The organism is Viridibacillus arenosi (genome assembly GCF_001955655.1).
In the GTDB taxonomy this organism is placed as follows: domain Bacteria; phylum Bacillota; class Bacilli; order Bacillales_A; family Planococcaceae; genus Viridibacillus; species Viridibacillus arenosi.
In genome coordinates, this window is the sequence record NZ_MSPW01000006.1 from 173015 (window position 1) to 230685 (window position 57671).

61 protein-coding genes and 1 riboswitch (2 of these 62 running past the window's edge) are annotated in these 57671 nt (G+C 36.9%); of the genes, 42 read left to right on the forward strand and 19 right to left on the reverse strand.

What is annotated here, in order from left to right; genetic code table 11:
* The 11 genes from BK137_RS12990 to BK137_RS13040 all read left to right on the forward strand — a co-directional run.
* On the forward strand, positions 1 to 1756 hold the 3' portion of the coding sequence (locus BK137_RS12990) for a 3-hydroxyacyl-CoA dehydrogenase/enoyl-CoA hydratase family protein (protein WP_038188712.1). 629 nt of this gene lie to the left of the window's left edge; only the last 1756 of its 2385 coding nucleotides appear in the window; its start codon lies beyond the left edge, outside the window; the stop codon is at positions 1754 to 1756.
* A gap of 31 nt (positions 1757 to 1787) precedes the next feature.
* The gene (locus tag BK137_RS12995) at positions 1788 to 2960 is read left to right on the forward strand and encodes an acetyl-CoA C-acetyltransferase (protein WP_038188709.1); all 1173 of its coding nucleotides are present in this window, start codon (positions 1788 to 1790) and stop codon (positions 2958 to 2960) included.
* A 27-nt stretch (positions 2961 to 2987) separates the two neighbouring features.
* On the forward strand, positions 2988 to 4772 hold the full coding sequence (locus BK137_RS13000) for an acyl-CoA dehydrogenase family protein (RefSeq protein WP_038188707.1): 1785 nt from the start codon (positions 2988 to 2990) through the stop codon (positions 4770 to 4772).
* 108 nt (positions 4773 to 4880) lie between these two features.
* A complete protein-coding gene (locus BK137_RS13005) occupies positions 4881 to 5237 on the forward strand; it encodes an arsenate reductase family protein (RefSeq protein WP_038188704.1) in 357 nt (118 codons plus the stop codon).
* A 78-nt stretch (positions 5238 to 5315) separates the two neighbouring features.
* Positions 5316 to 5696 carry a glycine cleavage system protein GcvH gene (gcvH, locus tag BK137_RS13010; RefSeq protein WP_038188701.1) on the forward strand — a complete coding sequence of 127 codons (381 nt, stop codon included), beginning with the start codon at positions 5316 to 5318 and terminating at the stop codon, positions 5694 to 5696.
* Between the two features lie 79 nt (positions 5697 to 5775).
* The gene (locus BK137_RS13015) at positions 5776 to 6120 is read left to right on the forward strand and encodes a toprim domain-containing protein (protein WP_038188697.1); all 345 of its coding nucleotides are present in this window, start codon (positions 5776 to 5778) and stop codon (positions 6118 to 6120) included.
* An 11-nt stretch (positions 6121 to 6131) separates the two neighbouring features.
* Positions 6132 to 6440 (forward strand): thioredoxin family protein, encoded by a 309-nt coding sequence (locus BK137_RS13020; protein WP_038188694.1) that lies wholly within the window; start codon positions 6132 to 6134, stop codon positions 6438 to 6440.
* Positions 6441 to 6496: 56 nt separating this feature from the next.
* Positions 6497 to 6603, forward strand: a riboswitch (SAM riboswitch).
* 126 nt (positions 6604 to 6729) lie between these two features.
* Entirely contained in the window at positions 6730 to 7755 is a 1026-nt protein-coding gene (locus tag BK137_RS13025) for a methionine ABC transporter ATP-binding protein (protein ID WP_038188691.1), read from the forward strand.
* Positions 7748 to 8416, forward strand: coding sequence for a methionine ABC transporter permease (locus BK137_RS13030; protein ID WP_038188688.1), 669 nt, complete (start codon positions 7748 to 7750; stop codon positions 8414 to 8416). The genes BK137_RS13025 and BK137_RS13030 overlap by 8 nt, the downstream gene beginning before the upstream one ends.
* Positions 8417 to 8479: 63 nt before the next feature.
* The gene (locus BK137_RS13035; RefSeq protein ID WP_038188685.1) at positions 8480 to 9283 is read left to right on the forward strand and encodes a MetQ/NlpA family ABC transporter substrate-binding protein; all 804 of its coding nucleotides are present in this window, start codon (positions 8480 to 8482) and stop codon (positions 9281 to 9283) included.
* A gap of 256 nt (positions 9284 to 9539) precedes the next feature.
* Positions 9540 to 10706 carry a dicarboxylate/amino acid:cation symporter gene (locus tag BK137_RS13040; RefSeq protein WP_038188636.1) on the forward strand — a complete coding sequence of 389 codons (1167 nt, stop codon included), beginning with the start codon at positions 9540 to 9542 and terminating at the stop codon, positions 10704 to 10706.
* A 57-nt stretch (positions 10707 to 10763) separates the two neighbouring features.
* Here BK137_RS13040 and gltC read toward each other — a convergent pair whose 3' ends face one another.
* The gene (gene gltC, locus BK137_RS13045) at positions 10764 to 11666 is read right to left on the reverse strand and encodes a glutamate biosynthesis transcriptional regulator GltC (RefSeq protein ID WP_038188627.1); all 903 of its coding nucleotides are present in this window, start codon (positions 11664 to 11666) and stop codon (positions 10764 to 10766) included.
* Between the two features lie 124 nt (positions 11667 to 11790).
* Here gltC and gltB point away from each other — a divergent pair, with 124 nt between their 5' ends.
* From gltB to BK137_RS13115, 14 genes are all read left to right on the forward strand, one after another.
* Entirely contained in the window at positions 11791 to 16314 is a 4524-nt protein-coding gene (gltB, locus tag BK137_RS13050; protein WP_038188624.1) for a glutamate synthase large subunit, read from the forward strand.
* Positions 16315 to 16331: 17 nt separating this feature from the next.
* On the forward strand, positions 16332 to 17810 hold the full coding sequence (locus BK137_RS13055) for a glutamate synthase subunit beta (RefSeq protein ID WP_038188620.1): 1479 nt from the start codon (positions 16332 to 16334) through the stop codon (positions 17808 to 17810).
* Between the two features lie 388 nt (positions 17811 to 18198).
* Entirely contained in the window at positions 18199 to 18981 is a 783-nt protein-coding gene (gene sufC / locus BK137_RS13060) for a Fe-S cluster assembly ATPase SufC (RefSeq protein ID WP_038188617.1), read from the forward strand.
* Positions 18982 to 18998: 17 nt separating this feature from the next.
* Entirely contained in the window at positions 18999 to 20306 is a 1308-nt protein-coding gene (gene sufD / locus BK137_RS13065) for a Fe-S cluster assembly protein SufD (protein WP_038188615.1), read from the forward strand.
* On the forward strand, positions 20306 to 21538 hold the full coding sequence (locus BK137_RS13070; RefSeq protein WP_038188612.1) for a cysteine desulfurase: 1233 nt from the start codon (positions 20306 to 20308) through the stop codon (positions 21536 to 21538). Before sufD ends, BK137_RS13070 begins: the two co-directional genes overlap by 1 nt.
* A complete protein-coding gene (gene sufU / locus BK137_RS13075) occupies positions 21525 to 21968 on the forward strand; it encodes a Fe-S cluster assembly sulfur transfer protein SufU (RefSeq protein WP_038188609.1) in 444 nt (147 codons plus the stop codon). The genes BK137_RS13070 and sufU overlap by 14 nt, the downstream gene beginning before the upstream one ends.
* 29 nt (positions 21969 to 21997) lie before the next feature.
* Positions 21998 to 23395 carry a Fe-S cluster assembly protein SufB gene (gene sufB / locus BK137_RS13080; protein WP_038188606.1) on the forward strand — a complete coding sequence of 466 codons (1398 nt, stop codon included), beginning with the start codon at positions 21998 to 22000 and terminating at the stop codon, positions 23393 to 23395.
* 173 nt (positions 23396 to 23568) lie between these two features.
* Positions 23569 to 24426 carry a DUF72 domain-containing protein gene (locus tag BK137_RS13085; RefSeq protein ID WP_038188602.1) on the forward strand — a complete coding sequence of 286 codons (858 nt, stop codon included), beginning with the start codon at positions 23569 to 23571 and terminating at the stop codon, positions 24424 to 24426.
* Positions 24426 to 25247: a sulfite exporter TauE/SafE family protein gene (locus BK137_RS13090; protein ID WP_038188600.1), complete on the forward strand. Its 822-nt coding sequence runs from the start codon at positions 24426 to 24428 to the stop codon at positions 25245 to 25247. Before BK137_RS13085 ends, BK137_RS13090 begins: the two co-directional genes overlap by 1 nt.
* An 18-nt stretch (positions 25248 to 25265) precedes the next feature.
* The gene (locus BK137_RS13095) at positions 25266 to 26654 is read left to right on the forward strand and encodes a bifunctional metallophosphatase/5'-nucleotidase (RefSeq protein WP_038188597.1); all 1389 of its coding nucleotides are present in this window, start codon (positions 25266 to 25268) and stop codon (positions 26652 to 26654) included.
* 57 nt (positions 26655 to 26711) lie between these two features.
* A complete protein-coding gene (locus BK137_RS13100) occupies positions 26712 to 27815 on the forward strand; it encodes an HD-GYP domain-containing protein (protein ID WP_038188594.1) in 1104 nt (367 codons plus the stop codon).
* 42 nt (positions 27816 to 27857) lie between these two features.
* Positions 27858 to 28622 carry a sporulation protein YunB gene (gene yunB / locus BK137_RS13105; protein WP_038188591.1) on the forward strand — a complete coding sequence of 255 codons (765 nt, stop codon included), beginning with the start codon at positions 27858 to 27860 and terminating at the stop codon, positions 28620 to 28622.
* Between the two features lie 175 nt (positions 28623 to 28797).
* A complete protein-coding gene (gene lipA, locus BK137_RS13110) occupies positions 28798 to 29733 on the forward strand; it encodes a lipoyl synthase (protein ID WP_038188589.1) in 936 nt (311 codons plus the stop codon).
* A 14-nt stretch (positions 29734 to 29747) separates the two neighbouring features.
* A complete protein-coding gene (locus BK137_RS13115) occupies positions 29748 to 30143 on the forward strand; it encodes a YutD family protein (protein ID WP_051448802.1) in 396 nt (131 codons plus the stop codon).
* Between the two features lie 691 nt (positions 30144 to 30834).
* Here BK137_RS13115 and BK137_RS13120 read toward each other — a convergent pair.
* A complete protein-coding gene (locus BK137_RS13120; RefSeq protein WP_038188587.1) occupies positions 30835 to 31101 on the reverse strand; it encodes a DUF3055 domain-containing protein in 267 nt (88 codons plus the stop codon).
* Between the two features lie 89 nt (positions 31102 to 31190).
* Here BK137_RS13120 and BK137_RS13125 point away from each other — a divergent pair, with 89 nt between their 5' ends.
* Positions 31191 to 31643, forward strand: a complete 453-nt coding sequence (locus tag BK137_RS13125; protein ID WP_038188584.1) for a DUF86 domain-containing protein — start codon at positions 31191 to 31193, stop codon at positions 31641 to 31643.
* Positions 31640 to 32404, forward strand: a complete 765-nt coding sequence (locus BK137_RS13130; protein WP_038188581.1) for a TIGR01457 family HAD-type hydrolase — start codon at positions 31640 to 31642, stop codon at positions 32402 to 32404. Before BK137_RS13125 ends, BK137_RS13130 begins: the two co-directional genes overlap by 4 nt.
* Positions 32405 to 32456: 52 nt before the next feature.
* On the opposite strand, the gene BK137_RS13135 is transcribed toward BK137_RS13130, so the two are convergent.
* Positions 32457 to 32693 (reverse strand): YuzB family protein, encoded by a 237-nt coding sequence (locus BK137_RS13135; RefSeq protein WP_038188577.1) that lies wholly within the window; start codon positions 32691 to 32693, stop codon positions 32457 to 32459.
* Positions 32694 to 32848: 155 nt separating this feature from the next.
* On the opposite strand from BK137_RS13135, the gene BK137_RS13140 reads away from it, so the two are divergent.
* Positions 32849 to 33916 (forward strand): NAD(P)/FAD-dependent oxidoreductase, encoded by a 1068-nt coding sequence (locus BK137_RS13140; protein WP_038188575.1) that lies wholly within the window; start codon positions 32849 to 32851, stop codon positions 33914 to 33916.
* Between the two features lie 61 nt (positions 33917 to 33977).
* Here the strand turns inward: BK137_RS13140 and BK137_RS13145 are convergent, their stop codons facing one another.
* Positions 33978 to 34310 (reverse strand): YuzD family protein, encoded by a 333-nt coding sequence (locus BK137_RS13145; protein WP_038188572.1) that lies wholly within the window; start codon positions 34308 to 34310, stop codon positions 33978 to 33980.
* A gap of 327 nt (positions 34311 to 34637) precedes the next feature.
* Between BK137_RS13145 and BK137_RS13150 the strand changes: the two genes are divergently transcribed.
* The gene (locus BK137_RS13150) at positions 34638 to 34859 is read left to right on the forward strand and encodes a NifU family protein (protein ID WP_038188571.1); all 222 of its coding nucleotides are present in this window, start codon (positions 34638 to 34640) and stop codon (positions 34857 to 34859) included.
* A gap of 83 nt (positions 34860 to 34942) precedes the next feature.
* Here the strand turns inward: BK137_RS13150 and BK137_RS13155 are convergent, their stop codons facing one another.
* A complete protein-coding gene (locus BK137_RS13155; protein WP_038188568.1) occupies positions 34943 to 35644 on the reverse strand; it encodes a DUF2225 domain-containing protein in 702 nt (233 codons plus the stop codon).
* Positions 35645 to 35788: 144 nt separating this feature from the next.
* Between BK137_RS13155 and BK137_RS13160 the strand changes: the two genes are divergently transcribed.
* The 4 genes from BK137_RS13160 to BK137_RS13175 all read left to right on the forward strand — a co-directional run bounded on the left by BK137_RS13160 (position 35789) and on the right by BK137_RS13175 (position 38764).
* Positions 35789 to 36151 (forward strand): HesB/IscA family protein, encoded by a 363-nt coding sequence (locus BK137_RS13160; protein ID WP_038188565.1) that lies wholly within the window; start codon positions 35789 to 35791, stop codon positions 36149 to 36151.
* A 404-nt stretch (positions 36152 to 36555) separates the two neighbouring features.
* Positions 36556 to 37773: an NAD(P)/FAD-dependent oxidoreductase gene (locus BK137_RS13165; RefSeq protein WP_038188562.1), complete on the forward strand. Its 1218-nt coding sequence runs from the start codon at positions 36556 to 36558 to the stop codon at positions 37771 to 37773.
* 60 nt (positions 37774 to 37833) lie between these two features.
* The gene (locus BK137_RS13170) at positions 37834 to 38331 is read left to right on the forward strand and encodes an NUDIX domain-containing protein (RefSeq protein ID WP_038188549.1); all 498 of its coding nucleotides are present in this window, start codon (positions 37834 to 37836) and stop codon (positions 38329 to 38331) included.
* A 103-nt stretch (positions 38332 to 38434) separates the two neighbouring features.
* On the forward strand, positions 38435 to 38764 hold the full coding sequence (locus BK137_RS13175; protein ID WP_038188547.1) for a YuiB family protein: 330 nt from the start codon (positions 38435 to 38437) through the stop codon (positions 38762 to 38764).
* 66 nt (positions 38765 to 38830) lie between these two features.
* Here the strand turns inward: BK137_RS13175 and BK137_RS13180 are convergent, their stop codons facing one another.
* Positions 38831 to 39304 carry a divergent PAP2 family protein gene (locus BK137_RS13180; RefSeq protein ID WP_038188535.1) on the reverse strand — a complete coding sequence of 158 codons (474 nt, stop codon included), beginning with the start codon at positions 39302 to 39304 and terminating at the stop codon, positions 38831 to 38833.
* 155 nt (positions 39305 to 39459) lie between these two features.
* Between BK137_RS13180 and BK137_RS13185 the strand changes: the two genes are divergently transcribed.
* Both BK137_RS13185 and BK137_RS22315 read left to right on the forward strand, forming a co-directional pair.
* Complete coding sequence (locus BK137_RS13185; protein WP_038188532.1) at positions 39460 to 40968, forward strand: leucyl aminopeptidase; 1509 nt, start codon at positions 39460 to 39462, stop codon at positions 40966 to 40968.
* Positions 40969 to 41035: 67 nt separating this feature from the next.
* A complete protein-coding gene (locus BK137_RS22315; RefSeq protein ID WP_051448801.1) occupies positions 41036 to 41269 on the forward strand; it encodes a hypothetical protein in 234 nt (77 codons plus the stop codon).
* Between the two features lie 44 nt (positions 41270 to 41313).
* Here BK137_RS22315 and mnhG read toward each other — a convergent pair whose 3' ends face one another.
* The 7 genes from mnhG to BK137_RS13225 are packed head-to-tail and all read right to left on the reverse strand — an operon-like array spanning position 41314 to position 47083.
* Positions 41314 to 41691, reverse strand: a complete 378-nt coding sequence (gene mnhG, locus BK137_RS13195) for a monovalent cation/H(+) antiporter subunit G (protein ID WP_038188527.1) — start codon at positions 41689 to 41691, stop codon at positions 41314 to 41316.
* The gene (locus BK137_RS13200) at positions 41675 to 41956 is read right to left on the reverse strand and encodes a Na(+)/H(+) antiporter subunit F1 (RefSeq protein WP_038188525.1); all 282 of its coding nucleotides are present in this window, start codon (positions 41954 to 41956) and stop codon (positions 41675 to 41677) included. The genes mnhG and BK137_RS13200 overlap by 17 nt, the downstream gene beginning before the upstream one ends.
* Positions 41953 to 42432 (reverse strand): Na+/H+ antiporter subunit E, encoded by a 480-nt coding sequence (locus BK137_RS13205; RefSeq protein ID WP_038188523.1) that lies wholly within the window; start codon positions 42430 to 42432, stop codon positions 41953 to 41955. Before BK137_RS13205 ends, BK137_RS13200 begins: the two co-directional genes overlap by 4 nt.
* A 6-nt stretch (positions 42433 to 42438) precedes the next feature.
* A complete protein-coding gene (locus BK137_RS13210) occupies positions 42439 to 43923 on the reverse strand; it encodes a Na+/H+ antiporter subunit D (RefSeq protein ID WP_038189109.1) in 1485 nt (494 codons plus the stop codon).
* Positions 43916 to 44260: a Na(+)/H(+) antiporter subunit C gene (locus tag BK137_RS13215; protein WP_038188520.1), complete on the reverse strand. Its 345-nt coding sequence runs from the start codon at positions 44258 to 44260 to the stop codon at positions 43916 to 43918. Before BK137_RS13215 ends, BK137_RS13210 begins: the two co-directional genes overlap by 8 nt.
* On the reverse strand, positions 44260 to 44682 hold the full coding sequence (locus BK137_RS13220) for a Na(+)/H(+) antiporter subunit B (RefSeq protein WP_038188517.1): 423 nt from the start codon (positions 44680 to 44682) through the stop codon (positions 44260 to 44262). Before BK137_RS13220 ends, BK137_RS13215 begins: the two co-directional genes overlap by 1 nt.
* Complete coding sequence (locus tag BK137_RS13225) at positions 44669 to 47083, reverse strand: Na+/H+ antiporter subunit A (protein WP_038188514.1); 2415 nt, start codon at positions 47081 to 47083, stop codon at positions 44669 to 44671. Before BK137_RS13225 ends, BK137_RS13220 begins: the two co-directional genes overlap by 14 nt.
* Before the next feature lie 165 nt (positions 47084 to 47248).
* Here BK137_RS13225 and BK137_RS13230 point away from each other — a divergent pair, with 165 nt between their 5' ends.
* Positions 47249 to 47806, forward strand: a complete 558-nt coding sequence (locus tag BK137_RS13230) for a DUF5366 family protein (protein WP_038188511.1) — start codon at positions 47249 to 47251, stop codon at positions 47804 to 47806.
* Between the two features lie 58 nt (positions 47807 to 47864).
* Here BK137_RS13230 and BK137_RS13235 read toward each other — a convergent pair whose 3' ends face one another.
* A complete protein-coding gene (locus tag BK137_RS13235; protein WP_038188508.1) occupies positions 47865 to 49718 on the reverse strand; it encodes a transglycosylase domain-containing protein in 1854 nt (617 codons plus the stop codon).
* A 150-nt stretch (positions 49719 to 49868) separates the two neighbouring features.
* Positions 49869 to 51083, reverse strand: a complete 1215-nt coding sequence (locus BK137_RS13240) for an MFS transporter (RefSeq protein WP_038189105.1) — start codon at positions 51081 to 51083, stop codon at positions 49869 to 49871.
* Between the two features lie 276 nt (positions 51084 to 51359).
* Between BK137_RS13240 and BK137_RS13245 the strand changes: the two genes are divergently transcribed.
* Both BK137_RS13245 and BK137_RS13250 read left to right on the forward strand, forming a co-directional pair.
* Positions 51360 to 51950 (forward strand): peptidylprolyl isomerase, encoded by a 591-nt coding sequence (locus BK137_RS13245; RefSeq protein WP_038188505.1) that lies wholly within the window; start codon positions 51360 to 51362, stop codon positions 51948 to 51950.
* 18 nt (positions 51951 to 51968) lie between these two features.
* Entirely contained in the window at positions 51969 to 52187 is a 219-nt protein-coding gene (locus BK137_RS13250; protein ID WP_038188496.1) for a hypothetical protein, read from the forward strand.
* A 21-nt stretch (positions 52188 to 52208) separates the two neighbouring features.
* Here the strand turns inward: BK137_RS13250 and BK137_RS13255 are convergent, their stop codons facing one another.
* Positions 52209 to 53387, reverse strand: a complete 1179-nt coding sequence (locus BK137_RS13255; RefSeq protein ID WP_038188493.1) for a MalY/PatB family protein — start codon at positions 53385 to 53387, stop codon at positions 52209 to 52211.
* Positions 53388 to 53462: 75 nt separating this feature from the next.
* On the opposite strand from BK137_RS13255, the gene BK137_RS13260 reads away from it, so the two are divergent.
* Complete coding sequence (locus BK137_RS13260; RefSeq protein WP_038188490.1) at positions 53463 to 53723, forward strand: DUF1871 family protein; 261 nt, start codon at positions 53463 to 53465, stop codon at positions 53721 to 53723.
* A 51-nt stretch (positions 53724 to 53774) separates the two neighbouring features.
* Here the strand turns inward: BK137_RS13260 and BK137_RS13265 are convergent, their stop codons facing one another.
* Positions 53775 to 53990 carry a helix-turn-helix domain-containing protein gene (locus BK137_RS13265; protein ID WP_327192149.1) on the reverse strand — a complete coding sequence of 72 codons (216 nt, stop codon included), beginning with the start codon at positions 53988 to 53990 and terminating at the stop codon, positions 53775 to 53777.
* A 102-nt stretch (positions 53991 to 54092) separates the two neighbouring features.
* Positions 54093 to 55424, reverse strand: coding sequence for a sodium-dependent transporter (locus tag BK137_RS13270; protein WP_038188487.1), 1332 nt, complete (start codon positions 55422 to 55424; stop codon positions 54093 to 54095).
* A 133-nt stretch (positions 55425 to 55557) separates the two neighbouring features.
* Between BK137_RS13270 and BK137_RS22660 the strand changes: the two genes are divergently transcribed.
* The 3 genes from BK137_RS22660 to yugI all read left to right on the forward strand — a co-directional run bounded on the left by BK137_RS22660 (position 55558) and on the right by yugI (position 56615).
* Positions 55558 to 55782, forward strand: a complete 225-nt coding sequence (locus BK137_RS22660) for a sigma factor (protein ID WP_235175762.1) — start codon at positions 55558 to 55560, stop codon at positions 55780 to 55782.
* A 179-nt stretch (positions 55783 to 55961) separates the two neighbouring features.
* On the forward strand, positions 55962 to 56153 hold the full coding sequence (locus BK137_RS22665; RefSeq protein ID WP_235175764.1) for an RNA polymerase sigma factor: 192 nt from the start codon (positions 55962 to 55964) through the stop codon (positions 56151 to 56153).
* Between the two features lie 81 nt (positions 56154 to 56234).
* A complete protein-coding gene (gene yugI / locus BK137_RS13280) occupies positions 56235 to 56615 on the forward strand; it encodes a S1 domain-containing post-transcriptional regulator GSP13 (protein WP_038188484.1) in 381 nt (126 codons plus the stop codon).
* Between the two features lie 35 nt (positions 56616 to 56650).
* On the opposite strand, the gene BK137_RS13285 is transcribed toward yugI, so the two are convergent.
* On the reverse strand, positions 56651 to 57671 hold the 3' portion of the coding sequence (locus BK137_RS13285; protein WP_038188482.1) for a sigma-54-dependent Fis family transcriptional regulator. It continues 287 nt past the right edge of the window; 1021 of the gene's 1308 nt are visible here — the last part of the coding sequence; its start codon lies beyond the right edge, outside the window — the gene reads right to left on this strand; it ends in the stop codon at positions 56651 to 56653.

Here is a 57671-nt window from a genome sequence, read left to right on the forward strand (position 1 = left end):
TAATCGGATTGGTACATATGGCTTGCTTGTTACTTTACGTGAAATGCAAGAACGTGGTTATTCGGTTGGTGAAGTAGATTCTGTTACAGGACCTTTAATTGGCCGTCCAAAATCAGCAACTCTTCGCACATTAGATGTTGTCGGCTTAGATACTTTCGTTCACGTCGCAAAAAACGTTTATGATCAAACAACGGGTGAGGAGCAACGAGTATTCGAAGTACCAGCTTATATTCAGAAGATGGTTGATAATGGCTGGTTTGGAGCCAAGTCAGGTCAAGGGTTCTTCATTAAAAAGGGAAAAGAGATATTAGAGTTAAATACAGATACATTTGAATATGAACCAGTAAAAAAACTCCGCACTCCTTCAACTGAAATGGCAAAGCAACAAAAAGGATTAGCAGCGAAAGTGAAGTTGTTAACATATGCTGATGACCGTACAGGAGAATTATTGTGGAATGTGCTAGCACCAACTTTACTTTACTCAGCACAATTACATGGTGAAATTGCCGATGATATTGTCGCAATCGATAACGCCATGAAATGGGGCTTCGGCTGGGCACAAGGACCATTTGAAATTTGGGATGCAATAGGTGTTAAGAAATCAGTTGAGAAGATGACTGCTGAAGGTAAAGAAATTCCTAGTTTCGTAGAAGGATTACTAGCTAAAGGCTATGAAACTTTTTATAAAGAACTAGAGGATGGATTAGCATACTTCGATGGTGAAGATTACAAGTTAGTACCAGTTAATGAAAAAGCAATTGATTTAAAGCGCTATAAGAAAAAACATGGTGTTATTAAATCAAACTCAGGAGCAAGCTTAATCGATATGGGGGATGGCATTGCATTACTGGAATTCCATTCACAAGCAAATGCTATCGGTTTAGATGTTATACAAATGATTAATTTTGCCATTGATGAGGTAGAAGCAAATTACAAAGGGCTTGTTATTGGTAACCAAGGGAAGAACTTCTGCGTTGGTGCCAACTTAGGAATGATTCTTATGGAAGCCCAAGATGACAACATTTTTGAGTTAGACTTCACGATACGTGGTTTCCAAAATGCGATGACGAAAATTAAGTACAGTTCAAAACCAGTAGTAGCAGCACCATTTGCGATGACGCTTGGTGGCGGTTCTGAAGTTTGTTTACCAGCAGCTCATATTCAAGCAACAATGGAAACGTATATGGGCCTAGTGGAAGTAGGCGTAGGTCTAATTCCTGGCGGTGGTGGTAATAAAGAATTGTACTTAAAGCATTTAAAAGGATTACCAAATGGAGTACAAGTCGATTATCAAAATATCGCAAACAAAGTATTTGAATCTATCGCAATGGCCAAAGTTTCAACATCTGCTGAGGAAGCGAGAGAAAATAATTTCTTAAACTTTGCAGATGGTATTAGTGTTAACTCTGATCACCAACTATATGACGCCAAACAAGCAGCATTGGCATTATATGAAGGTGGTTATACAGCGCCAATTAGAACTAAGGTGCCGGTTGTAGGTGAAACTGGTTATGCAACATTATTGTTAGGAGCACAAGGAATGTATCAATCAGGCTTCATTAGTGAGCATGATTTGAAAATAGCGAAAAAGCTTGCCTATGTTTTGGCGGGTGGCAAAGTTCCATACGGCACATTAGTGGATGAACAGTACTTACTAGATTTAGAGCGTGAAGCGTTCTTAAGCCTTGTAGCAGAGCCAAAATCACAAGCTAGAATGCAACATATGTTAGTGAAAGGTAAACCACTTCGCAACTAGTTTTAGAGAAGTGATTAAGGGGGAATCTACTATGCGTGAAGCTGTTATTGTAGCAGGTGCAAGAACACCTATTGGAAAAGCAAAAAAAGGATCTTTAGCAACTATTCGTCCTGATGATCTTGGAGCATTAGTTGTGAAAGAGACATTACAAAGAGCGGGTTATGAAGGGGACATAGATGATTTAATTCTTGGCTGCGCTATGCCAGAAGCAGAACAAGGGATGAATATTGCGCGTAATATAGGAGCACTTGCTGGGCTACCTGATACAACACCAGCTGTAACAGTTAATCGATTCTGTTCATCAGGTTTACAATCAATCGCTTATGCTGCAGAACGTATTATGCTTGGACATTCAAAGGCTATTATTGCAGGCGGTATTGAATCTATGAGTCTAGTACCAATGATGGGCAATGTGATTAGACCTAATGCGACTTTAGCGGAAACTGCCCCTCAATATTATATGAGTATGGGGCATACAGCGGAAGAAGTGGCTAAGAAATATGATGTTAGTCGTGAGGATCAAGATGCCTTTGCTGTTCGTTCACATGAATTAGCGGCAAAAGCAATTCAAGAAGGTAAATTCGTCGATGAAATCGTTCCAGTGGAAGTCGTGCAACGATACGTGGATGCGGGGAATAATTTGCAAGAGAGAAAATTCACTTTTGATATGGATGAGGGTGTACGTGTTGGTACATCTCAAGAAACACTTGCGAAATTACGCCCAGCGTTTTCAGTAACTGGAAGTGTAACAGCAGGTAATGCTTCACAAACTTCAGATGGTGCAGCAGCAGTACTTGTTATGGACCGTGAAGAGGCAGAAGCACAAGGTTTAAAGCCAATGGCGAAATTTTTATCCTTTGCCGTAGGTGGAGTGCCTCCTGAAATTATGGGGATTGGCCCAACAGTTGCTGTACCGAAGGCGCTGAAAATTGCTGGCCTATCTATTGAAGATATTGACCTATGGGAAATTAACGAAGCTTTTGCTTCACAATCAATTCAAGTGGTGCGTGAACTGGGTATCGACCTTGAAAAAGTTAATGTTAATGGTGGTGCAATTGCATTAGGGCATCCGCTTGGTGCTACAGGTTCCATCCTAACACTGAAATTAATTCATGAGTTAAAACGTCAAGGTAAAAAGTACGGTGTAGTAACAATGTGTATCGGTGGCGGTATGGGAGCTGCTGGCGTATTTGAAATTCTATAAATAACACACAAAAGGGGAGCGATTATTATGACAGAGAAATTAGCGAATATCATTAGAGGCGGTAGCTTTTTAACTGAAGATGTAGAACTTGATCGTGTATTTACGCCAGAAGATTTCACTGAAGAGCATAAAATGATTGCGAAAACGACAGAGGACTATGTGCAAAATGAAGTATTACCAGTCGTTGAGAACTTAGAAAATCATGAGTTTGATCATTCTGTACGATTATTGAAAAAAGCTGGTGAACTTGGTCTTTTAGCTGCAGATGTTCCTGAAGAATATGAAGGTCTTGGCTTAGACAAAGTAACATCAGCATTAATCGCTGAGAAAATGTCAGTAGCTGGCGGATTCTCTATTACACACGGTGCACATGTTGGAATTGGTTCATTACCAATCGTATTATTTGGTAATGAAGAGCAAAAACAACAGTACTTACCTAAGCTTGCATCTGGAGAGCTAATTGCAGCTTATGCATTAACAGAGCCAGGTTCTGGGTCGGATGCATTAGGTGCTAAAACAGTAGCCAAATTAAATGCAGAAGGTACACATTATGTATTAAACGGTGAAAAACAATGGATTACAAACGCTGGTTTTGCTGATGTATTCGTCGTATATGCGAAAATTGATGGCGATAAATTCTCAGCATTCATAGTAGAACGCAATTATCCAGGTGTTTCTGTCGGTGCAGAAGAAAAGAAAATGGGGATTAAATCTTCTTCAACTCGCACACTGATATTAGAAGATGTAAAGGTGCCAGTTGAAAACCTACTTGGTGAAATAGGTCGCGGTCACATTATTGCATTTAACATTTTGAACATCGGTCGTTACAAATTAGGTGTTGGCTCAATTGGTGCATCAAAGCGTGCTCTTGAATTAGCGATTTCGTATACAAACCAACGTCAACAATTTAAAACACCTATTTCATCTTTCAATTTAACGAAAGAAAAATTATCAACAATGGCTTCAAAATTATACGCTACTGAAAGTTTAATCTACCGTACAGTAGGATACTTTGAAGATCGTATGGGCCAATTAAGTGAAGACGAACAAAAAGACGGCAAAGCGATTGCAGCATCAATTGCAGAATATGCTATTGAATGTTCTATCAATAAAGTTTTTGGTTCTGAAACACTTGATTATATCGCTGATGAAGCGGTGCAATTACATGGTGGATATGGTTTCATGCAAGAGTATGAAGTAGAGCGCATTTACCGTGACTCACGTATTAACCGAATTTTCGAAGGAACAAATGAAATTAACCGTTTCATCATACCGGGCACATTTATGAAAAAAGCAATGAAAGGTGAGTTACCTTTATTACAACAAGCGCAGAGCCTACAACAAGAGCTATTAATGCTAATGCCTGAAGAAATAGCTGATGAGCCATTAGCACAAGAAAAATATCTAGTAAAAAATGCGAAGAAAATCGCTCTATTAGCAGCTGGTCTTGCTGCACAAAAATACGGCCCGAAATTGGATGCTGAGCAAGAATTACTAGTGAACATTGCGAATATCGCTAACCAATTATTTGCAATGGAATCTACTGTGTTACGTACAGAAAAAGCTATTGCTCGTGATGGGTTAGATAAAGCAAGTCAAAAATTACTATACACTCAAATCTTCTGCCAAGAAGCATTTGAAGAAATCGAAAAAGAAGCAAAAGAAACAATTATTACAGCCGTAGACGGAGACAATGCTCGTATGATGTTATCTGCGCTTCGCAAACTTACTCGTAACAATCCTTATAATGTCATTGCAAAAAAACGTGAAGCATCAGTTAAATTGATTGCTGCTGAGAAATTTGTTGTCTAAAATAAGCTAGTTGAGAATCCGAACACAACTTTTGTGTTCGGATTTCTTGCTTGTAGACTATACTCCCACTACAATAGAATTAAATAGTTTGGAAAAAGGAGCATGTATATGTCTATTTTATTCATTCAATATCCAAAATGTACAACTTGTCGTAAAGCAAAAGCATGGTTAGACGAAAATGGGGTAAACTATACAGATAAGCACATCGTTGAAGAAACACCTTCTAAAGAGAAATTAAAACAATATTTAGATGCTAGTGGTTTACCATTAAAGAAATTTTTTAATACTTCAGGAATGAAGTATAGAGAGCTACAATTGAAAGATCGACTTGCTGATATGTCGGAAGATGAGCAATTAGAATTGCTTGCTTCTGATGGTATGTTAATCAAGCGTCCAATCGTTACAGACGGTAAAAAAGTGACGTTAGGATTTAAAGAATCAGACTTTGAACAGACATGGAAATAACACAGACATATGCTTGTTTTTACAATGGAAATATGTCAAACTTAAAGTGAATATAATTACATATTTGGAGGGGTATTCATGAGCACACCAAAAGACTTACGCTATTCTGAAGAACATGAATGGGTAAAAACTGAAGACGGAAAAGTACGTATCGGTATTACACATTTCGCACAATCTGAACTAGGCGATATCGTTTTTGTTGAACTTCCACAGGTTGGCGACGAATTAGTAGCAGACGAACCATTCGGCAGTGTTGAATCTGTAAAAACTGTATCAGAACTTTACGCACCGATTTCTGGTAAAGTTGTTGAAATTAACGAAGAGCTTGAAGAAAGCCCAGAGTTCGTTAACGAATCTCCATACGATAAAGCATGGATGGTTGTAGTTGAACCAGCTGATAACGCTCAAGTTGATGCATTATTAACTGCAGAACAATACGAAGCAATTATCGAAGAATAAGATCTGAAAACGCCGTGCATTTGCTCGGCGTTTTTTTAAACTTGGTAAACGGCAAAAAGTATTTGTTAGGAGGGTATATATGACTTTTAACAAGCTGATTATCGTGGAAGGGCGCCAAGATAAGTTGCGAATTGCGCCAATACTAGCAGAGAACATTCCGATAATATGTACGAATGGAACAGTTAGTGCAAGCCGATTAGAAGAAATCTTGGCACCATATGAGGACTGCGAATTGTATGCATTCTTTGATGCTGACTCATCGGGTGATAAGCTCCGTGCTCTTTTTAAAAGAGAGTTCCCAAATGCTCGTCATCTACACACCTCCTCTACTTATAAACAAGTAGAAGCTACTCCTAGAAGACATTTAGCTAGAATATTATTGGCGGCAAATTTTACAGTTCATAAAGAATATCTAATAGTATAGGAATGAAGAAGATGGAAGAATGGTCACGTGAACAATGGGAAGAAACTATGAAAAACTCCTCGCTTTCGGCTTTTTATTTGTATACACCATTATGTGGGACGTGTGCAGTTGCGTCGAAAATGATGGAAGTAGTAGAACATGTCGTTAGCGATATTCCTATTGGTAAAGCGAACTTGAATTATATACAAGATGTAGCGTTTGATTATGAAATAGAAAGTGTCCCATGCTTGATTATTTCGAAGAATGGGAAAATTCATGATAAAATCTATGCCTTTCAATCAGTACCTTTTTTGTTTGAAAAATTACGTCAAAACGATTGACGTTGAAGCAATAGCGTGATAAAGTAGCAAACATAACTAATTAAATATAGTCGTTACTCTTATTTAGAGAGGTGGAGGGAAGTGCCCAATGAAGCCCGGCAACCGTCATATTTATATGGCACGGTGCCAAATCACACAAAGTATTTACTTTGGAAGATGAGAGAACGGTTTTACGTATATAGCTTTGCGTTGAACCCTTCTGTTAATCTGCAGAAGGGTTTTTTTAGTTTCTAAGAGATGCCAGTAGAAAGTGCATACTTTTTAGTTTTAAAATAAAGGTGGTATGACAGTGATTCAGTTAGAAAATGTTATGAAAAAATATAAAACCGCTAACGGAGAGTTAACCGCTGTCAAAAATGTGAATTTATCTGTTGAAGACGGAGAAATATTCGGCATTATTGGATACAGCGGAGCAGGCAAGAGTACGCTCATTCGTTTATTAAATGGTTTGGAGCAACCGACGACCGGTAAAGTTGTTGTGAATGGTCAGGAAGTTTCGTCGATTAAAGGAAGTGCGTTACGTAATGCGCGTCAAAAAATCAGTATGATCTTCCAACATTTCAATTTACTTTGGTCACGTACTGTAGAAGAGAATATAGCATTTCCATTAGAAATTGCAGGTTTATCTAAGGCAGAACGTCAGAAAAAGGTATTAGATCTTATTGAATTAGTTGGTTTAAAAGGCAGAGAAAAGGCGTATCCTTCTCAATTATCAGGTGGTCAAAAGCAACGTGTAGGTATTGCTAGAGCACTGGCAAATAACCCAGAAGTACTGCTTTGTGATGAAGCTACTTCAGCACTTGATCCTGAAACAACGGATTCAATTTTAGATTTACTAGTCGATATCAATGAGAAATTAGGCTTAACTATTGTACTTATCACGCATGAGATGCATGTCATTCGTAAAATTTGTCATCGCGTGGCAGTAATGGAAGCTGGACAAGTTGTTGAAAATGGTGATGTTCTAGAAGTATTCCAATCACCACAAGCAGACGTTACAAAACGATTTGTTTCTCAAATTACAGATACGAATGAACGTAAAGAATCAATTGAACAAATTATTGAAAACTACCCATCAGGAACACTTGTAAAATTAATGTTTGTAGGCTCTTCAACTGGTCAGCCAGTTATTTCACATTTAAGCCGTGAACTTAATTTGGACGTGAATATTGTCCATGGTAATATTTCGCAAACGAAAAGCGGGCCATATGGCACGCTGATTATACAGTTAGATGGCAATAATGATAATGTACAAAAAGCAGTCACATATATGAATGAACATGGAGTAAAAACGGAGGTGATCGAAAATGCTTAATGATCTCTTCCCGAATGTACAATGGGACAGAATGTGGGAAGCAACGATAGAAACACTGTATATGACAGGTGTTGCTACAATTTTCACTTTTGTCATTGGTTTAGCTTTAGGTATTTTGCTGTTTTTGACGAGCCCTCAGCAATTATGGGCAAATAAATTAGTAAGTTGGTTAACAGGTTCGATCGTGAATATTTTCCGTTCGATTCCATTCATTATTTTAGTGATTCTATTAATACCATTTACGAAACTATTATTAGGCTCAATTCGAGGTCCCAATGCCGCATTACCAGCATTAATCATTGGAGCAGCACCGTTTTATGCGCGTATGGTTTTAATTGCGTTAAAAGAAATTGATAAAGGTGTCATCGAAGCGGCACGTTCAATGGGCGCAAAAACTTCTACGATTATCGGTAAAGTGTTAATCCCAGAGTCATTACCCGCATTAGTTTCGGGTATTACTGTAACAGCTATCGCACTTGTTGGATACACAGCAATGGCAGGTGTTATTGGGGCAGGTGGACTAGGGACATTAGCATTCTTAGATGGTTTCCAAAGAAGTCAAAGCGATGTAACTTTCGTTGCAACAATCCTTATTTTAGTAGTGGTATTTGTTATTCAATTCGTCGGAGATCTTATTACGACGAAGATTGATAAAAGATAATTTGGGCTTATACGGTATAACCGATCACATATAACTAAACAGTATAAAAGGAGCGTTAAGAACATGAAGAAATTTGTAGCAGGAATCCTTACGGGAGTATTAGCCATAAGCTTAGCAGCTTGTGGTAAATCAGAAGAGAAATTAGTAATCGGTGCAGCGAATACACCGCATGCTGAAATTTTAGAAAAAGCAGAGCCATTACTTGAAAAAGAAGGTATCAAGCTTGAAATCGAAAGGTATCAAGATTATGTTTTACCGAACAAAGATTTGGAAAACGGCGATTTAGATGCAAACTACTTCCAGCATATTCCTTACCTAGAACTTCAAAAAAAGAAAAATGGATATGATTTTGTTAATGTTGGTGGAGTGCACATCGAGCCAATCGGTATCTATTCTAAAAAATATAAAAAACTCGAAGATCTACCAGAAGGAGCAACAATTCTTCTAAGTAACTCAGTTTCAGACCATGGTCGTATGTTATCCCTACTTGAAGCAAAAGGACTTATCACGTTAAAAGAAGGCGTAGATAAAACTGCAGCTGAAATTAAGGATATTACTAAGAATCCAAAAAACTTTAAATTTGATGCAAACACTGCACCCGAAATGCTTGTACAAATGTATAAAAATGACGAAGGTGACGCAGTATTGATCAACTCTAACTTCGCTATTGATGCCGGTATAAGCCCAGGGAAAGACGCAATTGCATTAGAAGATAAAGAATCAGAGTACATTAATGTGATTGCTGTTCGTAAAGAAGATGAGAATAACGAAAAGATTAAAAAATTAGTTAAAGTGCTCCATTCAAAAGAAATGCAAGACTATATATTAAAAGAATGGAACGGGGATATTGTTCCTGTATCTGAATAAGAAAGAATTGAAACACCCAAGCTGAATAAGCTTGGGTGTTTTTATGTATTTATAAGTTAATAACAATATTTAGGTAATTATGCTACGTGAATATTGTAAACCTTGCAATTAGTTGATTTAACACAACCTAATTATAATAATTTGAAAATACTTAATATTCCGGATTATTGTTGTGCTATTCACTTTAATAAGTGGGTGTGATAGAGTGTGCATATACTTTTAGAAAAGACATATGTATTTATCAGGAGGACATTTTATGAAGATCAAGTTTGGTTTATTGCCACGAATTATCGTCGCGATTATTTTGGCAGCGTTACTAGGTACTATTATGCCGAAAGATGGCGTTCGTATATTTGCAACATTCAATGGTATATTCGGAAATTTCTTAAACTTCGTTGTACCGTTATTAATCGTCGCATTTATTGCACCGGGAATTGCACAATTAGGTAAAGGGTCTGGAAAACTGTTAGGGTTAGCTACTTTCTTTGCTTACTTTTCTACTTTAATAGCTGGATTCTTTGCATTCTTTGTTGCTTCAAATGTTTTACCGAATTTAATTTCAACTTCTGGTAGTGAGCAATTTTCTAACCCAGAGAAATTTTTAGCGAAATCATTTGTAGTAATCGATATGCCACCATTGATGGACGTTATGACGGCTCTATTATTAGCCTTCATCCTAGGGATTGGAATGGCATCTATCAATAGTGAATTTATGAAAAAATTCTTTGATGAGTTTAATTTAATTATTGATAAAGTAATTTCGAAAATTATTATTCCGTTATTACCTATTCATATTTTTGGTATTTTCTTAAATATGACTTTTGCTGGTCAAGTAGCAAAAATTCTATCAGTTTTTGCATTAGTATTTTTATTAATTATTTTAATGCATTTATGTATCTTGGTATTACAATATGTAGTAGCAGGCGCTATTAATAAGAAAAATCCGTTCTATCTTTTGAAAACAATGGCACCTGCATATTTTACAGCTCTTGGAACACAGTCATCAGCTGCGACGATTCCGATTACATTAAAGCAAGCACGTAAGACAGGTGCTTCTGATCGAGTAACAGGTTTCACTGTCCCACTATTTGCAACAATTCATTTATCAGGCAGTACAATTACTTTAACAACATGTTCAATTGCTGTAATGATGTTAAATAATCATGCGTATTCATTAACTGAAATGATACCTTTCATTTTCATGTTAGGTATTGTAATGGTTGCAGCACCTGGTGTACCGGGTGGCGCAGTAATGGCAGCGACAGGTATTCTTCAATCAATGTTAGGTTTTGATGAAACTATGGTGGCGTTAATGATAGCTCTATATCTCGCGCAAGATAGTTTTGGTACAGCTACAAACGTAACAGGTGACGGTGCACTTTCAATGATCGTTGATCGCTTCAGTAAAAAAGAACAAGCGTAGTTAGAAAATAACCATGCACTATAAAAAGGCCTTCCGAATATTTCGGAGGGCTTTTTATTATTTAAACTGAGTCAATAATGAGAAGAAGTTATTTACAAAGCTTAAGAAAACTTGTTCAGAAGGAGCTAAATCACGATTAGTAGGTGAAATAATACCGACCGTTCTTGTAAACTCCGGTGAAACTAGCGGTAACTTTACAGTGCGTCTAGGTGTGGAGTCATAAAAGGCACTTTCAGGTAACAAGCTTATGCCGATTCCAGCAGCTACTAAACCTTTTAAAGCATCCATATCTTCACCCTCTGAAGTGATTTTAGGTGTGAAGCCAACAGATTTACAAGCTTCAACAGCCACTTTATTGAGAATATAACCTTCGGGGAAAAGAACAAAATCCTCATTCCGTAAATCAGATAAATGAATGGATTCCTTTTGTGCTAAAGAATGAGTGGCTGGCAATAAGGCTGCAATATTTTCTGTAAATAAAATCGTCGTATTGATGGCATCGTCTTTTTGTGGAAGTGGACCAAGGAACGCTAGGTTTAGTTCTCTGTTCTTCACTGCATTTATTAAATATCGGTAAGAGCCTTGGCGCAAGTGGAATGATACATTAGGGTGCTCTTTTTTAAATGCTGAAATAACAGTAGGCAACAAAAAACTCGCTAAGCTCGTAGGAAAGCCGATTTTGATCGTTCCCTTTTCTGGGTCCAAGTATTCGTCGATTTGCTTTTTGGCAAAATCGATTGCTTGTAAGGCAGCAATGCTATGCTCGAGAAATGTTTTACCAATTGGCGTCAGTTTGACATTTCGTCCAACTCGCTCAAATAGCTTTGTACCTAGTTCTTCTTCTAAATTAGCTATTTGGCGACTTATCGCAGATTGAGCAACGTGTAAGTTTTCAGCAGCTTCAGAAATATGTTCAAGCTCCGCAACCGCAACAAAATAGCGTAATTGGCGTAATTCCATCGTATGTCATCTCCCATTCATCTAATTTATAGATTAATAATATATAAATTATATATTGTTTATATCAATTTGAAAAACTAAAATAAATTTAAGTCACTTTTTAAGTGAAGAGGGAGGGATTTACATGACATTTCATCAACTTCCAACAGCACAGGGATTATACTCCCCACAATTTGAGCATGATGCCTGTGGTATTGGTTTATATGCTCATTTAAAAGGTAAAGCCACACATGACATCGTAATGAAGGGGTTAGAAATGCTGTGCCGTTTGGATCATCGTGCAGGGCGAGGTAGTGACGGCAAAACGGGTGATGGGGCAGGATTAATGGTCCGAATTCCGGATGCATTTTTCAGAGCGATTTGTACTGAGTGGACTTTACCTGATCAAGGACGCTACGGTGTCGGGATGTTATTTTTCACTCAAGATAATACTGAACGACAAGATATAGAGAATAAGATGAATGCATTGATTGCTGAGGAAGGCCAAGAGTTATTAGGCTGGAGGACAGTACCAATCAACACAGATCCTTTAAGTGACACTGCTAAGGAAACAGCGCCAGTTGTACGCCAAGTGTTTATTAAAGCGGCTAATGTCAGTAATTCCCTCGCCTTCGAGCGTAAGTTGTATCTAGTTCGTAAGCAAACAGAGCACTGGGCAACAAAAAATGACAAAAAGTTTTATTGTGCAAGTTTTTCGAGCCAAACAATGGTTTTTAAAGGATTACTGACACCTCAAGAGGTGGATGAATTTTACATGGATTTGCAAGATGAGCGATTTGCATCGGCATTTTCATTAGTTCATTCACGTTACAGCACGAATACATTCCCAAGCTGGGAACGTGCACATCCGAATCGCTACATTATTCACAATGGTGAAATTAATACATTACGTGGCAATATTAACTGGATGAAAGCACGTGAACAACAATTTGTTTCAGAAGCATTTGGGGATGATTTAGAAAAGCTTTTACCGATTGTTGACCAAAGTGGTAGTGATTCATCAATGCTTGATAACGCTTTTGAGTTTTTCGTTTTAGCAGGGCGCACGCCGGCTCATACGGCAATGATGATGATACCGGAACCTTGGACTGAGAATCCGCATATTTCAGAAGAGAAAAAAGCGTTTTATGCGTACCATAGCTGTTTAATGGAACCTTGGGATGGGCCAACAGCGATTTGCTTTACTGATGGTAAACAAATTGGTGCGATTTTGGATCGTAATGGTTTACGACCAGCACGCTATTATGTCACAAAGGACGACTACATCATTTTCTCATCAGAAGTTGGTGTAGTGGATATAGAGGAAGAAAATATTGCTTACAAAGAACGTTTAAGCCCGGGGAAAATGTTGCTTGTTGATTTAGAACAAGGACGGATTATTTCAGATGAAGAATTAAAATCAGATATGGCAGGGGAAAAGCCATACGCACAATGGTTAGAAGAAAACCTTGTGACTGTGAAGACGAAAGAAGATCAACCTGAGGACATGATGGATTTACTATTCCGTCAAAAGGTCAATGGTTACACTTACGAAGATATTCACAAATATATCGTACCAATGGTAGCTGAGGGGAAAGACCCCCTTGGCTCAATGGGGAATGATACACCGCTAGCGGTATTATCAGATCGCCCACAATCATTATTTAATTATTTTAAACAGCTTTTTGCACAAGTGACAAATCCACCAATCGATTCGATTCGTGAGCATATTGTTACGTCTACAATGACGGTTTTAGGGGCAGAAGGTGACTTGCTACATCCAACAGAAAAAAATAGCCGTCGAATTTTTTTAGAAACGCCGGTCCTTACGAACAGTCAACTACAGCAATTAATAGTAAATGATGATGAAAATTTCAAAAGTGCATTATTGCACCTTGATTTTTCAGAAGAATTAGAAAATGAATTGGCTAGATTAACAAAAGATGCAGATGAAGCGATTGCAAAAGGTGCTCAACTACTCGTGTTATCAGACCGACTTTTACATGCTGAGACACCGACTATACCAGTACTACTAGCTGCTAGCTGTTTACATCAATATTTAGTGGAAACGGGAAATCGTACAAAGGTGAGTATTATTGTAGAGTCTGCTGAAGTACGTGAAGTGCATCACTTTGCAACTTTAATCGGCTACGGTGTAGATGCTATTAATCCGTATTTAGCATTTGCTTCAATTTATCAAGCGATTAAAGATGATCATCTGTCACAAACATATGATGAGGCTGTTGCCAAATATACAAAAGCTATTGCAGATGGTGTTGTTAAAGTTATGTCTAAGATGGGCATTTCAACTGTTCAGAGTTACCGTGGTGCTCAAGTCTTTGAAGCGGTAGGTATTAGTAAAGAAGTTATTGCTAAATATTTCACAGGAACAGCTTCACAATTAAGCGGCATTGATTTAGAAACAATCGGTAAAGAGGCACTTCGTAAGCATACTGAAGCAGTGAACTCTACTGAGCAAGTGTTGCAATCGGGCAGTGATTTCCAGTGGAGAAGCACGGGTGAGCATCATGCCTTTAATCCGAAAACGATCCATACATTGCAATGGGCAGCACGTAAAGGGGATATCGGTCTTTACAGACAATATGCTGAAATGGCAAATGAAGAGCGAATTGGTTTCTTGCGTAATTTATTTGCATTCAAAAAAGCACAACGACGTATTCCTATAGAAGAGGTAGAATCTGTTGCATCAATAGTAAAACGCTTTAAAACAGGTGCCATGTCATTTGGGTCATTAAGTCAGGAAGCGCATGAAACATTAGCTATTGCGATGAACAGATTGGGCGGTAGAAGTAACAGTGGAGAAGGGGGGGAACACCCTAGCCGTTATGAGATTGATGCTAATGGAGATAATCGTCGAAGTGCAATTAAACAAATTGCTTCAGGTCGTTTTGGTGTGAAAAGCCATTACTTAGTGAATGCAGATGAGTTGCAAATTAAAATGGCACAAGGGGCAAAGCCTGGTGAGGGTGGTCAGTTACCTGGCAACAAAGTATACCCATGGGTAGCTGATGTTCGTGGTTCAACTACAGGTGTTGGATTAATCTCGCCTCCACCACATCATGATATCTACTCTATTGAAGATATGGCTGAGTTGATTCATGATTTGAAAAACGCTAATCGTCATGCACGTATTAGTGTGAAACTTGTTTCAAAAGCTGGGGTTGGTACCATTGCCGCTGGTGTTGCGAAAGGTGCAGCTGACGTAATTGTTGTTAGTGGATATGACGGTGGTACAGGAGCTTCACCAAAAACGAGCATTAAGCATACCGGATTACCATGGGAGCTTGGTCTTGCGGAGGCGCATCAAACGCTGATGTTAAATGGACTACGTGATCGCGTCATTTTAGAAACGGATGGTAAATTGATGACAGGAAAAGACGTCGTGATGGCGGCTTTACTCGGAGCTGAAGAATATGGTTTTGCAACAGCCCCATTAATCGTTCTTGGTTGTGTAATGATGAGAGCGTGTCATTTAGATACATGCCCAGTTGGGGTAGCTACTCAAAATCCTGAGTTAAGAGCGAAATTCATGGGGAATGCGGATCACGTCGTAAATTTCATGCAATTTGTTGCTGAAGAAGTACGAGAACATATGTCTATGCTCGGTTTCCGTTCAATGGATGAGATGATTGGTCGCACAGATGTTTTAGAAATTAGTGACCGAGCTATGAATCATTGGAAAGCAAGCCAATTAGATCTTTCAGCTTTATTATATCAACCTAAAGGACCTCGTACTCAGCAAGTGATGCAAGATCATAAAATTGAAGAATCTCTTGATATGCGTGAAATTCTTGGCGCGGTTGAGAAAGCAATAATGGATGAAAGTCCTATTAAACTGCACTATCCGATTAAAAACACAGACCGAGTTGTTGGCACTATTATCGGGAGTGAAATATCCAAACGTTATGGTGAAAGAGGTTTAGTTGACGATACAATTTCACTTCAATTCACGGGTTCAGCAGGGCAAAGTTTTGGTGCGTTTATTCCTAGAGGAATGTCTATGTATGTAAATGGCGATGCGAATGATTACTTCGGTAAAGGGTTATCAGGAGGGAAAGTTGTCGTTTCCGCACCAATAAAAGGCGATGTTGAGAAGAACGTCATTGCCGGAAACGTTTGTTTATACGGCGCTACGAGTGGTAAAGCATTTATCAATGGCCGTGCAGGAGAACGTTTTGCAGTCCGTAATAGTGGTGCGGATATCGTTGTTGAAGGAATAGGAGATCATGGTTGTGAGTACATGACAGGAGGCCATGTTGTTATTTTAGGTGATGTAGGTAAGAACTTTGGTGCTGGTATGTCCGGTGGTATTGCGTACGTATTAGTAGAAGATGAAAAATCTTTCAAAGAAAAGTGCAACATGGAAATGATAGGATTTGAAGATTTAGAAAATGAGGAAGAAACTAAATTTGTCCGCGCATTAATTGAAGAACATATTTTGAACACAGATAGTTCAAAAGCTAAAACGCTCTTAATTGATTGGACGCAGTCAGTTGTTAAATTCTTAAAAGTTGTTCCAGCAGACTACAAGAAAATGATTGATCGTATTAGTGATTTCAAGGATGAAGGTTTATCTGCTGATGATGCAGCGATGAAAGCATTTTTAGCTACTTCTAAAAAAAAGGAAGTAGTGCTTTCCAATAAATAGCGGAGGAGGGGTTCTAGATGGGGAAACCAACTGGATTTATGGAATATAGTCGAGAAAAGGCAAAAGAACAACCACCACTAGAGCGCATTAAGAATTGGAAAGAATATGCTTCAAGATTAACCGATGAAGCTCTTCAAATCCAAGGTGCTAGATGTATGGATTGTGGGACACCTTTTTGTCATATGGGAATTGAGATTCGCGGTACAGCTGCAGGTTGTCCGATTAATAATGTTATCCCCGAGTGGAATGACTTAGTGTATAAAGGTAAATGGAAGGAAGCGTTAGAACGTTTATTGCTTACAAATAACTTTCCGGAATTCACAGGACGCGTTTGCCCCGCGCCTTGTGAAGGTTCTTGTACATTAGCAATTACAGACCCAGCAGTTGCAATTAAAAGTATTGAACGAACTATTATAGATAAAGGGTTCGAAAATGGGTGGATTCAACCACGTATGCCTAAACTACGTACAGGTAAAAAAATTGCTGTCATTGGTTCAGGACCAGCAGGACTTGCTGCAGCGGATCAATTAAACCAATCGGGGCACTCGGTTACTATTTACGAGCGAGCTGACCGAGCTGGTGGCTTACTTATGTACGGAATTCCGAATATGAAGCTCGAAAAAGATGTTGTAGAACGCAGAATTCAATTGTTAATGGAAGAAGGCATAGAGTTTGTATTAAATACCGAAGTAGGTAAGGATATTACGGCTGAACAGTTAAAAGCCGAGTATGATGCAATCATCCTGTGTACAGGGGCAACTAAACAACGTGCGCTTTATATGAAAGGAAGCGACTCAGAAGGGGTTCATTTAGCAATGGACTATTTAACTTCAACATCTAAGAGTTTGCTAGATTCTAACTTTGAAGATGATAAGTATATTAATACAAAAGGTAAGGATGTCATTGTTATTGGTGGTGGTGATACAGGGGCTGACTGTGTAGCTACGGCAATTCGTCAAAATTGTAAAAGCATTGTACAATTCGGTAAACATCCTCAGTTACCAGTCAATCGAGCTGACGATAATTTATGGCCAACTGATCCTCATATTTATAAATTAGATTATGCCTATGCTGAAGCGGACGAAAAGTATGGTAAAGACCCTCGAGAATATTGCATCCAAACAAAGAAAATTGTGGCGGATAAAAAAGGTCATGTGAAAGAATTACACACAATCCAAATGAATAAAGTTATTAATGATGAAGGGTACGCTTATTTTGAAGAAGTACCTGGTACTGAAAGGGTATGGCCTGCACAACATGTATTCGTTGCAATCGGCTTTGAAGGTGTGGAGCACGCTTTACCAGAACAATTTGGAGTTAAAATAACGAATAACAAAATTGCGTCAGTCGGGAAAAAATATGCTACTAATGTAAATGGTGTTTTTACAGCAGGTGATGCCCGTAAAGGTCAAAGTTTAATCGTATGGGCGATTAAAGAAGGTCGTGGTGTAGCAGAAACTGTCGATGCATATTTGACAGAATACGCTTCCTTATAAGTAAAGAATGTCTAAAAAGCCTGTACAGCAGGCTTTTTTTTATGGAGAAAAAATGGTGTGTTGGTATAAAATAGTAAGAAAAGGATAATATTTGTATAATGGAGATGTTTGAAAATACATTAATTTTCAGAAAAATAAGGTTATCACTACACTGGGAGTGAAATCGATTCTCAATTAGAGTATCTGTATTGAAAATGAATTAATTTTTTACAAATAGCAAAGAATTGCTAGAATAGTTGATATAAAGCTAGTGGATATCTACTGTTTAAAGGGGAAGTGAGAATAATTTTCAAAAGATTTGCAAGCCACTTCTTTTTCAGTTAAGATTAGAATGATATTAAATTAGAAATGGGAAACCATTCATTGAACTTTAAATGGAGGTAATGAAATGTCAACATTAGTAATCACAGATCTTCATGTCGAAATTGACGGAAAAGAGATTTTAAAGGGTGTAAATTTAACACTTAATACAAACGAAATCCATGCTATCATGGGTCCAAATGGTACGGGTAAATCTACTTTAGCTTCTGCTATTATGGGTCACCCAAAATATGAAGTAACTTCAGGTTCAATCATGCTAGATGGTGAAGACGTACTTGATATGGAAGTAGACGAACGCGCAAAAGCGGGTCTTTTCCTTGGTATGCAATACCCATCAGAAATTTCTGGTGTAACAAACGCTGACTTCTTACGTTCTGCTATTAACGCACGTCGTGAAGAAGGTGACGAGATTTCATTGATGAAATTCATCCGTGAATTAGATAAAAAAATGGAATTCCTAGAAATGGATTTAGATATGGCTCAACGCTACTTAAACGAAGGTTTCTCTGGCGGTGAGAAAAAGCGTAACGAAATTCTACAATTAATGATGATCAAACCTAAATTCGCTATTTTAGACGAAATTGACTCTGGTCTTGATATTGATGCATTAAAAGTTGTTTCTAAAGGTATCAACGAAATGCGCGGCGAAGGCTTTGGCTGCTTAATGATCACTCACTACCAACGTCTACTTAACTACATCACTCCAGATAAAGTACATGTTATGATGCAAGGTAAAGTTGTAAAATCGGGTGGAGCTGAATTAGCTCATAAACTTGAAGCTGAAGGTTATGACTGGATTAAACAAGAATTAGGTATTGAAGACGAAGAAACTGCTGAACAAGAAGCATAAGAAGGAGGACGAGCAGAATGACGGTTGAAACAAAATTGGCGGTAACCGCTCAAGACGTACGCTCCTTCTCTGAAGCGAACAATGAACCAAGCTGGTTAACAGAGCTTCGTGAAAGTGCACTAGCGAACGTAGAAACGCTACCATTGCCAAAACCAGATAAAACTAATATTACAAAATGGAATTTCACAGAATTCCCAGCACATGTTGTAGAAAGTACAACATATGCATCACTAGCTGAACTTCCAGAAGAAGTGAAGTCAATTGTAGATGTTGAAAACCAACATAACATCTATATCCAACACAATAATACACCTGCATATTTGGAGCTTTCAGAAGAGCTAAAAGCACAAGGTGTTATTTTGACTGATATTATCACTGCAAGTCGCGAACATAGTGACCTAGTGAAAAAATATTATATGACAGAAGGCGTAAAAGCTGATGCTCATAAATTAGCTGCATTACATGCTGCATTAGTAAACGGCGGAGTCTTCGTTTATGTTCCAAAAAACGTCATCATTGAAGAACCTCTTCAAGTTGTGTTCTTACATGACAATCCAGAAGCTTCATTATTCAATCATGTATTAATTGTTGCTGAAGCAAACAGTTCAGTTACATATGTAGAAAACTATCTTTCTACTGTTGACGAAGCAACTGGACAAGCAAATATTATTGCAGAAGTGATCGTAAATGATAATGCAAAAGTAATTTTTGGAGCGGTAGATGTACTTGCGAAAGGTTTAACAACTTATGTTAACCGCCGCGGTATTTTACACCGTGATGCAACTATCGAATGGGCTGCAGGTTTAATGAATGACTGTGATACAATCTCTGAAAATATTTCGCATTTAATTGGTGACGGTTCAAATGCTGATAGTAAATCAGTAGTTGTTGGTCGCGGAAATCAAAGTCAAAACTTCACAACTGAAGTTCGCCATTGGGGTAAAGCATCTACTGGATACATCCTTACACACGGTGTTATGAAAGATGCTTCTCGTGCTATTTTCAATGGCATTGGCAAAATCGAACACGGTGCTACTAAAGCAGATGCTGTTCAAGAATCACGTGTGTTAATGTTTAGCGAAGATGCTCGTGGTGACGCTAACCCAATCCTATTAATTGAAGAAGACGATGTAACTGCTGGACACGCAGCTTCTGTTGGACGCGTTGACCCAATTCAACTGTATTACTTAATGAGTCGCGGTATTGCGAAAAAAGAAGCTGAACGTTTAGTTATTCACGGATTCCTTGCGCCAGTTGTAAACAAATTGCCTATCGAGGGTGTTAAAAAGCAACTGACGGAGGTTATCGAAAGGAAAGTTCGCTAATGATCAAAGATGACATTCGAAGCTATTTCCCGATATTAAATCAAGAAATAAATGGGCATCCGCTTGTTTATCTTGATAGTGCTGCAACTTCTCAAAAGCCAATTCAAGTAATTGAAGCAATCAAAAATTATTATGAATTTGAAAATTCAAATGTTCACCGTGGTGTTCACACACTTGGGAACAGAGCAACAGATTCTTATGAAGGTGCTCGTGAAAAAATTCGTAAATTTATCAATGCAAACTCGACTGAAGAAATCATCTTCACAAGAGGGACTACAACTGCTTTAAATATAGTTGCACAGAGTTATGGTCGTACACATGTAGGTGAAGGCGATGAAATCGTCATCACTTATATGGAACACCATTCTAATTTAATTCCTTGGCAACAACTTGCGAAGGAAAAAGGCGCGACATTAAAATATATCGATTTAGAGTCAGACGGTACTTTATCATTAGATAAAGTACGTGCAACAATTACTGCTAAAACTAAAATTGTCTCAATGGCATATGCTTCAAATGTCTTGGGTACGATCAACCCAATTAAAGAAATTACCGCTATAGCTCATGAGCATGGTGCTGTAATGGTCGTTGATGGGGCACAAGGTGTACCTCATTTTAAAACAGATGTGCAAGATTTAGATTGTGATTTCTTAGCATTCTCTGGGCACAAAATGTGCGGACCAACTGGTATTGGTGTATTATATGGTAAAAAAGCGCTTCTCGAAAACATGGAGCCGGTTGAATTTGGTGGCGAAATGATCGATTTTGTAGGTCTTTATGAATCTACATGGAAGGAGCTACCTTGGAAATTTGAAGGTGGCACTCCAATCATTGCTGGAGCTATTGGATTAGGTGCAGCTATTGATTTCCTTCAAGAAATCGGCATGGACACGATTGAAAAACACGAACATGATTTATCGCGTTATGCAATAGACCAAATGCAAACAATTAAAGGTTTATCAATTTATGGACCACAAGATCCTGCAAAGCGTTCAGGTCTTGTAACATTTAATTTAGATGATGTTCATCCACATGATGTAGCAACTGTTCTAGATATGAACGGAATTGCTGTACGCGCTGGGCATCATTGTGCACAGCCGCTTATGAAATGGTTACAATGTACTGCAACTGCACGTGCTAGCTTCTATATTTATAACAATGAGGAAGATATTGACCGTCTTGTTGCAGGGTTGCGCACTGCGAAGGAGTATTTTGCTGATGTCTTTGAATAATTTAGATCAACTTTACCGCTCAGTTATTATGGATCACTATAAAAAGCCAAGAAACAAAGGGGCTCTTGAAGGTAGTAATGTCACTATCGATATGAATAACCCTACATGTGGCGACCGTATCCGTTTAACTTTACAAGTAAATAATGGCATCGTTGAAGATGCTAAATTTGATGGAGAAGGTTGTTCCATCTCAATGTCCTCTGCATCCATGATGACTCAAACGGTCAAAGGGAAAACAGTTGAGGAAGCTCAAAACCTAGCACATATTTTCTCTGATATGATGCTTGGAAAAGAATATGACGATTCGATCGATTTAGGTGATGTAGAAGCACTTTCAGGTGTTTCGAAATTCCCTGCTCGTATTAAATGTGCAACTTTAGCTTGGAAAGCAATGGAAAAAGGTGTGCAAAACGAATCTGAAAATAAATAAATTATTGAACTCTGAACGGAGGAGAAACGATGGCTAAAAAAATGCCTGAAATTGGCGATTACAAGTATGGGTTCCATGACAAGGACGTATCTATTTTCCGTTCAAAACGTGGATTAACTGCTGATATCGTTAAAGAAATTTCTAAAATGAAAAACGAGCCTCAATGGATGTTAGATTTCCGTCTAAAATCACTTGAGATTTTCTATGAAAAACCAATGCCTCAATGGGGTGGTGATCTTTCTGAGTTAAACTTCGATGAGATTACGTATTATGTAAAACCTTCAGAAGCAACTCAAAAATCTTGGGATGAAGTACCAGCTGAAATCAAAGAAACATTTGATAAGCTTGGTATTCCTGAAGCAGAACAAAAATACCTTGCGGGTGTTTCTGCACAATATGAATCTGAAGTTGTTTACCATAACATGAAGGAAGAACTTGAAGACATGGGCGTTGTGTTTAAAGACACAGACTCAGCACTTCGTGAAAACGAAGAACTTTTCAGAGAGTACTTCGGTAAAACAATTCCACCACAAGACAACAAATTCTCTGCATTAAACTCAGCAGTATGGTCTGGTGGTTCGTTCATCTATGTACCAAAAGGTGTTAAACTTGAAACACCTCTACAAGCGTACTTCCGTATTAACTCTGAAAACATGGGTCAATTCGAACGTACATTGATCATTGTTGATGAAGGTGCAAGTGTACACTACGTTGAAGGATGTACAGCTCCAGTTTATACAACAAGCTCTCTACACAGTGCTGTTGTAGAAATCATCATCAAAAAAGACGCATATTGCCGTTATACAACGATTCAAAACTGGGCTAACAACGTTTATAACCTAGTAACGAAACGTGCTGTATGTGATGCTAATGCTACAATGGAATGGATTGATGGTAACATCGGTTCTAAATTAACTATGAAATACCCAGCATGTATCCTTAAAGGTGAAGGTGCTCGTGGTATGACATTATCAATTGCCATTGCAGGTCGTGGACAAAACCAAGATACTGGTGCGAAAATGATTCACTTAGCACCAAACACATCTTCTACAATCGTATCAAAATCCATTTCTAAACATGGTGGTAACGTAACATATCGCGGTATTGTTCGCTTTGGTAAAAAAGCAATCAACGCTCGTGCAAATATTGAATGCGATACTTTAATCATGGATAATGAATCGACTTCTGATACAATTCCATACAACGAAGTAATGAATGATCAAATCTCTTTAGAGCATGAAGCAAAAGTTTCAAAAGTATCTGAAGAGCAATTGTTCTACTTAATGAGCCGAGGTGTTTCTGAGCAAGAAGCTACTGAAATGATCGTAATGGGCTTCATCGAGCCGTTCACTAAGGAACTTCCAATGGAATATGCTGTAGAAATGAACCGTCTAATCAAATTCGAAATGGAAGGCTCTATCGGTTAATTAGAGCTAACTATAAAGCTTCGGCAACTCAATTTGGATTTCCAAATTAGTGCCGAAGCTTTTTTTATACATTTAGAGAAGGTTTTTGTAATAGAAGGATGGGGTGAATCTGTTCTAACACAGTTGAATGTTATGCTATCATTAACTATATGTCTGTTAATGGGGGATATGAGATGATACACATTGGTTTAACTGGATGGGGAGATCATCCAGATCTTTATAGTCCATTGTCTACAGCACGTAATAAATTATTTGATTACAGTGGACACTTTCCTGTTGTTGAAGTGGATACATCATTCTATTCTATTCCATCTGAAGCTAATGTGCGGAAGTGGATTGCAGAAGTACCTGATCATTTTCAGTTTGTTGTAAAGGCTTATCAAGGTATGACAGGTCATTTGAGGCAGGATAATCCTTATGAGACTAGGGAAGATATGTTTGAGGCATTTAAAGGTGCGATTACACCTTTTCAACAAGCAGGTAAGCTTGCAATGATATTAGTACAGTTCCCACCGTGGTTTGACTGTCAATCAAAAAATGTTACTTATATTCGCTATGTGAAGCAACAATTAAAGAATTTTCCTATCGCAATTGAATTCCGAAATCGCACTTGGTATAGTGAAAAATTCTTGGATGGTACATTGAATTTTTTACGTCAAGAGGGTTTAATACATACAGTTTGTGATGAGCCACAGGCAGGAGAAGGGTCAGTTCCGCTAGTACCAAAGGCGACAAATGAACGTGTCCTTGTTCGTATTCACGGTCGTAATGTGCATGGCTGGCGTAATCCCGGAAATAATGAAGAATGGCGTAAAATTCGTTTTTTGTATAACTATAATGAAGAAGAATTAAAGGGACTACAAAAACATATTGTATCGTTACAACAGCAGGTAAAAGATGTGTTTGTATTATTTAATAATAACTCAGGAAATGATGCAGCAAAAAATGCAAAACAACTGCAAAAAATGCTGGGAGTACAATATGAAGGATTATCTCCAAAACAATTAGATTTTTTTGAAGGAGAATCGTAATGGAATTTATATTAATTGCTGTAATTGGGCTATGTTCAGGTCTAGTTGGCGCTTTAGTAGGCCTAGGTGGAGGCGTGATATTAGTACCAGCTACACTATTTGTAGGGCTCACACTCGGTTTAATCCCAGATATAACACCACAAAAAGTAGTAGGCTTATCTGTAGTTATGATGATTTTCACTGGACTAGCATCTACTCTGTCATATATGAAATCTAAAACAGTTGATTATAAAAGTGGCGTAATTTTCTTTGCAGGGAGTATACCTGGGACGATTCTTGGTGCTTGGGTGAACAAAGGATTAGATTTGCCTTCATTTAATTTATACTTTGGTATTTTACTAATTATATTAGCGACAATCTTAATCGTGAAGGATAAATTAAAACCAGTAAAATGGTTTGTTGAGAATGGACTGAAGCGAACTTTTGTCGACCAGGAAGGTAAAAGTTTTGTTTATGGCTATCCGATTTGGTTTGCATTATTATTAACTTTTGCAATTGGCTTTGCATCAGGGTTATTTGGGATTGGTGGAGGATCGATGATTGTTCCTGCAATGATATTATTATTCTTGTTCCCTCCCCATGTGGCTGTGGCAACATCCATGTTCATGGTGTTTTTATCGTCTATCGTCAACTCAGCTAGCCATATTTATTTAGGAAATGTTCCATGGATGTATACGATTCCGGTAATTCCAGGGGCTTATATAGGGGCGAAAATAGGAGCAGCACTTAATAAGCGTATTAAATCAGATACATTAGTGCTCTTTTTACGAATAATTTTATTACTTCTCGGAATCCGTTCAATCATAGATGGACTAATCTGAATGTAAAGAGGGGATATTATGCTAGAAACAATCCATTTTTATCATACAAATGATGTCCATAGCCATTTTGAACATTGGCCTCGTACTCACGAATTTCTTGTGACACGAAAGAAGTGGCATAAAGAAGTAGGTGATAGTTGCTTTGTTCTTGATATAGGAGACTTTATGGATCGTTCGAATGTTTATACTGAGGCGACGTTGGGTAAAGGAAATGTGAAATTATTAAATGATGCAAATTATGATGCTGTAACGATTGGTAATAATGAAGGTATTACTTTATCGAATAGCGAATTGAATACATTATATAAAGATGCGAAATTCGATGTCTTAGTAGCTAATTTGCACAATATTAATGGTGACGTACCAAGTTGGGCAAAATCATATCAGATTTATAACACAGCTGCCGGTGTAAAAGTAGGAATTATTGCAGCTACAGCACCTTTTTATTTATTTTATGAGCAACTTGAATGGCAAGTATTAGAACCACTCGCAGTATTGAAAAAACAAGTAGATGAGCTACGAGATCAAGTGGATGTGCTTGTTTGTATGTCGCATCTAGGTTTGTCTGAGGATACATTGTTAGCAGAACAGTGCCCTGAAATCGATGTTATTTTCGGAGCACATACGCATCATATTTTGCACGAAGGTAAAATAGTGAATGATGTGCTGTTAACTGGTGGAGGGAAATTTGGCTTATTTGTAGGGCATACTGAAATACTATTTGATATGGATTTAAAAAAAGTTGTGAAGAAAAAAACGATGCTTCACAGAACGATAGATCTTGCAACTGTAGACAAGGAGAAAGAGATAGTATTAAGTCTTGAACAACGAGGGCGTGAACTACTTGATGTACCTGTATTTTACACAGACCGTTACTATAATAAGGAATGGTACCATCATTCAAATCTGTCACGACTATTTGCAAAAGCGTTATTAAAATTTTCAAATGCTGATTGTGCTCTGTTCAATGCAGGAATCTTTTTAAGTGGACTTCCAAAAGGTAGAGTGACAGCTAATGACATTCACGGTATGCTTCCACACCCAATCAACGCTTGTGTAGTTGAGCTTACTGGTGAGTGTTTAAAAGAAATTTACATGGAAGCACAAAATGTAGATTGGCCAAGGAGAGAAGTGAAGGGCTTAGGGTTTAGAGGCGTAGTGATGGGTAAGATGCTAAACTATCAATTTGAAGTGGATGATATGGGGAGGTTAGTAATAGGAGGTAGTATTGCAGATTTGAAAAAAAGTTACAAACTTGTGACTTTAGATATGTATACTTTTGGGTATTTCTTTCCCGATTTCAAAAATACACCAAAAACATACTTGTTACCTCAATTTTTACGTGATATTCTAATTCTGTATGGACTTGAATTTTTCAAAGGGGAAAATTCAGAAAGACCTGATTAAAGTTTTATATGAGTCAATATATAGAGAATAGATTATGTTTATGAATGGGGAAATAGTATGAGGCTGATTTCAACTAAAGTGTTGCAACCTGGAATGGTGATCGGCAGAACAATTTGGAATGAGGCTGGAAGACCTTTGCTACATGAAGGGGTCGTAGCATCAAATCAAATAGCCAACCGACTTTTACAATTAAATGTTCAATATGTATATATTAACGATAAAATTTCTCATGATATTAATATAGTTGAAGCTGTGCCAATACATGTAAGAAGAAAAGCTGTAGATAAAATTACAGAATCCTTCAAAATGTTAAAAAATCAAAAAAATGCTGATTTAACTTATTGTTTAGATCAACAGTCCAAACATTTTGGATGTATTATAGAGCAGTTACTTGAAAGTATTGTAAATAGTGAAGAAATGATTACAGTTTTGAGTGATGCATTTATATATGATGAATATATTTATCAACACTCACTACAAGTGGCCATTTATTCTATTGCGATTGCTAGAGAGATGAAATATACATCGGATGAAATACGCCAAATTGGGATTGGTGCCATGTTACATGACGTAGGTAAGATGCTAATCCCACTTGAGATTTTAAATAAACCTGGGCGCTTAACAAATGAAGAATACGATACAATGAAACTTCATGCAAAGTATGGCTTTGATTTATTAAGAAACTTACATACTATTTCTTTATTATCAGCACATTGTGCATTCCAACATCACGAAAGACTTGATGGTAGTGGGTATCCACGTGGATTGATTGATTTTGAAATTCATCCATATGCTAAAATTATTGCTGTCGCCGATGTATTTGATGCTGTGACATCTAATCGCGTATATCGAAAGAAAATGTTGCCATCGCATGGAATGGAAATAATAAAGCAAGGTATAGGTACGTTATACGATGAGAAAGTTGTAAAAGCATTTCAAAAATGCATTGCCATATATCCAAATGGAACTGTCGTTTTACTTTCTGATGGTCGACGAGGCATCGTCTCAAAACAAAATCATAAATCAACAGATAAACCTTGGATTCGCATTTTTGAGGAGGATGGTGAAATATTGCAAGCAACATATGAATGTTGCTTGGAAAATGAACCAGCTACTTACATCCATCAGGTTGAGGTGGAATACCTCGTACATAGTGAATAAATAATGCCCCTTAGTCATAGCCTATGATTAGGGGGAATTTTTTTGCGTTTACCAAAACAAAGACGTAGATTGTTAGTGCAAAAACGACAAAAACGCTCTCGATTATTACCACTTTTTATCGTAAGCTTTTTTGGTATGATTGCTCTCTTATTTTACTTAGTGAATATAAGACTGATGCCAACATATTTGGATTATGCGGAAGTCCAAACGAATCGAATAGCATCTGAAGTTATTAGTAAGGCTATTAATTCTAGAACTGCGAATGTCCTTGATGTTAATGATATAATAGAAGAAGTTCCAGGCGAAGATACTAAAATGACAAAGTTTAATTCAGAAATTATTAATCGTGTTATGGCGGAAACATATACGCTCGTACAAGATCATCTTGAAGAAGCAGAGTCAGGAAATTTAAGTAAACTGCCGAAATACGACGATATTGAATATGATGCCAATGCAATGCAAGAAGATGGTGGTGTTGTCTTTTATGTCCCAATTGGGCAGGTAACAAAATTACCCTTGTTAGGGAATTTAGGACCGAAAATACCTATTCGTTTTCATGTTATAGGCAAGATCAATACAAATGTCGAAACGGATATTGAGGAGTTTGGTATTAATAATGCACTCGTGAAAGTGCAAATTCATTTATCAGTAAATGTTCAAGTCATCGTTCCATTTGCTAGTAAATCAACCACTGTGGAGCAAAGAATTCCAGTTGCTATTGGTATGCTTAAGGGGACAGTACCTAATATTTATACGACAGGTGGAGGTACGCAACCATCAGTCGAGGTACCTATTAAAATGAACTAAGAGATATTTAATTTCCCTTTTCATTTCATTTAAATTAATATTTACTTAGTGCAGGGTATAGCAAAATATTTTGACAATATTAGTAATCGAAGGTTGTTTGAAACTATTTATTATGTTACATTGACAAAAGTACTACAATATATAAATAAGCCTTGTGATGGGAGACGAATCTTCAATGACATCATGTAAACCAACTAAAGTAGAACATATAAGAAAACCGGATTGGCTAAAAATTAAACTAAATACTAACGACGACTATAAGGGCCTAAAGAAACTGATGCGAGAAAAGAACTTACATACAGTTTGTGAGGAAGCCAGATGCCCAAATATTCATGAATGCTGGGGTGAAAGACGTACAGCGACATTTATGATATTAGGAGCTGTATGTACACGCGCATGTCGCTTCTGTGCAGTAAAAACAGGCCTTCCAAATGAATTAGATACAGCAGAACCAGAACGCGTAGCAGATTCAGTTGAAATTATGAACTTAAAGCATGTCGTTGTAACTGCAGTAGCACGTGATGACTTAAAAGACGGAGGAGCAGAAGTTTTTGCAGAAACTGTTCGTGCAATTCGTCGTAAAAATCCATTTACATCAATTGAGGTATTACCTTCAGATATGGGTGGAATTGAAGAAAATTTACGTATATTAATGGATACGAAACCTGATATTTTAAATCATAATATCGAGACAGTAAAACGTTTAACACCTAGAGTTCGCGCTCGAGCAAAATACGATCGCTCATTAGAGTTTTTACGTCGTGCAAAAGAAATGCAACCTGATATTCCTACAAAGTCATCATTAATGTTAGGACTTGGAGAAACAGAAGAAGAAATTATTGAAGTAATGGATGATTTACGCGCAAATAATGTAGATATAATGACAATAGGTCAATATTTACAACCGTCAAAAAAACATTTACCGGTGAAAAAATATTACTCACCTTTAGAATTCGGTAAACTGCGCAAGATTGCGATGAGTAAAGGATTCTCTCATTGTGAAGCTGGTCCACTTGTGCGTAGTAGTTATCATGCCGATGAACAAGTAAATGCCGCAGCTAAACAAAAACAACTGCTTGGCGAGGAAAAAAGCGCTATCGCGAATAACTAACGGATGGTGGTAACATGGTCATTGCAGAACGAATGGCGTATGATGTATTAACAGATTATCGTGAAGGTTTCCAAGAAGAGGCTTTTCTTGGACGATTTAGCGATATTTTAACAAAGTATGACTATATTGTTGGTGATTGGGGCTATGGCCAATTACGTTTAAAAGGCTTTTTTGATGACAAAAATCAAAAGGCTTCTTTCGATACGAGAATAAGTACATTACAAGATTATTTATATGAATATTGTAACTTTGGATGTGCTTATTTCGTACTAAAAAAAACCGGTAAAGCGCCGATTCCTGTAAAAGAGGAAGTACTTGAAGAAGTAGATTCTGAGGCTGTAGATGAGCCTGAAATCATTATCACTGAAACATTTCAAGAAGAACAAAAAAACATCAATTCCGAGCTGTAAAAGCCGGAATTGATGTTTTTTTTTAGTATTTTTTTGATTTAAAGTGGTTAAATTAGAGTTGGGTAAGGAGGTATCCAGCTTCAGGAGCTAGATTCTCGGGTCGTTTCGGTCTCTCGGCACAAGACGAAAAGCGTCTTGTGTTCGAGCCCTCCAACGCCTGTCTAGTCTGAACGAGCGCCTTGGGCTAACAGGATGTTAGTCATGCATCGATTGCGACAGGACGTCGCGGACTTAGGTTGCCTTCCTAAAGTTAGATATCCAGCTTCAGGCGCTAACGGCTCGAGGTCGTTTCCGTTCTCTCGGTCAAAAGCGGGAGTGATGCTTTTGATTCGAGAACTCCAACGCTTGTCGCCGTTGGACGAGCGCCTTCAGCATTTAGGTTTATCCAGCTTCAGGCGCTAGCTGCTCGGGTCGTTTCAGTCGGGCGCTCAAAGTCAAAGAGCGACTTTGGCTTCCGCCTTCCAACGACCTCGCAGCAAAACGAGCGCCTTGGGCTAACAGGATGTTAGTCATGCAACCGTTGCGACAGGACGTCGCGGACTTAGGTTGCCTTCCTAAAGTTAGATAACCAGCTTCAGCGGCCAGCCCCTCGAGGTCACTTCCACTTTCTCGGTCGAAAATTGAAAAGATATTTTCGATTCGAAAGTTCCAGTGCTTGTCGGGGCTGAACGGGCCGCTTCAGCATTAAGGTTTACCCAATTAATTCATGTAGGTAGTCTCGTAGTTCTTGTGCTTCGTCTTCGGGACGGTTGTATACTTGTTCTAAGTATCCTGGCTCTTCTAGGTCGTCTGAGCCGAGAATAGCAAAGCGGCCGAGTTGCATATCTAAAACGAGCACTTTTCCAAAAAAGCGTCCGCTTTGTAAAATTGCTAAATCATAGCGTTGCGATTCGCCTGTGAAGCTAACAAAACGAGTCTTTGTATCTTCAACATCGTCGTATAAGAAAAATCTTTCCATTGCGTGTGCAACTCCTTCCGATTCTAAAGATATGGTACTATAGAAAGGAGTAGACTATCAACTTTTATAATTTGAATGGAGGAAGTACTGTGTATTTCGTTGATCGTAAAAAAATAATAAAAAATCTTGAATATATGAATTCATTAATAGTGGTTTTTGAAGGCCAAAAAGACTGGTTATCAGATGATATCCGTAAATTGGCTGTGGAGCGTATTGCGAATACATTAATCGAAGCAATAATTGATGTGGGTAACTCTATGATTGATGGTTTTATTATGCGTGATCCTGGAAGTTATGAAGATATAATTGATATTTTAGTCGATGAAAAAGTCATTACACCTGAGATGGATCAACCATTAAAAGAGCTAATTGGATTAAGACGCGCACTTGTGCGTGATATTTTAGAAGTAAATGATGAAGAGTTAGTAGTTGTATTAAATAATAATATGGATGCTATTAAAGCATTTGCACCAAAAGTAGAGCATTATTTAGTGAATGAGCTAGGTCCAGTATCTGCGTTCATTCCAGAGGAACAAAAATGAAATCATACAAAGCCTATTGTTTCGATTTAGATGGGACTGTGTATAAGGGAACTGAACCTATTCCTACTGCTGTAGCTTTTATACATGCATTACAAAAGAAAGGAATTGAGCCTTTCTATATCACCAATAATGCACGTATGACGCAAAAACAAGTACAGCAGAAATTACTGAAAATGGGGATATGTGCACCTGAAGCGCATATTTTAACTTCAGCTATCGCAACTGCAAAATATATCAGCAATCAATATCCAAATGCAACAGTGCAAATGATAGGTGGAGTTGGATTAAGAGAAGCTCTTCTTGCTGAAAATATAAGGTTCACTTCTGAACAACCGGATGTGTTAGTGCAAGGTATTGATCTGGAATTAAATTATTCTAAAATAGAAAATGCTTGCTATGCTATTCAAAATGGTGCAGATTTTGTAGCGACCAATGGTGATGTTAAATTTCCAAGTGAAAAAGGCTTTGCACCAGGAAATGGATCGATTGCGGAGCTAATTCATAATGTGACAGGTGTGGAACCTACGTATATCGGAAAACCACATCCTCATATGCTAGCAATTTTACAGCAGATGAATGGGTTTGAAAAAGAAGATATGCTTATGATTGGTGATAATTATGATACGGATATATTAGCAGGTATCGGCTTTGGTATAGATACATTACATGTGAATACTGGAGTAACACCTACTGAATCTGTGTTGAAAAAGGATATCCAACCAACTTACAGCATTAATAGTTTACTCGATTGGCAATTGTAAAATAAAAGTCGCAAACTATGTTGTTCATTCACATAGCTTGCGACTTTTTTGGTTAAAATAAAGGATTCTCTTCAATAAATTGATAGACTTTTTTTGTTAATTCTTCCGGCGTTTCAGCTTCAACCATTTCGCCGTTTACTAGAGCATATAAAGAATTAGAGCATTTAGTACAATAGCTTAAACAGCCATATTCTAAAACATCTATATTAGGATCCATTTCTAGCACTTCAAATGTATCTTGGGAGCCATTTGCTAAATTACTAACACAAAACTCAACAAGCGGATTCATATGCGCTTCACCTCACTACTCGAAATGCTACTATTTTTTTTTTCATTCGTCAATTTTCGAGTCTATATTGTGAAACTTCTCACAATCGTTTATACTCTTAGTGGACAGTTTTGAAATGAAACGGTATGTAATATTGTAAGAAGAAGGAGATTACTATGAGAAAATTAGTCTTATTAGGCGGTGGCTACGGTAATATGCGTATTCTTTTGCGTTTATTACCAAATAATTTACCAGAAGATGTACAAATCACTCTAGTAGACCGTGCACCATTCCATAGCTTGAAAACCGATTTTTATGCTTTAGCTGCAGGTACAACACCTGAGAAACATATTCGTGTAAGTTTCCCTGAAAATGAGCGGTTATCGATCGTTTATGGCGAAATTGAAAAAATTGATACAGTTAACAAAGCTGTACTATTAGAAGGTGGTAATAGCGTAGCGTATGATGATTTAGTTATTGGTCTAGGTTGTGAAGATAAGTATCACGGTGTACCTGGTGCGGATGAATTCTCGTACAGCATCCAAACAATGGCTAAATCACGTGAAGCTTATAACGCTCTTTGTGGCCTTCCATCTGGTTCTGTCGTAGGAATCGTTGGTGCAGGATTAAGTGGTATTGAATTGGCAAGTGAATTACGAGAAAGTCGTGCAGATCTTAAAATTAAATTATTTGATCGTGGCTCTCGTATTCTAAAAGATTTCCCAGAACGTTTAAGTAACTATGTTAAAAAGTGGTTCGATAATAATGATGTTGAAGTTATTGCGAACTCGAATATTACAAAAGTAGAACAACATATGCTACATAATCATGAAGAGCAGATTCCAGTAGATGCAGTTGTTTGGACAGCGGGTATTCAACCAGTTAAGGTAGTCCGTGACTTAGGTCTAGAATCTGATCGAACTGGTCGAGTAGTTATAACTCAATATATGAATATACCAAATGATGAACATGTCTATGTGGTTGGAGACTGCGCAGCTTCACAATTTGGTCCGAGTGCACAGTTAGCTGAAGAGCAAGCTGAACATATTGTTCGTATATTAAAATTGCGTTGGAAAAATGAAGCACTTCCGGAGAAAATGCCAGAAATTAAGCTAAAAGGCTTTATGGGTTCTTTAGGAAAGAAACAAGGCTTCGTCTATTTAGCAGATAAGACTGTAACAGGTCGAATTGCTCGCTTGATGAAATCAGGCTTGCTGTGGATGTACAAACGTCAAAATGGTTAAAAAAAAGCTGTCTCACGTACAATGATGAAACATTGTACAGTGAGACAGCTTTTTATTATATTTATTTATCGATTGGTTCAAAACCTAATTTCTCAAGCTCCTTAAAAACAGGCTTTAACTGAATGTAGCCTTCTCCAATAATTTCATTATTAATTAATACTAATGGATAGAAAAACTCATCATCTCTTACTCGTTCTGCCCATTGTTTATGGCGTTCATTTTCAATAGGATTTTCTATATCAATATATGTGATTTGATAAGGTTGTTCCGGATATTTGCGATCTATTGCAGCTTGTAACCACTCATAAGTATCCTTGGAAGACGGTGCATTAACACAGCTTGCACACATGACACTAGCCCCGTATATTTCGATTGCAATTGTCTTTTCTGTCACTTACAATTCATCCTCTCGTTTACAATACTAAAATTTTTCCATATGTACTCACATATAAATATAAAGATAAACAGTAAGATTGTCACTTACAATTTTAAACATAAAAATTAGCTATTATTAAAAAACACTGAAATCGCTCGGTAGATTAGACGAGAAAAATAGTTAAATAATTATATAGAACAAAACTATAAAAGATGAGGGATAGAATAGCATTTTTGGAGTGGATAGTAATTATAATATTGTTATACCATTAATTGAGCATTTTAATTACTTTCCTTTGTGTTCGTCTGATATTATAATAATTATAAGGAAAGGAGTCGATTGAAAATGCAAGAACAAGTACAAGAAGTTTTAGATAAATTACGCCCATTCCTTCTTCGTGATGGAGGAGACTGTGAATTAGTTGATATAGAAGATGGTATCGTAAAATTACGTTTACTAGGCGCATGCGGAAGCTGCCCAAGTTCTACAATCACTTTAAAAGCAGGGATTGAACGTGCGTTATTAGAAGAAGTACCAGGTGTTATTGAGGTAGAACAAGTATTCTAAACAACAACCGTATAGAGAAAAAAAAGAGCCAGTTTTTATAAGGCTCTTTTTTTCTTATAGATAAGTGTAAATTACAAAAGGAATCATAGAACTTTGGTGCGTTCAGTCATTTCATTTTCAAGTCTCATTGTTTGCCATTGTTCCTTGGCCATTTCAATAATTTTCGTTTCATTTGAACTACGTTGCTTTTCTATTACACGAGAGAAGTAGCGAATGGCTTCTTCGCGTTCTCCTAATCTTCTCGATAATTCGGCTATTAAGTAGATAACACGAACTTCCGACATAGAAGTACCGTTATGATCGCCATTGGAGAAAGCATCTATATATTGATTTCGAGCAATAAGCATAAATCGATTTTCTAGCTCTTTGTTATCAAGCGTACGGTATAGCCAAGCTGTTCTTAATGCAAGTCCCGCTAGTGTAATATGCTTTTCTTTTTTTATATGTCCACAAACTAGTGCTAATTTATATACTTGAAGTGCATCATCTATAGTTCGTTCTTTATCAAATGAATGTTTTTTCCAATGCAAGCTGATTTTTTGATCGATCTCTTCTGATATGCCTGGTCCAAAATATTTTGTAAAGTCTTCCGTGAAAGAAAATCCACAGTGCTCACATACAAATGCATTATATAAAAGAGGGTTAAAATCATTTTCGTATAACGGATGAAAATCACTTTCATTATTACTAACCTTAATAAATTTTGATCGCACTTTTATTGTTTTAAATTTCTTTTTACAATGAATGCAGTCTATTTGCTTCTCGTAATAAGGTGAAATTTCCATAATGTAGTCCTCATTCCCTATTTGTATATATGAATCAATTATACCAGATGAAAGGCCTTTAGATGTGTCAAATTTCCGAGTATGAGATGTTTTACTCCAACATAAATTATTGTTATGATAGAAACATGAAAGAAGGTGACACAGATGACGCAAGTAATTGAAATTACTGAAGCTGCTGCTATCCATGTAAAAGAAATGATGCAGCACAATGAAGAAGAAGGCTCTTTTTTACGCATTGCTGTAAAAGGTGGCGGCTGTAGTGGTCTGTCATACGGTATGGGATTCGAAAACGAAAAGGCAGAAAATGATTTTATACAAGAAGAACATGGTTTACAAATTCTTGTTTCCAGTGAAGATGCACCAATCTTAAAAGGAACTAAAATCGATTATAAAGAATCACTAATGGGTGGCGGGTTTACAATTGATAATCCAAATGCTATCGCATCATGTGGTTGTGGAACTTCGTTTAGAACAGCCAAAACAGAAGGTACTCCTGAAAGTTGTTAATCTAAAAACTATATAAAAAAACCTTCTCATTTCGATAACTTTGAGAAGGTTTTTATTTTTTTATGGATACTTTATTTTTTTAGGGGAATAAATAAACTAATATTTAGCATCTAATTAGTTGCTTGTGAACGAATATTATGCATGTATTTATCATAATGATAAATTGACAAAAATTAATAAATTATACTAAAAGGGATAAATAGAAAAAAAACAACCCTGAAATAGTAACTTAATTAGCTCGTTTTTTCAACATTACTCTATTGAAATCAGTTAACAAAAGGTCTAATATAGTATGTAGGTATTTTGTCGAAAAATAGACACACTGATGGTAGAGATGAAGTATGTAAAATACTTCTTTTTTATTGGTCAGAGAATATAAAATTTTAAAGGTGGTTTCGATTCTAGTGAATAGACCGAAAATATTAATATTGGGTGCAGGATATGGTGGCTTAACAACAGCTGTTAACTTGCAAAAGAAAATTGGTTCTAATGTAGCCGATATTACAATTGTAAACAAAAACTCATACCACTATGAGTCAACTTGGTTACACGAAGCTTCAGCAGGAACTCTATCTCCAGAGAAAGTACGTTATGACATTCAAAGTGTGTTAAATAACAAAGTTAACTTTGTACAAGCAGCTGTTGAATCTATTGACGCTACAAATAAAAAAGTAATTACTGATGCTGGTGAAATGTCATACGATTACCTAGTAGTAGGTCTTGGTTTTGAAGGTGAGACTTTTGGTATCGAAGGTTTAGATAAATTTGCATTCGGTATTTCTGATGTAAACGAAGCTCGTAAACTTCGCGATCATATTAACTCTCAGTTCGCTGAATGGGCATCACAAGCTCCTGCTGAAAAAGATGATACCTTATTAACAATCGTAGTTGGTGGCGCAGGATTTACAGGTATCGAATTCCTTGGTGAATTAGCTAACCGTATTCCAGAGCTTTGCAAAGAATATGATGCACCGCAAGAAAAAGTACGAGTTGTCTGTGTAGAAGCAGCTCCAACTGTATTACCTATGTTCTCTCGTGAATTAGTAGAATACGCTGTTGGTTATCTAACTAAAAAAGGTATCGAATTCTCAATCGGTACTCCAGTAGTTCAAGCTACTCCTGAAGGCGTTAAAATTAAAAAAGGCGAAGAAGAATTCGAATTCATCAAAGCTGGTACTGTAGTATGGGCTGCCGGTGTTCGTGGTTCTCGCATTGTTGAAGAATCAGATATCCCATCTAAACGTGCTCGCGTTGCAGTTGATAAAGACTTACGTGTACCTGGATTCCCTGAAGTATTCATCGTTGGTGACTGTGCATTCTTAATGAATGAAGAAGCTGGTCGTCCTTACCCAACAACAGCTCAAATCGCTATGCAACAAGCAATCACTGTTGCTGAAAACCTTATTGCTTTAATCGAAGGCAAAGACACTAAAGAATTCGTACCAGCACTTAAAGGTACTGTATGTTCTCTAGGTGATTCTGATGCAATCGGTGAAGTTTTCGGTAAAGAAATCACAGGTAAATCGGCTTCATTCATGAAAAAAGTAATCGATAACCGTGCACTTTACATGGTTGGTGGCGCTGGCTTAGTTCTTAAAAAAGGTAAATTTAACGTACTATAATTATACCTTTCACACTCCCTTCAGTTATTATAACTGTAGGGAGTTTTTTATTGGGAGGTAATGTCATTGAATAAACAAGACCGTATGAAAGTTTGGTTAGGTGTATCAGGTTTAGTAGAGAATAATAATGGTGAATGGCTTGTAGTGATGAAGCGCTATGGTGGTCTTGATGGTAAATGGTCATTACCTGCTGGTTTTGTACAGCCAGCTGAAACTGCAGATCAAGCTGTAATTAGAGAAATAAAAGAAGAAACAGGAATTGACGCTACCATTCTAGGCTTAATTGGTTTGCGGACAGGGGTACTAAAAAATGATATAAGTGATAATTTAGCCGTTTTTCATTTAATAGCGAATGATCCATTACAGCCAGTTGTTGCACAATTAGAGGAATTATATGAGGCATGTTGGATGTCTCCATTAGCTTTAAAAGAGGACGAGCGTACGTCGTTAATGATACTAGAGTTATTAAAAACAGAAATTAATGCTCGTAAAAGTGCATTAGATAATTTAGAGCCAGATAATATATTTGGCTATACCGCATATAAATTGTTTTTCTAGTAATATTTGAATTATGACAAAGCTTTGAAATTACTTACTAGTCGTTGAAAGCATTGTTCCAATCATGTACACTTATGAGAGGAAAAATGGAGGTTTCGAATATATGGCTGGTTCATTTTCAATTGTACAATTGGTATTATCAATGATATTATTCCTCGTTATGTTCTTTGGTATCGGGTTCTTAATCAATATGTTACTCCGTGCTACTTGGTTCATGGCGATTGTCTACCCAATAGTAGTCATCTTCATTGTTGATGAAGTGGGTTTTTTCGATTATTTCTTTAAGCCAGGAACGGCATTCCCGGCATTAGGGGATAAACTAGTATCATTACAATTAGTTGATATTCTTATTCTAGCAAGTGGACTTGCAGGCGCTATTATTGCAGGTTTAGTAATGAAAGCACTACGAAGAAATGGCTATCGTATGTTCTAACTTGAATATTCGATTCACAAAAAAAGCAGTGTCACGATTTTATATCGGACACTGCTTTTTTACATTTTAAAAGATTGTATAGACGAAAACTGAAATGAGTATGCCAGTTAAACTTCCGAAGAATACTTCGCTTGGTCTATGACCTAGTAGTGTTTTTAGCTCTTGCATTTTCTCTTCTTCTTTTTTGTTTATCCAGCCTTTCGCTTCATTGACGAAGACTTGGAAATCTTTGCGCAGTTGATTAATAATGACTGCTTGTTGTCCTGCTTGATAACGTATTCCAGTTGCATCAAACATAACGATTATAGCAAATACCGTGGAAGCAGCAAACAAAGGTGAATCCACACCACTTTCAAAGCCAATAGCTGTTGTAAGGGCTGATACAGCCGCAGAATGTGAGCTTGGCATGCCGCCAGTAGATGTGAAAAGTGACCAATCGATTTTCTTAGTTGCAATGAAATGAATAGGAATTTTAACAAATTGTGCAAAGATAATTGCAAAAAGTGAGGAGAGCAGGGGAATATTGTGAAGAAGCTCCATTAAATCAGCACCTTTCTAGCCTAAAATAAGTTAGTAATACTATAACATAGGACAGAACATTGAAAAAACTCTAAGGAAATTCGGAATCCGAACATTTCGTATGATGTAATATTTTTGATATAATAGAATTGATAATATAGGAATGGAGGATTCGAATGAACATTATTAAAGAAAGTCAAACATTTCAATCTGCACAAGCAGATATATTAATTGTTGGTGTATCTAAAAATCAAGAACAGTTAGTAGGGTGGGGAGATTTCGTAGAAGTCTTTGGAAATCCAATTACAGAATGGATTAAAGAAGGGGATATTGCTACGGATCTAAAAAAACTAACGAAAATCCCATGCTTTATACCATCAACTCAAGTGAAGCGTATACTATTTGTTGGACTTGGAGACCGCAAAATGCTAAGCACAGATGAATTACGCGAATCATTAGGCTTAGTTGGAAAAGAACTACATAAACTAAATGTTAAAACAGTTTCAATATGGTTAGATTCATTTGTAACTGCTGACATTGACCCGACTGAAGTATCAATTATTGCAGCTGAAGGCACGGGCTTAGGTTATTATAACGTACAAAATTACAAAACGACGTCTAATGCAATTGATGTGAAAATAGAAGAAGTCAGTTTCATTACGACAGCAGATACGCAAGAAATAGTGGCTGGTTTTGAAGTAGGACAAATATATGCTGAAGCTGTAAATGAAGCACGTACTTTAGTGAACTTACCAGGTAATATATTAACTTCCGCAAAATTAGCAGATTATGCGGAAGAACTTGCTAAACAATATGATTTCGAAATTGAAATTTTAAACAAAGTTCAATTAGAAGAGCTAGGAATGGGTGCTATTTTAGCTGTCAATAAAGGTTCAGTAGAAGAACCGCGTGTTATTACGATTAAATACCAAGCAACCGAGAAATGGGAAGATGTCATTGGACTAGTTGGTAAAGGTGTTACATTTGATACAGGTGGCTATTCTATTAAAACTAAAACGGGACTAGTTGGTATGAAAGGCGATATGGGTGGAGCTGCTGCTGTACTTGGCGCAATGAAAATAATTGGCGAATTACGTCCAAACAAAAACGTCATCGCTGTTATTGGTTCAACAGACAATATGATCTCAGGTGAAGCTTTTAAACCAGATGATGTTATTACAACATATAGTGGGAAAACTGTAGAGATATTAAACACTGATGCGGAAGGTCGTCTCGTATTAGCAGATGCTGTAACTTATGCAAAACAACAAGGTGCAAACTATATCATCGATGTGGCCACATTAACAGGAGGCGTCATTACAGCTCTAGGTTATGATAAAACTGGTGCTTTAACAAATGATGAGACATTATTTGAAACATTCCTTGAAGCTGCTGAAGAATCAGGAGAATTCGTATGGCGTTTACCTTTAACAGAAAACGATAAGAAACGAATTCGTAAAAGTGATGTAGCAGATTTAAATAACTCTCCTGGTTCTGATGGGCATATGATTTTCGGAGGAGGATTTGTAGGAGAATTCGTTGGTGATATACCTTGGATTCATTTAGATATAGCTGGAACTTCAGATGCTCATGGTGCACATGATTTAGGACCTAAAGGTGGCACTGGCGTAATGGTGCGTACTCTGGCAACATTTATCGAGCGTTTAGCAGAGGAAGATATATAGTGAAATAGGCCAAGACCTAGCTGTTCTTTTCTATGATACATAGGATAGAAAAGAAAGGAGGAGGCTTATGTTTCCATTTCGCGGCGGATTTTTCGGCGGACCATTCTTTGGTGGTTTTCTTGGTGGTTTAGTTGGATCATCCATTAGACCACATCAACATTACAATCGTTTTTATGGACCAAACTATGGACCAAACTTTGGGCCAAATTATGGACCAAATTACGGACCGAATTTTGGACCGAACTTCGGGCCACAATGCGGACCACCGTTTGGACCTCCATGTGGTAGACCTTACTGGTAAAATAAAAGCTTTTGTCCCATTTGTATGGAGACAAAAGCCTTTTTTCATTCTTTTTCTTTTATAGAAGCTTCTTTCATTTTGCGTTCATATTCTGGTTTTAATTCATCCTTTACAGTACCTTTCCATGCTTTTACACCTGAAAAGTATGCTGCACGGGCTATAACATGGCCACCAACAGGACCTGTGATGAACAAAAATAAAATACCGAGTAAAATACGAGGATTAAAATGATCTTCTATTAACCAAAAGTGTAAGAATACGCCGATTAAAATACTCATAACACCTAATGTAGCACTCTTAGAAGCCGCATGAGACCGCGAATATACATCAGGTAGTCTAATTAGGCCAATCGCTGTAACCATGATAAATATCGCTCCAAAAGAGATTGTTAAAACGATTAATATATTAGCGAGAATTGTCACGTTCTATGATCTCTCCTTTCTCTATAAACTTAGAGAAAGCTACAGTACCGATAAAAGATAGAATCGCTAACAGTAAAATAATATCTAAATAGAAACTTGTTTTGATGAAAATGGAAAATAGGCCAACTAGAGATATGATAGAAACACCTATTGAGTCAAGTGCTATCACACGATCTGGAACAGAAGGCCCTTTCACAAGGCGGTAAACTATACCGACTAGTGATAGTGTCACAATGACAATAATAGCCCAAATAAAGTACGTCATGAACGACTCACCTCCAGGATGGCCTTTTCAAAGGAATTTTTGATAGAGTCAACTGCTGAATCAACATCATCAATATCAATTGCATGTATATAAAGTGTTTTTGAATCATCCGACAGATGGACAACGATCGTGCCAGGAGTCAAAGTTATCAAACTGGATAACAACGTAATTTCCCAGTCTTGTTCTAGTTCAGTTTGCATAGCGAAAAATGCTGGATTCATATCAAGCTTAGGCTTAATGATAACCATAAATACTTGGAAATTAGCGAGTATCAGCTCTTTCATAAACAGAACTACCAGTTTAATTACTGCCCAAAATCGACTAATATATAGACGACTAGTGAAGAAATTTCGCATAATATAAATCATGATCATACCTAAGATGAAACCTACTACAAAGTTACTTGAAGCGAAGTTAGTAGACAAGAACATCCATATAAATGCGATAAAGAAGTTTAATAAGATTTGAAATGCCATCGTCATCTACTCCTTTAACACGGCATCTGTATACACAGATGGATTATTTAATATATTTCCTGCATCTTGCATAAATGGTGTAATCCACTCTGAACCAACGCCATAAAATACCGTCAGCACTACTAGAATAACAGTGGGGATAAACATCATTCGATAGTAACCTTTTTCCACAGGTTGTAATGGACTTTTCTCTTTGCCCCAAAATGCATAGATGAAAATGCGAATTACAGATAGTAAAACGACTAAGCTGGATAATAAAACCCATAAACTTCCCCATAGATTACCTGCTTCAAAACCTCCACGAACGATTAAAAGTTTACCTATAAAACCGCTTAATGGTGGGATACCAGCAAGTCCAAATGCTGCGATTAAGTAAAACCATCCTAAAGCAGGATGAGTTTTCATAAGACCGCCCATTTTCCGTAAATCTGAGGTACCTGTAACAGCAATGACGATACCAACTAAGAAGAATAGTGCTGCTTTAATTAGCATGTCATGGATCAAATAAAACATTGCGCCCATTAAAGAATTGTCATTCATTTGAGATACCCCAAATAAAATAACACCGACTGCAATAATAATGTTATAAATAATGATTTTCTTTACATCGAAGTATGCTAATGCTCCAATACATCCGGCGAGAATCGTTAGCACTGATAAAATCATTAATAGTTCATGCGTAAAGCCCATATCATGTACGAAGAATAGCGTATATGTACGAGTAATAGCATAAACGCCAACCTTAGTTAATAACGCTCCAAATAGTGCAAGCACAGGAATAGGAGGAGCGGCATATGAAGAAGGTAACCAGAAAAACAGTGGGAAAATGGCTGCTTTTAATCCAAATACAATTAAGAATAAAACAGCAATGACGGTAATAATACCGGGTTGCTGAATGTCTGCAATTTTCACAGCGATATCAGCCATATTTAGCGTGCCTACAACCGAATATAGATAAGCTACTGTAATAACAAAAATAGCAGATGAAATTACATTGACTAAAATATACTTAATGGACTCTCGTAATTGTGCCTTTTCGCCACCAAGAACGATTAACAGGTATGATGACATTAACAACACTTCGAAGAAAACGAATAGGTTGAAGATATCACCTGTAGTAAAGGCACCATTCACACCGGTCAGCATAAATAAAATACCTGGGTAGTAGAAGTACGATTCACGTTCTTTACCTATAGCTGCAATGCTATACCATACAGTAAAGAAAGCAAGTATAACAGATGTTAGAACTAGCAATGCAGATACCATATCTGAAACCATCGTAATCCCAAATGGAACAGGCCAGTCCCCAAATGTTACAACTTGCGGGCCTTCGTTTTTCACTTTAAATAACAATACAATAGCAGCAACTACAGCAATTGATAAACCTGTCATTGCTCCAGTTCGTTGAAAACGAATATTTTTTGGTGCAAACATCAACAACATTCCAAAGAAGAACGGGATGATGATTGGCAACAATAGGAAATTACTCATCATCTTCATCAGTTCCTCTCATTAAATTCATATCATCCGTGCCAAGCTCTTGATAAGCTCTATAAGCTAGTACTAAGAAGAAAGCAGTAACACCAAAGCTAATAACAATTGCTGTTAAGATTAACGCTTGTGGGATGGCATCAGCCATATTTGTAACGCCTTCTGATAACACTGGAGGTGCACTGCCGCCTAAACCACCCATTGTTAAAATAAGTAGGTGAGCACCGTGGCTAAGAAGGCCAGTACCAATAATAATGCGAAGTAAACTTTTAGATAGCATTAAGTAGACAGCTGCCATGAATAGAAAACCAATGGCAATGGCCATTATGACTTCCATCAATCATCCCCTCCAATCGATTGAATGATTGTTAACGTAACACCAACAACTACTAGATAAACACCTGTATCAAAAAGCATTGCAGTATGCAATTCAGTATCACCAATTAACGGTAGATAGAAATGGTCAAAATAATGCTTGAAGAAAGGTTTACCCAAAAACATACCTATAGAAGCAGTTCCGAGTGCTAAAACTAAACCACTAGCAGTCATAATTGTATAGTTGATCGGTAATAATTTTTGAACAGTTTTTAAATCATAAACCAACAGTAAAAGTACGATGGCGCTTGAAGTAAGTAAACCTCCAACAAATCCGCCACCAGGTGCAAAGTGACCTGCTAAAAAGACATGAATTGAAAAGAGAAAGATGATAAAAAATACGACATGTGAAGTCGTTTTTAATATGACATCATTTGTTTTCATGCTCATTCTCCTTTCTACTTAGGCGGAGTTTAATCATACCTAAGATAGCCATACCAGCAATAGATAACACCGTAATTTCAAATAATGTATCGAATCCACGGTAGTCTACTAAGATTACGTTTACGATATTACCACCACCGGCTAATGTATTGACGGTTTCTTTGTAATACTCCGTAATAGAAGGTACAAGCTTTTGAGATTGTGCAGACAAAGCAACGAGTGTCACCATTACACCAACACCTAATGAGATGATAAAGTTGTTTAAGCGGAATCGAATCCGCTCTTCATGTCGACTAAGTTTCGGTAAATGATAAAACGCAAGTAAGAATAGTGCTACCGACACCGTTTCAATAACGAGTTGTGTTAAAGCTAAGTCTGGCGCGTTAAAGATAACAAAGAACAGCGCTACTGTATAACCTACGGCTCCTAACGCAATGATGGCTGTTAAGCGTGATTTTGAGAGCAAAACAGTTATAGTGCTAATAATCAGGACGAGAATTAAAATAATCTCATACACATGAATTGGTGCTGTACCCTCCATCGAGAAACTAAAAGCATCTTTTACAAATAAAGTACTAATAGTAATGACAACGATGAAAGAGAACATATAGACTAAGTAATTGCGAATTGAACCAGTCATATATAGTTTTGAAATAAAATTTAAATCCTTATCTAAGAATGTCATGAATCGGTCGTATAAACGATTGAGTGACAACCAATCTGGTGCGATTTTGTATAACTTTTGCCATTTTGGAATCGTTAAGAATAGCAAGAAGCCAACAATGAAAATACCGATTGTCATAAATAACTCAGTATTAAAGCCATGCCAAGCAGAGACATGAATTGGAATAGCACTAGCTGAGTCATATAAGAATGGTTGAATAGCTAGAACAGCTGGTTTTACAAAAACGTCTCCAATTATATTGGGGATAAAGAATATGATTACCACAAGTGCAGCTAAAATTATTGGTGAAATAAGCATACCAATAGGTGCTTCATGGGCTTTTTTCGGTAATAATTCAGGTTTATATTTACCGGTAAATGTTTTGAATACAAAATAGAAGCTATAAACGAATGTAAAGACGCTTGCTATCCAAGCGACGATAGGGAAGATAGTTCCCCATGTATCCATTGCAAAAAGATTAAAATCCTTTATAGCAAGCATAGATGTTAAGAACATTTCTTTACTTAAAAATCCGTTAAATGGTGGAACACCAGCCATTGAGAAACTGCCGATTGCTGCAACTGTAAAGCTGATTGGCATAAGACTCATTAATCCACCGAGCTTGCGAATATCACGTGTACCGGTTTCATGATCAACGATACCTGCAATCATAAATAGACTACCTTTAAATGTCGCGTGATTTATAAGGTGAAAGATAGCTGCAAAGGCAGCAAATTTAAATACAGTATCCTGCGCTTGGTCAACATGGAATGCAACAGCTCCTGCACCAAGCAAAGACATAATTAGTCCTAATTGACTGACAGTTGAAAAAGCTAATATGCCTTTTAAATCTGTTTGCTTTACAGCAAAGAAAGAACCCCAGAATAATGTAAATAAACCGACTCCCATAACTAGCCACACCCAAATTTCTGAGCTAGCATAGATAGGTGTTAAACGTGCTACTAAATAGATACCGGCTTTAACCATCGTCGCAGAGTGAAGATATGCACTAACTGGTGTAGGCGCTTCCATCGCATCAGGTAACCAAATGTAGAATGGGAACTGTGCAGACTTTGTGAATGCCCCTAAAAGAATAAGTACTAGTGATAGGGTGAACCAATCATGTGAAACAAGTGTTGGAGCTTGTGCGATGAGTTCGCGTATAGAGTACGTTTCACCCATAATGGATAAAAGAATGAAACCTCCTAGCATCATGAGGCCACCAAATATAGTAATCATCATCGATTTTAATGCACCAAATCTAGAGCGATCACGGTCATACCAATAGCCGATTAATAAGAAGGAAGAAATAGATGTTAACTCCCAAAATAGATATAAACTAATTAAATGGTCTGATTGTACAACGCCCAGCATGGCACTCATGAACATTAACAAATAGACATAGAAATTATGTAATTGTTCACGTGTACGATCTAAGTAGAAGATAGAATAAAGAACGACTAAGGCACCTATTCCCGTAATCAGAAGCGAAAATAACAGGCTTAAGCCATCAATATAGGAGATAAATGAGATATCAAGTGATGGAACCCAATTGACCTTTGAAACAATGGTTTCTCCATGCATCACTCTCGAAATATAAGAGGCATAAATGGCTGCTAACACAACTGGAACAATTAATACAAACCAGCCAGTATGGATTCCTCTTACCTTCTTAAAAAGAACAGGTATAAAGATTGCAGCGATAATTGGTATGAATATAAATAATACTTGTACCAAATAAATCCTCCTTTCAAAAAAACTTAATATGCAGTCAACAAATCATATTATAGCTCATTATACATACATTTGCATGGCATAATCTTTATTGTTTCCCTTGATAGTAAGGGTATTTGTTCGATATTATAAATAGGAAATAAATAATAAAATAATCGAGGAATTTAGATGAAAAACCCTTATGTTTATGGATATTTACCGCTGATTACGATCATACTTTTTAGTTTAACTTTTGGATTGTATACGGTAACAGAATCCATTGAAGTCTTCAAATCTATTGGTGTATACACAGGTATGCGCGAGTTTTTATCAGAAATACAGTTACGTGTATTTTTATTAATTGTTTTTGCACTTTGCTATTTTATGTTGTTCTCTGCATTAAAGTTGATAGGAGAGACAATTCATGAATTAGCAATGCTGTTCTTTTCAAAAGATATTGATGGTAAAACAGTCGCTGAAGCACGGGGAGGAAATGTTATTTTCTTCTTTGGAGCCATAGCTTCTGCTTTCGGCATTCAATCGTTCATGTTATTAATGATTATTTTCTTACTGACGGTCCTTACATACTTTATTTATGTCATTTATAAAATTAGTAATCATATGACGTTAGGTGCTACGATTGGTGTTTTAATATTTGATATTTTACTTTGGAGTATCTTAATAACATTAATTGTTTATGTCATTTTTAAATTGTATAACGGTATTTTAGCAAGTTTACCAATTTAAATGTTGGGAACATAAAAAGCTGTCAGGGGATATAACTCACCCACGACAGCTTTTTGTTTTATTGCATAATATTAGAGAATATACGATGATGTATTTTAGCATTTTCAAGCCAGTACATATTTCTAGGGCGGTCAAATCCAATCCATACTGCAGAAGTATAGCGATCTGTTAAGCCTGCAAGCCAATAATCACGATAATCATTAGTAGTCCCCGTTTTTGCACCTACATAAGGAGAGTTAATATGAATACCAACTCCCGTTCCATTTTGAACAACATCCGTTAATAATGTTCGCATATGCTGGATGGTACTAGGTGACCAAACTTGTTTTTGCTTTTGCTCCCATTCATATCGAAGCTTGCCATCGCGACTTTGTACTTGACGAATGGCATGAACTGGCTCGTAATCCCCGTTAATAAAGCTAGTATAGGCATCAGCTAATTCTAATGTCGTAACACCATGTGTTAATCCACCTATAGCGGCAGGATAGATGTGATCAGCGTTTGATAATGAATCAAATTGAAATGGCTTCAAGTAGGAAAATGCTTTGTTAGCACCAATTTGATGAAACAAACGCATAGCAACAGTATTGTAACTATTTCGGAAACCTTGTTGAAGCGTTACATTGCCAATCACTTGTCCACCATAGTTTTGAGGGCAGTAAGAGCCAATGCAGAAAGGCTGACCGCTCACAATCGTATTAGGAGTTGCTGATGTGGTTTCAAAATAAGGTGCATAATCAATTAATGGCTTAAATGCAGAACCTGGCTGACGTACTCCCTGAAATGCTCGATTATAATCAAATTTCTCATACTCCTTACCTCCATAAATACTAACAATTTCACGATTGTTATTATCAATAACAACGGCTGCTGCTTGTAAATCTTGAGTATAGGAAATGGCTTGATCGATTGCATTCTGGTCAGCTCTTTGCTTAATAGGAGATAGGGCAGTATCGATAATCAGACCATCATTTAGCAAAGTATTAACCCTTTTAGTCAGCTTTTTATTAATGCCTCTTTTTTCAGAAGTTGTTTTAGCTGCTTTAAGTTGCTTTGTAAATCCTTCTTTGTCGGCGATTAATGATCGTAATTCACTTAATACATACGTACTATAGGCAGGGTAAAGTTGTTTTTTCTGCTTGATAGTAAGTGTTATTTTTTCTTTTTTAATTTTCTTTCCTTGTTTCTTTGTTAGAATTTCCTTATCCACTAGTTTGTTGATAAGGCGTTCCTGTCTTTTTTTTGTATTAACAAAATGTTTGACAGGGTCATATAAAGAGGGGTTATTTGGAATGGCCGCTAAAAATGCCATCTCAGCTTTTGTTAGTTTATTTACTGGGCGTTGAAAGTAATAAGTTGATGCACCACCAATACCATAAACGCCATTACTAAAGTACATTTCATTCAAATACATATTTAAAATTTCGTCTTTAGAAGCTTTTCTTTCTAACTCATATGAATAGAAAATTTCAAGTACTTTTCGCTCATAAGATTTTTCCTCTGATAAATAACGCATGCGAACAAGTTGTTGCGTGATGGTACTCCCACCTTGGGAAGATTCACCACTTGATGAGTTTGCAACAATAGCACGCGCAATGGCACTTAAGTCAAAGCCGATATGTTCATAAAAATGCTCATCTTCACTATATAAAAATAGTTCTTGAACAAACTCTGGAATATCCGCAAGCTTCATAGGTTTGCGCCATTCTGTATATTCCTCTGAAAAGGTATCCTTATTTTGATCTCTTATGACAGTTGGAATGAGTGAGTTTGTCGCATCTAACTGAATGGAAGATGTGAATTTTTTATCCAAAGTATTAGCTGTATTCTTTTCTATTGAAATTTGTTCGAATAGAAAAAACAGTAAAGGAATACAGAGGATAATAATAAGACTACCAACTACTTTTCTCAATGATACCCCCCTCAATTAAATGTTTCTATATGTATAGTAAGGTTAAAGAAATGAAAACGCTCATAAAAAAGAATAGCACATTTTACAAGAAGGCTGTAAAAAAATAAAGTATTTCTCAGCCGTAATCTAATAAAAATATGCTATCCCAATTTACGATTCTAAAATGTCTTCTAAATGCTGTTTTGGATATTTACGTGTCCACTTTAATAAAATGAAAGCTATTAAAAATAATGAGCCTGTTACGTAGAAAACGGAAGAAATTCCGATAAATCCACTGACGATTCCCCCAAATGTAGGACCGATTATATTCCCTAGGAAACGAAAGCTTGTATTATAGCCCATGACTTCACCTTGGATATCTATAGGTGCTTCGCGACGTATTAGAGCCGTAGTAGTAGGAATTAGACCACCAACTGCAATACCGAACAACAATCTAAGTCCCATCAATTGCCAAAGTGATGTCACAAATGCTTGTGGAATAATGAAAACAACAGCTATTGCTAAAAGAATTGTTAACACCTTTTCATAACCTATTTGGTCACCAAGCCTGCCCCAGAACCTTGCGAATAATAAGTTCCCAACACCTGCAGCACTAAAGGTCAGTCCAGCTAGAAAGGCAACCTGCCCACTAGTTGTTAAATCGGATACATAAAGAGAAAGTAAAGGTTGAATACTGAAATTTCCGATTTGAATAAGACTTGTAATCATCATGACATTAAATAATAAACGATGATGGAATATGCCTTTTAATACTGCTATTCGAGAGTATACAATCGCATTTTTCTTTTTCACTTTTTGGATTTCACGGACACCGAAAATGATAAGTAGGGCAGCAGTTGCAATGGAAATCGCAGTAATAATAAACGTATACTGAAAACCGAATTCATCTGCCAACAAACCACCGACAACTGGACCAAAAAGTGTCCCTGTTACACTCCCCATTTGTAGAGTTCCTAGGGTTTTTCCTGCAATTTCTTTTGGTGTTTGTCTACTTATAAACGCAAGAGATGTCGGGATGAATCCCGTTACAATACCCATGAATAAGCGTAATAAGAAAAACTGTTCTACACTTTGTACATGTCCCATAAAGAAAATACTGATCGATATGCCAAAGCCATTAATAATTAAGATTGGTTTATAGCCATATTTATCTGCAACTCGTCCCCAGATAGGTGACATTAGAAAAGCAGACACAAATGTGGCACCAAAGATTAAACCTGCCCATTTTTGGACATAACTTTCGGTGAAATTGCCCATCGTTTCAATGTATAATGATAGAAAGGGCATAATCATAGTAGTTGTTCCTGCAACTAACAAGTTAGCAAACCAGATAATGATAAAATTGCGTTTTTGCTGTGGGTTCATATGAGCACTTTCTTTCGCTGTATTATTTGGTCTATTCGTAGTATAAAGCATTATGAATTTTGAATGAAGCTCTTCAAATGCTAATGGTGGAGTTTTTAACTGAAAAATAGTGTGAATTGTGATAGACTATGACGAGGTATCCAAGTAGTATACGCAACCTCAAAGTGTTGAAGTTATTAAGGTTGCGATGGTGGGATAAACCCACTTTAAAAATTACTTTTATTTTCCCCGTAAAAAGGGTAACTAAACATTCACGATTTTAAAGGAGAGTATATTATGTATCCACAATTAACAACTGAAGTACAAGCAAACGAAGCATTAGTAGAAATGAAAACGACTTTAGGTTCAATCAAGATTAAATTATTCCCAGAGCATGCACCTAAAACAGTTCAAAACTTTTTAACTCACGCTGAAAATGGTTATTATGACGGTATCATTTTCCACCGTATTATTAAAGACTTCATGATTCAAGGTGGAGATCCAACTGGTACAGGTATGGGTGGAGAAAGCATTTATGGATCAACTTTTGAAGATGAATTTTCAAATGACTTATTCAACATTCGTGGTGCTTTATCAATGGCTAACGCTGGTCCAGGTACAAACGGAAGCCAATTCTTCATCGTTCAAATGCCATCAGTTCCAGCTAACATGATCGGACAAATGAAAGATGCTGGCTATCCAGAAGAAATTATCGCAGCATATACAGAAAACGGCGGTACACCTTGGTTAGACCACAAACATACTGTATTCGGTCAAGTTGTAGAAGGTATGGACATCGTTGATAAAATGGCTGATGTAGAAAAAGACATGCGTGACAAACCACTTGAAGACATTTCAATTCAATCAATTGAAATTCTTCAAAAATAATAATTGGAGTGTTCTCAGATGAAAACTTGGGTATTAAATGAGTTTCTCTATTTTCCTGAAGACAAATCGGAATATCTTCCAGCAGCAATTGAATTAGCAATTATTTTAGTTCTATGTGTCGCTGTGTTTTTTACTGTTAAAAAAATGGCCAAAAAACAAGAGCTTAAAACAAAAATGCTAGAGGAAGAAATTCTTCAAAATCGTCAACAAGATGCAAAACAAAACCAGTCGAATTAGATTCGACTGGTTTTTCTTTGCTTATTTAAATGCTTTTATAAATCTTTCAATGCCGTCCTGTACAGTTGCTTTTGAACAGGCTACATTCATACGAACGAATCCGAGACCTGATTCCCCGTATTTAGAACCTGGATCTAAAGCGAGTTTCCCAGTATGTAACAAGCGTTCCATCACTTCTTCTTCTTCTTCTAAACCAGTTCCACGGTAGTCAATCCATAATAAGTATGTACCCTGAGGTTTTACAATTTTAATGCCAGGAACAGCAGCAGGAATCTGCTCAATAACAAGGTCCATATTAGCTGACACATATGACAATAACTCAGTTAACCATTCTTCACCTTCAGTATATACGGCTCTCATTGCATCAATAGCAAAAATGTTAGGTCCCATTTGACCATGCGAAGCAGCATTTTGTAAAAGTTTATCACGCATAGAATCGTCAGTAACAATCATCATAGCTACTTGTACACCTGCTAAGTTAAATGTTTTCGTTGGTGCCATACAAGTAATAACACGAGCAGCCTCTTCACCAGCAATTTTTGCGAGAGGGATATGCTTTTTACCATCAAGTATTAAGTCTGCGTGAATTTCATCTGATAAAATCAGTACATCGTGTTTTGCACAAATTCGAAGCATTTCACGTAAATCGTCCTCACTCCAGACGATTCCCCCTGGATTGTGTGGGTTACATAAAATGAATAACTTCACTGCTTCTTTTGCTGCACTTTTTTCAAACGCTTCAAAGTTTAGTGAATAATGACCATCTTTTTCTACCATTACACACTCTTCCATCTCACGTTTTAACGCAATCGGAACATTAGTGAATGGAGGATAAACAGGCGGGGTGATTAAAATCTTGTCTTTTGGCTTTGTATAAGCTTCAACAATAGATGCAATGGCAGGGACAACACCACTATGATAGAGAACCCAATCCTTTTCGATTGTCCAATTATGGCGCTTTTCAACCCAATTGACGAACGTTGCTGTTGTTGCATTATCTGCAACTGCATAACCTAGCACAGGGTGTTCTAAACGCTCACGGATGGCTTTAGTTACTACTTCAGGAGCAGCAAAATCCATATCTGCAATCCACATTGGTAAGATATCTGATGTATCTTCAATTTGGTAAATTGCCTTCATCATATCCCATTTTACTGAGTTTGTATCTCGTCTATTAATCACTTGGTCAAATCTACTCAAGTATATCCCTCTTTTCTTTTTTTATATCTATGTTATCATAACCATTAAAGATGAAAAGTAAATAGGTGAAAAAATATGGAGAATATTGCAATGAATAGAAAGGCTATACATATCCTTTCTGAGTGGGATCCTTTTGAAATGGGGAATTTCACATATGATACGGAAGCAGCCGATGTCGTAGCGGAATTACAGCATATTGATGATCCAACTGTGTTAGGTAAGAAAATTCAAGGAATTTACGAGCAGTCATTCGAAAGATGGATTCCTATAGAAGAATGTATCGGAATTTCATATAAGCTATTAGCCGTAAAATTTGAAGCCAAATGTATCGTATAAATGAAAAAGCCTTATTGCTCGATGAAACTCGAGCAATAAGGCTTTTTTTACTTAATGTAATTGTAAACCGTCCGTTAAGTTAGACAATGGAACTTCTAATGCATTTGAAAGCTTGAAAATCGTCTCTTTTGAAGGAATATCTTCTCCAGATTCATAGCGCCCTAGTTTCCCTGCACTAACACAAACTTGTAAAGATAATTCCTCGAGTGAAATATTACGTTCACCACGAAGTTGGCGAAGCTGAGTATGAAAATCTTGAATCATCATAATAAATAAAGCACTCCTTTCAAATCGTCTACAATAATAATAATTAAATTATATCACGGCTTGAGTGAAGAAATTTCTAACTTAAGTGACAGAAAAATGACGTTATCTAAAGAACACACTTTGAATAAAGACGATAATAATTGCAATTGGAGCGACGAAACGAACAAGAATACGCCAAGTTTGGAAGATCCAATCTTTTGTGTTCAATTCAGCAGCAGCGTCTGCTTTCGAAATTTTATAACCTGAGAAAATAGCAACAAGTAGTGCACCTATTGGCATACCAATATTATTCGTAAGGAAATCAGCTGAATCAAAAATCGATAGACCGAAAATTTTAATATCGGACAATGCACCAAAAGATAATGCACTAGGAATACCAACGATGAAAATCCCAAAGCCGCATAGCCATGAATATTGCTTACGTTTATCATATTTTGGACCCATCGCAGTTGCTACAACAATTTCTAACATAGCAATAGCAGATGTCACTGTTGCAAATAATAATAAGATAAAGAAAATGATCATAAACACTGAACCAAAAGGAATTTGCTGGAACACAGCAGGTATAATAATAAAGACTAGCCCTGGACCTTGGTCAGGAGAGTAACCTAATGCAAATACAGCAGGGAATATTACCAAACCAGCTAATAAAGAAATACCAATATTCATCCAAGCAACATTCATTGCAGAGCTACCTATTTTCGTTTCTTTTGATAAGTAAGAAGCATAAGTCAGCATAGCCGAAACCCCAACACTTAAGGAGAAGAATGCTTGTCCTAAAGCCATCAATAACGTTTTACCTGTGAAATATGACCAATCAGGTACGAACATAAATTTAATGCCCTCAATTGCACCATCTAAAGTTAAAGAACGGATAACTAATACGATAAAGAAAATAAATAGTAATGGCATCATCCATTTGCTTGCTTTTTCAATCCCGTTTTTTACTCCACCCTGTACAATCCAGACAGTGAGAAATAAGAATACAGCTTGGGCAATGACAACTTCCCAAGGATTTGATGTAATAGAGGCAAAAAGCTCACCATAATAATCTTCGCCACTACCAGATAATTGAAATGAAATTGCACGAACAATATAACTTAATATCCATCCACCAACAACACTGTAGAAGGATAAGATAATAGCAGACAATATAAAACCTGCCCAACCAGTTAAAAACCAACGTGTACCTGGAGCTTGTTTTTTAAATGAGGAAACAGCATCTGTTTGACCACGTCGTCCAATCATAAATTCAGCCACTAATATAGGCAGTCCAATAAATAATGTACATATAATAAATAGCAATATAAAGACACTACCACCATTAGTACCAGCCATATACGGAAACTTCCAAATAGCCCCTAAACCAATGGCGCTACCAGCTGCCGCTAAAATAAATCCTATCTTTGACGCAAATTGATCCCTATTTGACACTTTTTATGTCCTCCTTTTAGTAAGGATTGTTTTATTCTACCTCAATCAATTAGAAAAAAGTATAGGATTTTGTGAAACAAAATTGAAACTTCTATCGTATCACCAACAGAACAACAGAGAGCGAGGGGGGACAATGCCAGTTAAGGAACTAATCGCCAAAGCTCAAAGTGAGGATTTAGAATCATATAGCCTACTTATACAGCTTCATCATAGAACAGTTGAAAAGTTTACTTTTCAGTGTGGAGTTCATGTGCATGACATACCAGATGTCACTCAAGAAGTATTTATAAAGCTTTACCGTTTTTTACACCAATTTAATCATGAGAGATTTACAACCTGCTATATAAAATTACCTTAAATGCAACGCGCGACTATTATCGCAAGGAAACGAGTGAAGTAGCGAAGGAACATAGATTGATACAAAACAGTTCAAAACATACATTTACACCTTCAGCTGAAGAATGAATTTTAGTCTTTGAGGAGGATCAAGAACTACCTCAAGCTATTTTGCAACTTGATGAATTCCGCCATCCTATTGTGCTCTATTACTTTCGTGAACTAACATACGAGCAAATAGCAGATGTATTAAATATATCGCTACCATCAGTTAAAACACGTCTTCTGATTGTTAGGAAGAAAGAAGACCAAATAGATTTACTTAATGTAAGTGAGTTCAGACTAATCAAAGAAGAAAATGGTTGGCTTATCCCATTAAATCCAACAAAGTGATTTTTTGCCCGTACTATACCACTATGTTATAATTTAACATGAATATAGTGTATATATAGCTACAGAAGGTAGGAAGGGCTTATGGCAGACAAATATGTAGTAGGAGATGTGTTAACTGGTAAGATAACAGGAATACAACCCTATGGTGCTTTCGTTGCTCTTGACGAAGATACCCAAGGACTTGTGCATATTTCTGAAATTACGTACGGCTTCGTAAAAAACATTGCAGATCTTTTATCGGTTGGTCAGGAAGTACAAGTAAAGGTACTTGAAATCGATGAAAATGCGAGCAAAATCAGCTTATCTATTCGTGCACTGCAGGAACGCCCCCCGATGAAACGTAAAGAAAACGCGCCAAGAAAATCTTTACAAGCGCGTGTTGACGAAAAAGATGCAGTTGGTTTCAATTCATTAAAAGAAAAGTTACAAGATTGGATCGATCAATCAGGTATAAAAGGTTAATAAAAAGAGGGTTCACATTAATGTGAACCCTCTTTTTATTTCTTCATTTTTCGAATACGGTATTGCAAATTTTGTCTGCTCATCCCAAGTGCATTAGCTGTTTTCGTGATATTTCCTTCATACATATTCAATGCTTTTTGCAAATAATATTCTTCTGCCTCACGTAAATACTCATCAAGCGGTAATAGTTCCTTCGTATTTTGTACAACAAAATAGGATGCATCGTGTGATGAGTCCCGCAATGCTTGCACCTTCCATTTGAAATGGAGTGGCAGCATTTCAAATGTTATCAATTCCTCTGTCGTTACCATTGAGACAATTTCCTCAAGCAGAATTTCTAATTCCTTTAAATTACCCGGCCAATCATATAGATGGAAAAGTTCATTTACTTCACTAGACAAGTCTTGAATATTAGAACCGAAACGTTGACGATGACGTTTCAGAAAGTTCTCTATAAATGGTTTAATATCTTCTCTTCTTGAATGTAATGGTGGCACATTAATCGTGACGGATGCGAAAAAATAATAGAGTTCTTTTAACAGTTGGCCAGAAGCAATTAAATCTATTGGATCTCCACCAATACTAGCGATAAACATATGGTTTTTCATATGGTTCTCTTCTAATAATTGTAATAACTTCTCCTGTAACGTTAAAGACAAAAATTCAATACGTTCGCAGAATATCGTGCAATTTTGAAGTGAGTTTGTACTTTCATATAGTTTTTCTAAAATGGCTGAATCTGAACGCTGACAGAATATCGTGATGAAATGTTGATTTACAGGATCTAAATTATGATGGATGCCTTCAGCAATTAAGTCTTTACCAGTACCAGATTCCCCGATTAAAAGTACTGGGAGTCTTGCTGTTGCAGCTTTTTCAGCTGTTTGAATAACTGCCTTCATAGGTGGAGAAACAGCGGTAATACTTGAAAAAGTAATTGGTTCACCATAACGTCTTAGTGGTTGGTAAACGAGCTTTTCAAGTGTAGTAATATCACGAGCGAACTCAATAGCCCCAATTAGTGCATCATTTTCAAAAACGGGAAATGTATCATTA

What these genes read in the sequence shown, in the direction of transcription:
- BK137_RS13265 (WP_327192149.1), bottom strand. Translation starts at nt 53,990, where the DNA reads ATGATGATTCAAGATTTTCATACTCAGCTTCGCCAACTTCGTGGTGAA.
- BK137_RS13160 (WP_038188565.1), top strand. Translation starts at nt 35,789, where the DNA reads ATGACGCAAGTAATTGAAATTACTGAAGCTGCTGCTATCCATGTAAAA.
- BK137_RS13260 (WP_038188490.1), top strand. Translation starts at nt 53,463, where the DNA reads ATGGAGAATATTGCAATGAATAGAAAGGCTATACATATCCTTTCTGAG.
- BK137_RS13035 (WP_038188685.1), top strand. Translation starts at nt 8,480, where the DNA reads ATGAAGAAATTTGTAGCAGGAATCCTTACGGGAGTATTAGCCATAAGC.
- BK137_RS13055 (WP_038188620.1), top strand. Translation starts at nt 16,332, where the DNA reads ATGGGGAAACCAACTGGATTTATGGAATATAGTCGAGAAAAGGCAAAA.
- BK137_RS13130 (WP_038188581.1), top strand. Translation starts at nt 31,640, where the DNA reads ATGAAATCATACAAAGCCTATTGTTTCGATTTAGATGGGACTGTGTAT.
- BK137_RS13155 (WP_038188568.1), bottom strand. Translation starts at nt 35,644, where the DNA reads ATGGAAATTTCACCTTATTACGAGAAGCAAATAGACTGCATTCATTGT.
- BK137_RS13150 (WP_038188571.1), top strand. Translation starts at nt 34,638, where the DNA reads ATGCAAGAACAAGTACAAGAAGTTTTAGATAAATTACGCCCATTCCTT.
- BK137_RS13220 (WP_038188517.1), bottom strand. Translation starts at nt 44,682, where the DNA reads ATGAAAACAAATGATGTCATATTAAAAACGACTTCACATGTCGTATTT.
- BK137_RS12995 (WP_038188709.1), top strand. Translation starts at nt 1,788, where the DNA reads ATGCGTGAAGCTGTTATTGTAGCAGGTGCAAGAACACCTATTGGAAAA.
- BK137_RS13100 (WP_038188594.1), top strand. Translation starts at nt 26,712, where the DNA reads ATGAGGCTGATTTCAACTAAAGTGTTGCAACCTGGAATGGTGATCGGC.
- BK137_RS13175 (WP_038188547.1), top strand. Translation starts at nt 38,435, where the DNA reads ATGGCTGGTTCATTTTCAATTGTACAATTGGTATTATCAATGATATTA.
- gcvH (WP_038188701.1), top strand. Translation starts at nt 5,316, where the DNA reads ATGAGCACACCAAAAGACTTACGCTATTCTGAAGAACATGAATGGGTA.
- BK137_RS13170 (WP_038188549.1), top strand. Translation starts at nt 37,834, where the DNA reads ATGTCATTGAATAAACAAGACCGTATGAAAGTTTGGTTAGGTGTATCA.
- BK137_RS13200 (WP_038188525.1), bottom strand. Translation starts at nt 41,956, where the DNA reads ATGACGTACTTTATTTGGGCTATTATTGTCATTGTGACACTATCACTA.
- sufB (WP_038188606.1), top strand. Translation starts at nt 21,998, where the DNA reads ATGGCTAAAAAAATGCCTGAAATTGGCGATTACAAGTATGGGTTCCAT.
- sufC (WP_038188617.1), top strand. Translation starts at nt 18,199, where the DNA reads ATGTCAACATTAGTAATCACAGATCTTCATGTCGAAATTGACGGAAAA.
- BK137_RS13215 (WP_038188520.1), bottom strand. Translation starts at nt 44,260, where the DNA reads ATGGAAGTCATAATGGCCATTGCCATTGGTTTTCTATTCATGGCAGCT.
- BK137_RS13185 (WP_038188532.1), top strand. Translation starts at nt 39,460, where the DNA reads ATGAACATTATTAAAGAAAGTCAAACATTTCAATCTGCACAAGCAGAT.
- BK137_RS13245 (WP_038188505.1), top strand. Translation starts at nt 51,360, where the DNA reads ATGTATCCACAATTAACAACTGAAGTACAAGCAAACGAAGCATTAGTA.
- lipA (WP_038188589.1), top strand. Translation starts at nt 28,798, where the DNA reads ATGACATCATGTAAACCAACTAAAGTAGAACATATAAGAAAACCGGAT.
- BK137_RS13230 (WP_038188511.1), top strand. Translation starts at nt 47,249, where the DNA reads ATGAAAAACCCTTATGTTTATGGATATTTACCGCTGATTACGATCATA.
- BK137_RS13015 (WP_038188697.1), top strand. Translation starts at nt 5,776, where the DNA reads ATGACTTTTAACAAGCTGATTATCGTGGAAGGGCGCCAAGATAAGTTG.
- BK137_RS13140 (WP_038188575.1), top strand. Translation starts at nt 32,849, where the DNA reads ATGAGAAAATTAGTCTTATTAGGCGGTGGCTACGGTAATATGCGTATT.
- BK137_RS13085 (WP_038188602.1), top strand. Translation starts at nt 23,569, where the DNA reads ATGATACACATTGGTTTAACTGGATGGGGAGATCATCCAGATCTTTAT.
- BK137_RS13000 (WP_038188707.1), top strand. Translation starts at nt 2,988, where the DNA reads ATGACAGAGAAATTAGCGAATATCATTAGAGGCGGTAGCTTTTTAACT.
- BK137_RS13120 (WP_038188587.1), bottom strand. Translation starts at nt 31,101, where the DNA reads ATGGAAAGATTTTTCTTATACGACGATGTTGAAGATACAAAGACTCGT.
- BK137_RS13020 (WP_038188694.1), top strand. Translation starts at nt 6,132, where the DNA reads ATGGAAGAATGGTCACGTGAACAATGGGAAGAAACTATGAAAAACTCC.
- BK137_RS13090 (WP_038188600.1), top strand. Translation starts at nt 24,426, where the DNA reads ATGGAATTTATATTAATTGCTGTAATTGGGCTATGTTCAGGTCTAGTT.
- sufD (WP_038188615.1), top strand. Translation starts at nt 18,999, where the DNA reads ATGACGGTTGAAACAAAATTGGCGGTAACCGCTCAAGACGTACGCTCC.
- BK137_RS13115 (WP_051448802.1), top strand. Translation starts at nt 29,748, where the DNA reads ATGGTCATTGCAGAACGAATGGCGTATGATGTATTAACAGATTATCGT.
- BK137_RS13180 (WP_038188535.1), bottom strand. Translation starts at nt 39,304, where the DNA reads ATGGAGCTTCTTCACAATATTCCCCTGCTCTCCTCACTTTTTGCAATT.
- BK137_RS13205 (WP_038188523.1), bottom strand. Translation starts at nt 42,432, where the DNA reads ATGGCATTTCAAATCTTATTAAACTTCTTTATCGCATTTATATGGATG.
- sufU (WP_038188609.1), top strand. Translation starts at nt 21,525, where the DNA reads ATGTCTTTGAATAATTTAGATCAACTTTACCGCTCAGTTATTATGGAT.
- BK137_RS13210 (WP_038189109.1), bottom strand. Translation starts at nt 43,923, where the DNA reads ATGAGTAATTTCCTATTGTTGCCAATCATCATCCCGTTCTTCTTTGGA.
- BK137_RS13005 (WP_038188704.1), top strand. Translation starts at nt 4,881, where the DNA reads ATGTCTATTTTATTCATTCAATATCCAAAATGTACAACTTGTCGTAAA.
- gltC (WP_038188627.1), bottom strand. Translation starts at nt 11,666, where the DNA reads ATGGAATTACGCCAATTACGCTATTTTGTTGCGGTTGCGGAGCTTGAA.
- BK137_RS13030 (WP_038188688.1), top strand. Translation starts at nt 7,748, where the DNA reads ATGCTTAATGATCTCTTCCCGAATGTACAATGGGACAGAATGTGGGAA.
- gltB (WP_038188624.1), top strand. Translation starts at nt 11,791, where the DNA reads ATGACATTTCATCAACTTCCAACAGCACAGGGATTATACTCCCCACAA.
- BK137_RS13240 (WP_038189105.1), bottom strand. Translation starts at nt 51,083, where the DNA reads ATGAACCCACAGCAAAAACGCAATTTTATCATTATCTGGTTTGCTAAC.
- BK137_RS13040 (WP_038188636.1), top strand. Translation starts at nt 9,540, where the DNA reads ATGAAGATCAAGTTTGGTTTATTGCCACGAATTATCGTCGCGATTATT.
- BK137_RS13070 (WP_038188612.1), top strand. Translation starts at nt 20,306, where the DNA reads ATGATCAAAGATGACATTCGAAGCTATTTCCCGATATTAAATCAAGAA.
- BK137_RS22315 (WP_051448801.1), top strand. Translation starts at nt 41,036, where the DNA reads ATGTTTCCATTTCGCGGCGGATTTTTCGGCGGACCATTCTTTGGTGGT.
- BK137_RS13095 (WP_038188597.1), top strand. Translation starts at nt 25,266, where the DNA reads ATGCTAGAAACAATCCATTTTTATCATACAAATGATGTCCATAGCCAT.
- yugI (WP_038188484.1), top strand. Translation starts at nt 56,235, where the DNA reads ATGGCAGACAAATATGTAGTAGGAGATGTGTTAACTGGTAAGATAACA.
- BK137_RS13250 (WP_038188496.1), top strand. Translation starts at nt 51,969, where the DNA reads ATGAAAACTTGGGTATTAAATGAGTTTCTCTATTTTCCTGAAGACAAA.
- BK137_RS22660 (WP_235175762.1), top strand. Translation starts at nt 55,558, where the DNA reads ATGCCAGTTAAGGAACTAATCGCCAAAGCTCAAAGTGAGGATTTAGAA.
- BK137_RS13135 (WP_038188577.1), bottom strand. Translation starts at nt 32,693, where the DNA reads ATGAATCCGCTTGTTGAGTTTTGTGTTAGTAATTTAGCAAATGGCTCC.